The sequence below is a fragment of the Carbonatibacter coralli genome (assembly GCF_039592655.1).
Lineage (GTDB): Bacteria > Pseudomonadota > Alphaproteobacteria > Kiloniellales > Kiloniellaceae > Carbonatibacter > Carbonatibacter coralli.
The window spans coordinates 286,632-344,302 of record NZ_JBBUTJ010000001.1; the positions used below are offsets into that span (position 1 = coordinate 286,632).

General features: G+C 54.2%; 54 protein-coding genes (2 of these 54 cut by a window edge). 28 read left to right on the plus strand and 26 right to left on the minus strand.

Annotated elements, in window-relative coordinates; translation table 11 throughout:
• From AAAH10_RS01205 to AAAH10_RS01220, 4 genes are all read right to left on the minus strand, one after another.
• Positions 1-414, minus strand: the 5' portion of a protein-coding gene (locus AAAH10_RS01205) for an RlmE family RNA methyltransferase (protein ID WP_343559729.1). It extends 384 nt beyond the left edge of the window; the window shows 414 of its 798 coding nt (coding positions 1-414); it begins with the start codon at positions 412-414; its stop codon lies off the left edge, out of view.
• Between the two features lie 114 nt (positions 415-528).
• The gene (locus AAAH10_RS01210; protein ID WP_343559732.1) at positions 529-1,812 is read right to left on the minus strand and encodes a Ppx/GppA phosphatase family protein; all 1,284 of its coding nucleotides are present in this window, start codon (positions 1,810-1,812) and stop codon (positions 529-531) included.
• A gap of 159 nt (positions 1,813-1,971) precedes the next feature.
• Entirely contained in the window at positions 1,972-3,432 is a 1,461-nt protein-coding gene (gene guaB / locus AAAH10_RS01215; protein ID WP_343559734.1) for an IMP dehydrogenase, read from the minus strand.
• A 1-nt stretch (position 3,433) separates the two neighbouring features.
• Positions 3,434-3,634 (minus strand): hypothetical protein, encoded by a 201-nt coding sequence (locus AAAH10_RS01220; protein ID WP_343559737.1) that lies wholly within the window; start codon positions 3,632-3,634, stop codon positions 3,434-3,436.
• 109 nt (positions 3,635-3,743) lie between these two features.
• On the opposite strand from AAAH10_RS01220, the gene cysQ reads away from it, so the two are divergent.
• From cysQ to AAAH10_RS01235, 3 genes are all read left to right on the plus strand, one after another.
• Positions 3,744-4,625: a 3'(2'),5'-bisphosphate nucleotidase CysQ gene (cysQ, locus tag AAAH10_RS01225; protein WP_343559739.1), complete on the plus strand. Its 882-nt coding sequence runs from the start codon at positions 3,744-3,746 to the stop codon at positions 4,623-4,625.
• A gap of 11 nt (positions 4,626-4,636) precedes the next feature.
• Positions 4,637-5,632, plus strand: coding sequence for an L-threonylcarbamoyladenylate synthase (locus tag AAAH10_RS01230; RefSeq protein ID WP_343559742.1), 996 nt, complete (start codon positions 4,637-4,639; stop codon positions 5,630-5,632).
• A gap of 77 nt (positions 5,633-5,709) precedes the next feature.
• Positions 5,710-7,155 carry an FAD-binding oxidoreductase gene (locus AAAH10_RS01235; protein WP_343559745.1) on the plus strand — a complete coding sequence of 482 codons (1,446 nt, stop codon included), beginning with the start codon at positions 5,710-5,712 and terminating at the stop codon, positions 7,153-7,155.
• 57 nt (positions 7,156-7,212) lie between these two features.
• Here the strand turns inward: AAAH10_RS01235 and AAAH10_RS01240 are convergent, their stop codons facing one another.
• From AAAH10_RS01240 to AAAH10_RS01285, 10 genes are all read right to left on the minus strand, one after another.
• Entirely contained in the window at positions 7,213-9,399 is a 2,187-nt protein-coding gene (locus AAAH10_RS01240; protein WP_343559748.1) for an esterase-like activity of phytase family protein, read from the minus strand.
• A 134-nt stretch (positions 9,400-9,533) separates the two neighbouring features.
• Complete coding sequence (locus AAAH10_RS01245) at positions 9,534-13,343, minus strand: tetratricopeptide repeat protein (RefSeq protein WP_343559750.1); 3,810 nt, start codon at positions 13,341-13,343, stop codon at positions 9,534-9,536.
• A complete protein-coding gene (locus tag AAAH10_RS01250) occupies positions 13,340-14,254 on the minus strand; it encodes an OmpA/MotB family protein (RefSeq protein WP_343559753.1) in 915 nt (304 codons plus the stop codon). The genes AAAH10_RS01245 and AAAH10_RS01250 overlap by 4 nt, the downstream gene beginning before the upstream one ends.
• A complete protein-coding gene (locus AAAH10_RS01255; protein ID WP_343559756.1) occupies positions 14,251-14,928 on the minus strand; it encodes a hypothetical protein in 678 nt (225 codons plus the stop codon). The genes AAAH10_RS01250 and AAAH10_RS01255 overlap by 4 nt, the downstream gene beginning before the upstream one ends.
• A gap of 159 nt (positions 14,929-15,087) precedes the next feature.
• Entirely contained in the window at positions 15,088-15,756 is a 669-nt protein-coding gene (locus tag AAAH10_RS01260) for a protein phosphatase CheZ (protein WP_343559759.1), read from the minus strand.
• 28 nt (positions 15,757-15,784) lie between these two features.
• Positions 15,785-16,174, minus strand: coding sequence for a response regulator (locus AAAH10_RS01265; protein ID WP_343559762.1), 390 nt, complete (start codon positions 16,172-16,174; stop codon positions 15,785-15,787).
• A gap of 151 nt (positions 16,175-16,325) precedes the next feature.
• Positions 16,326-17,051, minus strand: coding sequence for a MotE family protein (locus tag AAAH10_RS01270; protein ID WP_343559765.1), 726 nt, complete (start codon positions 17,049-17,051; stop codon positions 16,326-16,328).
• 113 nt (positions 17,052-17,164) lie between these two features.
• On the minus strand, positions 17,165-17,710 hold the full coding sequence (locus tag AAAH10_RS01275; protein WP_343559767.1) for a DUF6468 domain-containing protein: 546 nt from the start codon (positions 17,708-17,710) through the stop codon (positions 17,165-17,167).
• A complete protein-coding gene (gene fliM, locus AAAH10_RS01280) occupies positions 17,707-18,822 on the minus strand; it encodes a flagellar motor switch protein FliM (RefSeq protein WP_343559769.1) in 1,116 nt (371 codons plus the stop codon). Before fliM ends, AAAH10_RS01275 begins: the two co-directional genes overlap by 4 nt.
• Positions 18,823-18,873: 51 nt before the next feature.
• Positions 18,874-19,401, minus strand: coding sequence for a flagellar basal body-associated FliL family protein (locus AAAH10_RS01285; RefSeq protein ID WP_343559771.1), 528 nt, complete (start codon positions 19,399-19,401; stop codon positions 18,874-18,876).
• Between the two features lie 323 nt (positions 19,402-19,724).
• Here AAAH10_RS01285 and flgF point away from each other — a divergent pair, with 323 nt between their 5' ends.
• Genes flgF through flgH form a run of 4 tightly spaced genes read left to right on the plus strand, consistent with a single transcriptional unit; the run spans position 19,725 to position 23,222 of the window.
• Positions 19,725-20,453, plus strand: a complete 729-nt coding sequence (flgF, locus tag AAAH10_RS01290) for a flagellar basal-body rod protein FlgF (protein ID WP_343559774.1) — start codon at positions 19,725-19,727, stop codon at positions 20,451-20,453.
• 58 nt (positions 20,454-20,511) lie between these two features.
• Entirely contained in the window at positions 20,512-21,297 is a 786-nt protein-coding gene (gene flgG, locus AAAH10_RS01295; RefSeq protein ID WP_343559776.1) for a flagellar basal-body rod protein FlgG, read from the plus strand.
• Positions 21,298-21,332: 35 nt separating this feature from the next.
• Complete coding sequence (gene flgA / locus AAAH10_RS01300) at positions 21,333-22,403, plus strand: flagellar basal body P-ring formation chaperone FlgA (RefSeq protein WP_343559779.1); 1,071 nt, start codon at positions 21,333-21,335, stop codon at positions 22,401-22,403.
• 60 nt (positions 22,404-22,463) lie between these two features.
• Entirely contained in the window at positions 22,464-23,222 is a 759-nt protein-coding gene (gene flgH / locus AAAH10_RS01305; protein WP_343559781.1) for a flagellar basal body L-ring protein FlgH, read from the plus strand.
• 132 nt (positions 23,223-23,354) lie between these two features.
• Here the strand turns inward: flgH and dksA are convergent, their stop codons facing one another.
• Positions 23,355-23,771 (minus strand): RNA polymerase-binding protein DksA, encoded by a 417-nt coding sequence (gene dksA / locus AAAH10_RS01310; RefSeq protein WP_343559783.1) that lies wholly within the window; start codon positions 23,769-23,771, stop codon positions 23,355-23,357.
• Between the two features lie 136 nt (positions 23,772-23,907).
• Entirely contained in the window at positions 23,908-24,321 is a 414-nt protein-coding gene (locus tag AAAH10_RS01315) for a flagellar assembly protein FliX (protein WP_343559785.1), read from the minus strand.
• 378 nt (positions 24,322-24,699) lie between these two features.
• Between AAAH10_RS01315 and AAAH10_RS01320 the strand changes: the two genes are divergently transcribed.
• The 6 genes from AAAH10_RS01320 to fliW all read left to right on the plus strand — a co-directional run bounded on the left by AAAH10_RS01320 (position 24,700) and on the right by fliW (position 30,012).
• Positions 24,700-25,773, plus strand: coding sequence for a flagellar basal body P-ring protein FlgI (locus tag AAAH10_RS01320; RefSeq protein WP_343559787.1), 1,074 nt, complete (start codon positions 24,700-24,702; stop codon positions 25,771-25,773).
• 2 nt (positions 25,774-25,775) lie between these two features.
• Positions 25,776-26,120 carry a rod-binding protein gene (locus AAAH10_RS01325; protein WP_343559788.1) on the plus strand — a complete coding sequence of 115 codons (345 nt, stop codon included), beginning with the start codon at positions 25,776-25,778 and terminating at the stop codon, positions 26,118-26,120.
• Position 26,121: 1 nt separating this feature from the next.
• Complete coding sequence (locus tag AAAH10_RS01330; RefSeq protein ID WP_343559790.1) at positions 26,122-26,580, plus strand: hypothetical protein; 459 nt, start codon at positions 26,122-26,124, stop codon at positions 26,578-26,580.
• Between the two features lie 52 nt (positions 26,581-26,632).
• Positions 26,633-28,504, plus strand: coding sequence for a flagellar hook-associated protein FlgK (flgK, locus tag AAAH10_RS01335; RefSeq protein WP_343559792.1), 1,872 nt, complete (start codon positions 26,633-26,635; stop codon positions 28,502-28,504).
• Positions 28,505-28,516: 12 nt separating this feature from the next.
• On the plus strand, positions 28,517-29,443 hold the full coding sequence (locus AAAH10_RS01340) for a flagellin (protein ID WP_343559794.1): 927 nt from the start codon (positions 28,517-28,519) through the stop codon (positions 29,441-29,443).
• A 110-nt stretch (positions 29,444-29,553) separates the two neighbouring features.
• Entirely contained in the window at positions 29,554-30,012 is a 459-nt protein-coding gene (fliW, locus tag AAAH10_RS01345) for a flagellar assembly protein FliW (protein ID WP_343559796.1), read from the plus strand.
• A 67-nt stretch (positions 30,013-30,079) separates the two neighbouring features.
• Here the strand turns inward: fliW and AAAH10_RS01350 are convergent, their stop codons facing one another.
• The 10 genes from AAAH10_RS01350 to AAAH10_RS01395 all read right to left on the minus strand — a co-directional run bounded on the left by AAAH10_RS01350 (position 30,080) and on the right by AAAH10_RS01395 (position 40,970).
• Positions 30,080-31,156, minus strand: a complete 1,077-nt coding sequence (locus tag AAAH10_RS01350; protein ID WP_343559797.1) for a class I SAM-dependent methyltransferase — start codon at positions 31,154-31,156, stop codon at positions 30,080-30,082.
• 25 nt (positions 31,157-31,181) lie between these two features.
• Positions 31,182-32,300, minus strand: a complete 1,119-nt coding sequence (locus tag AAAH10_RS01355; protein ID WP_343559798.1) for a DegT/DnrJ/EryC1/StrS family aminotransferase — start codon at positions 32,298-32,300, stop codon at positions 31,182-31,184.
• Between the two features lie 22 nt (positions 32,301-32,322).
• Positions 32,323-34,458 carry an O-linked N-acetylglucosamine transferase, SPINDLY family protein gene (locus AAAH10_RS01360; protein ID WP_343559800.1) on the minus strand — a complete coding sequence of 712 codons (2,136 nt, stop codon included), beginning with the start codon at positions 34,456-34,458 and terminating at the stop codon, positions 32,323-32,325.
• 191 nt (positions 34,459-34,649) lie between these two features.
• A complete protein-coding gene (fliS, locus tag AAAH10_RS01365) occupies positions 34,650-35,048 on the minus strand; it encodes a flagellar export chaperone FliS (protein ID WP_343559802.1) in 399 nt (132 codons plus the stop codon).
• Between the two features lie 61 nt (positions 35,049-35,109).
• On the minus strand, positions 35,110-36,813 hold the full coding sequence (gene fliD / locus AAAH10_RS01370) for a flagellar filament capping protein FliD (protein ID WP_343559804.1): 1,704 nt from the start codon (positions 36,811-36,813) through the stop codon (positions 35,110-35,112).
• Between the two features lie 52 nt (positions 36,814-36,865).
• Complete coding sequence (locus AAAH10_RS01375) at positions 36,866-37,234, minus strand: hypothetical protein (protein WP_343559806.1); 369 nt, start codon at positions 37,232-37,234, stop codon at positions 36,866-36,868.
• Positions 37,235-37,329: 95 nt separating this feature from the next.
• Complete coding sequence (locus AAAH10_RS01380) at positions 37,330-38,130, minus strand: flagellin (RefSeq protein ID WP_343559808.1); 801 nt, start codon at positions 38,128-38,130, stop codon at positions 37,330-37,332.
• 79 nt (positions 38,131-38,209) lie between these two features.
• Positions 38,210-39,028: a flagellin gene (locus AAAH10_RS01385; protein WP_343559810.1), complete on the minus strand. Its 819-nt coding sequence runs from the start codon at positions 39,026-39,028 to the stop codon at positions 38,210-38,212.
• Between the two features lie 79 nt (positions 39,029-39,107).
• Entirely contained in the window at positions 39,108-39,908 is an 801-nt protein-coding gene (locus AAAH10_RS01390) for a flagellin (RefSeq protein WP_343559812.1), read from the minus strand.
• A 201-nt stretch (positions 39,909-40,109) separates the two neighbouring features.
• Positions 40,110-40,970, minus strand: a complete 861-nt coding sequence (locus AAAH10_RS01395; protein WP_343559814.1) for a flagellin N-terminal helical domain-containing protein — start codon at positions 40,968-40,970, stop codon at positions 40,110-40,112.
• Positions 40,971-41,474: 504 nt separating this feature from the next.
• Between AAAH10_RS01395 and AAAH10_RS01400 the strand changes: the two genes are divergently transcribed.
• From AAAH10_RS01400 to AAAH10_RS01470, 15 genes are all read left to right on the plus strand, one after another.
• Positions 41,475-41,912, plus strand: coding sequence for a hypothetical protein (locus AAAH10_RS01400; RefSeq protein WP_343559817.1), 438 nt, complete (start codon positions 41,475-41,477; stop codon positions 41,910-41,912).
• A gap of 11 nt (positions 41,913-41,923) precedes the next feature.
• Positions 41,924-43,486 carry a flagellar hook-length control protein FliK gene (locus AAAH10_RS01405; protein ID WP_343559820.1) on the plus strand — a complete coding sequence of 521 codons (1,563 nt, stop codon included), beginning with the start codon at positions 41,924-41,926 and terminating at the stop codon, positions 43,484-43,486.
• 24 nt (positions 43,487-43,510) lie between these two features.
• On the plus strand, positions 43,511-44,191 hold the full coding sequence (locus AAAH10_RS01410) for a flagellar hook assembly protein FlgD (protein WP_343559822.1): 681 nt from the start codon (positions 43,511-43,513) through the stop codon (positions 44,189-44,191).
• A gap of 124 nt (positions 44,192-44,315) precedes the next feature.
• Positions 44,316-45,977: a flagellar hook protein FlgE gene (locus AAAH10_RS01415; RefSeq protein WP_343559824.1), complete on the plus strand. Its 1,662-nt coding sequence runs from the start codon at positions 44,316-44,318 to the stop codon at positions 45,975-45,977.
• Positions 45,978-46,159: 182 nt separating this feature from the next.
• Positions 46,160-46,483, plus strand: a complete 324-nt coding sequence (gene sciP / locus AAAH10_RS01420; RefSeq protein ID WP_343559826.1) for a CtrA inhibitor SciP — start codon at positions 46,160-46,162, stop codon at positions 46,481-46,483.
• Positions 46,484-46,709: 226 nt separating this feature from the next.
• On the plus strand, positions 46,710-48,473 hold the full coding sequence (gene fliF, locus AAAH10_RS01425; protein ID WP_343559828.1) for a flagellar basal-body MS-ring/collar protein FliF: 1,764 nt from the start codon (positions 46,710-46,712) through the stop codon (positions 48,471-48,473).
• Positions 48,474-48,526: 53 nt separating this feature from the next.
• Complete coding sequence (gene fliG, locus AAAH10_RS01430) at positions 48,527-49,537, plus strand: flagellar motor switch protein FliG (RefSeq protein ID WP_343559830.1); 1,011 nt, start codon at positions 48,527-48,529, stop codon at positions 49,535-49,537.
• A gap of 58 nt (positions 49,538-49,595) precedes the next feature.
• Entirely contained in the window at positions 49,596-50,372 is a 777-nt protein-coding gene (locus AAAH10_RS01435; RefSeq protein ID WP_343559832.1) for a FliH/SctL family protein, read from the plus strand.
• A 71-nt stretch (positions 50,373-50,443) separates the two neighbouring features.
• Entirely contained in the window at positions 50,444-50,740 is a 297-nt protein-coding gene (gene fliN, locus AAAH10_RS01440) for a flagellar motor switch protein FliN (RefSeq protein WP_343561311.1), read from the plus strand.
• An 11-nt stretch (positions 50,741-50,751) separates the two neighbouring features.
• The gene (locus AAAH10_RS01445) at positions 50,752-51,615 is read left to right on the plus strand and encodes a motility protein A (RefSeq protein ID WP_343559834.1); all 864 of its coding nucleotides are present in this window, start codon (positions 50,752-50,754) and stop codon (positions 51,613-51,615) included.
• A gap of 51 nt (positions 51,616-51,666) precedes the next feature.
• Positions 51,667-53,145: a sigma-54 interaction domain-containing protein gene (locus tag AAAH10_RS01450; RefSeq protein ID WP_343559836.1), complete on the plus strand. Its 1,479-nt coding sequence runs from the start codon at positions 51,667-51,669 to the stop codon at positions 53,143-53,145.
• 48 nt (positions 53,146-53,193) lie between these two features.
• A complete protein-coding gene (flhA, locus tag AAAH10_RS01455) occupies positions 53,194-55,305 on the plus strand; it encodes a flagellar biosynthesis protein FlhA (protein ID WP_343559838.1) in 2,112 nt (703 codons plus the stop codon).
• Between the two features lie 110 nt (positions 55,306-55,415).
• On the plus strand, positions 55,416-56,438 hold the full coding sequence (locus tag AAAH10_RS01460; RefSeq protein ID WP_343559840.1) for a flagellar biosynthesis protein FlhF: 1,023 nt from the start codon (positions 55,416-55,418) through the stop codon (positions 56,436-56,438).
• The gene (locus tag AAAH10_RS01465; protein ID WP_343559842.1) at positions 56,435-57,247 is read left to right on the plus strand and encodes a MinD/ParA family protein; all 813 of its coding nucleotides are present in this window, start codon (positions 56,435-56,437) and stop codon (positions 57,245-57,247) included. The genes AAAH10_RS01460 and AAAH10_RS01465 overlap by 4 nt, the downstream gene beginning before the upstream one ends.
• Positions 57,248-57,304: 57 nt before the next feature.
• A protein-coding gene (locus AAAH10_RS01470) for a hypothetical protein (protein ID WP_343559844.1) crosses the window boundary here: on the plus strand, positions 57,305-57,671 show its 5' end (the start). It continues 1,142 nt past the right edge of the window; 367 of the gene's 1,509 nt are visible here — the first part of the coding sequence; it begins with the start codon at positions 57,305-57,307; its stop codon lies beyond the right edge, outside the window.

The window sequence follows — 57,671 nt, forward strand, 5'->3', positions numbered from 1 at the left end:
CAGGAACGTCACACCGGCCATGCCCTCGATTTCCAGAAGGTCCATGCCGACAATCTTCGCTTCCTTGCCGGCGCGCTTCTGGACAACCTGACACCAGCCACCGGGGGCGGCTCCCAGATCGACCACACGGGCCGCCCTGGTGATCACCCTGAAACGGTCATCAATCTGCAGCAGCTTGAAAGCCGCACGGGAACGCAGGCCACGTTTTTTGGCTTCCGCAACATAGGGATCGTTCAACTGTCGTTCCAGCCAGCGCGCAGAAGAGTTGCTGCGCCCGCGCGCAGTCTTGACGCGAACCTTCAGTCCGCGCCCTGTAAAGGTGCTCTCTTCCTTTTCTCCGGAACCGCCCCGTCGCGCCTGACGCGCCTTGCGTTGCTGTTCCCCAAACTGCTTGCGGCCTTTCCAGGTGACCATCTGTCAAAGTCCTTATACTAACGGAACAAACCTGCTTCCCTTCAGGATAGCACAGGAAAGAAATTCTGGCTTGATATAGACAGTTCTGAACAAAAAGACCAGTCGCCTTGCGGATCAGCTCTTTTTTCTTTCGTTCATCATGCGAAACAGAATGCCCTCGCGCAGCCCCCTGTCGGCAACCCTGACATCATCAACAGGCCACAGGCGAACAATGGCCTCGAAGATGGCACAGCCTGCAACAACCAGATCAGCCCGCTGCTTGCCGATGCAGGGGTTCGCAATCCGCTCCTGAAAATTCATGCGGGAGACTTTTTTGCACAACCGCAAGGCAACATCACGTCTCAAGCGCGAGCCATCAACCTTGTTGCGGTCATAACGCGGCAGTTTCTTGTAGATACCAACCAGTGTCGTAACAGTGCCCGAGGTTCCCAGCATCTGGAGCTGACCATTGGCAATGCGTTGCTGAAAATTGTGTTTTTCCTCAAAGGGGCGGAAGGCCTGATAGACCTCCTCGACCATGGCTTCGTATTTTTCGGGAGTGATATCACGCCCGCCGAATTTTTCCGCCAGCGCCACAACCCCGATGGGCACAGAATGCCAGTCCTTCATAACTGGAACAGTCGAGCGTCTGGCCTGGCCATTGCCCTTTTCCTCAGAAGCTTTCTGGCGTTTTGCCGGATCGCCCTTGCGATGCCTTTTTCGTTTCTGATCCTGATTCCGGGCAGCAGGCTCCTCTATAGAAGGAACTTCTTCTGCCGTCAGGGCTTTGGGTTCACTGTCACTGTTCGCAACTTCTGGACCGTTCGTGATCCAGCTGACTTCCGTGCTGCCACCACCGATGTCAAAGATCAGTGATTCCGGAAGGTTCGGATTCAACAGGGGAGCACAGCCAAGAATAGCCAGCTGAGCTTCCTCGTTGTTGTCGATGATCTCGAGCTTGAGACCGGTTTCTTCCTCGACCTGCGCGATAAAAGCCTCGCCATTCTGTGCCCGGCGACAGGCTTCCGTTGCCACACAGCGCATCCGTGTCACACCCTGTCTGCGGATCTTCGAGGCACAGATTTTCAGGGCAGCCATTGTCCGGCGCACAGCATCATCGGACAGGCGCTCTGTCTGGCTCAGACCTTCCCCCAGACGGACGATACGTGAAAAGGTGTCAACAACGCGAAAGGCCTTGCGGCTTCGGCGTGCCACGAGAAGACGGCAGTTGTTCGTGCCCAGATCGATTGCGGCATAGACTTCGTTGTCCCGGCGCGCCTGGCGCTTGCGGCGCTGAATCCCCGTGTGCCTGGGCAGCCCCTGCTTTCGCGGAGCATTGCCCTTGCGGGTATCACCCTCTGCGGATTGACCGCTGCGCCTTTGTTTGTGGCGCGGGGCTTGTTGGGGTTTGGCGGGCAATAAACAATCCTCGGATTCTGGTCTTCTCTGACGTATTAATCTTTCCTGTTTACGAATTCCAAAGCAGGTTAAGCAACAGGATAATGAAATTACCCGTGAAAAAAGGGGGAACGCCTCTGCATTCCCCCTCCCGAATTCGTCGTTAAAGCCTTTGCGGGCCTAGCTTTGGCGATAGTTTGGTGCTTCGCGCACGATTGAAACATCGTGAACATGGCTTTCGCGCAGGCCTGCATTGGAAATTTTTACGAAGCTGCACTGGGTGCGCATGTCCTCGATTGTTGCGTTTCCTGTGTAGCCCATGGAAGCCCTCAAGCCGCCAACCAGCTGGTGAATGATCGGGGACACAGCCCCCTTGTAAGGCACGCGCCCTTCAATCCCCTCGGGAACAAGTTTCAACTGGTCGGACACCTCTGCCTGGAAATAGCGATCCGCAGAACCACGAGCCATCGCACCGATGGAACCCATGCCGCGATAGTACTTGTAGGATCGTCCCTGATAGAGGAAGACCTCACCCGGTGCTTCATCCGTTCCGGCCAGAAGCGAGCCCACCATAACCGCGGATGCCCCTGCAGCAATAGCCTTTGCCACGTCACCGGAAAACTTGATACCGCCATCCGCAATGACCGGGACACCACTGTCCTTGAGAGCCTCAACGGCATCTGCAATGGCCGTCAGCTGCGGAACACCCACACCGGCGACAATCCGTGTTGTACAGATCGAACCGGGTCCGATACCGACCTTGACCGCATCGGCACCGGCATCTGCAAGCGCCTGTGCTCCGCTTGCCGTCGCAACGTTGCCTGCAATGATCTGGACAGCCGAATGCTTTTTCTTGATGGCAGAAACAGCATCCAGAACGCCTTTGGAATGGCCGTGCGCCGTGTCAATCACCAGCAGGTCGACACCGGCTTCGATCAGAGCCTCGGCACGCTCAAATCCTTCGGAGCCGACACCTGTCGCAGCAGCGGCAAGCAGGCGACCCTGATCATCCTTGCTTGCATGCGGATGGGCAACAGCGCGCTCCATGTCCTTGACTGTCAGCAGACCGACACAACGGTAATCGGCATCAACCACCAGCAGTTTTTCAATGCGATACTGATGAAGGAGCTTGCGTGCTTCCTTGTGCTCGACGCCTTCGCGAACCGTGACAAGATTTTCACTGGTCATCAGCTCGGACACAGGCTGGCCGCGATCTTCTGCAAAACGGACATCACGGTTGGTGAGCATGCCAACCAGTCGGCTCGTGCCGCGCTCGACAACCGGAATACCTGAAATCTTGTGGTGCTCCATCAGGCCAAGGGCATCACCGAGTGTCTGATCCGGATGCATGACAACCGGATTGACCACCATGCCGCTTTCGTAGCGCTTGACCTTGCGGATTTCCTGGGCCTGTTCCTCGATACCAAGGTTCTTGTGAACAACACCGATACCACCCGCCTGTGCCATTGCAATGGCCAGACGTCCTTCTGTCACGGTATCCATTGCAGAAGACAGCATTGGAATGGACAGCTTGATTTTCTTTGTCACATGAGTGCTGGTATCCGCCTGAGCAGGCATGATGGAAGATGCAGCTGGAACCAGCAGAACATCATCAAAGGTCAGGGCTTCACGGATGCGCATGTCAATCTCCATTTTGGCGGCCGCCTTTTTGCAGCGGGTCCGCAACATTCAGGACAAGACCAGCAACGGTGCAGCTGCCGTTTTTTACAACAACTGCGGTTTGTTGCGCTGATCTGAATTGACGCTGCATCATACACAGATGGCAGACAAAGCCAAGACGATAAAGTACAGTCATGAAGAATTCATGCAGCAGGGCATCCATGCTGTAAATGCATAGCCAGCAAAAGCGCTGAAAACTGGACAGATGGCCCACAGTATTATAGCTATCGGCTGACGAACTCCCGCGCTGTTAACGACACAGGAAACATCTCATGACCAATGCGCCCCACGCGACAATGACGATCCCGGCTGAAATGCCTGTGCATGAAAGTGACCGGGAGCTCATGGATGCCCTTTTGCTGATCGCAGAGCGCGCTGGTCACATCGTCATGGACTATTATGGTGACGAAGCAAAAATCAAGGTTGAGATCAAGGAAGACGAAAGCCCTGTAACCGCAGCTGACAAGGCAGCAGAGGTTTTCATTCTGGGTGCTCTCAACACGCTGACACCGGACATTCCTGTCGTCTCGGAAGAAGCCGCTGCTGCCGGAGAGATCCCACAGGTCGGAGAACTCTTCTGGCTGGTTGACCCGGTTGATGGCACCAAGGAGTTCCTGAGCGGAAACGGAGAGTTCACCGTCAACATCGGCCTGATCGAAAAGGGTGCACCCGTTGCAGGCGTTGTTCACGCTCCGGCAAAGGGCATGACCTGGGTCAGCACGAACCTCTGTGTTTTCTTTGAAGAAGGCTACGAGCCTGTTATGGCACAGGTTCGCGATATTCCGGAAGAAGGCGCAACAGTTGTCGCCAGCCGTCGTCACGGGCAGAACGAGGATCTGGAGGCTTTTGTCTCCAGGCGAAAAGTGCATGAAACAATCTCCGCAGGTTCTTCCCTGAAAATCTGCCTGATTGCCTCGGGGCGCGCTGATCTTTACCCGCGTTTCGGGCCGACAATGGAATGGGACACAGCAGCGGCACATGCCGTGCTACTGGCTGCAGGCGGCTCTCTGAGCGATGTCGATGGTGATCCTCTTCTCTACGGGAAAACAGAGTTCCGCAATTCCTTCTTTGTTGCCGAGGGTGAGCATCTGGATGCCGGGTTTGATCTTGAAGACGGCCCGGTCACCGAAGCAGACCTGCCCAAGGACAGCTGAAGTTCCCTTTCATGATCGAAACACGCATTGCACAGCCCGGCGATACGGCCCTTGAGGAAGCCACCAGCCTCCTTCGGGACGGACAAACTGTCGCTTTCCCGACAGAGACAGTCTATGGCCTTGGCGCCAATGCATGTGACGATGAGGCCTGCAAAAGGATCTACCAGGCCAAAGGGCGTCCCGGTTTCAATCCGCTGATTGTCCATTTTGCCTCTGCTGAACAGGCTGAAAAAGAGGTTGTTTTTTCCTCTCCCGCCCGGAAGCTTGCCAGGGCCTTCTGGCCCGGACCCATGACGCTCGTCCTGCAAAAAAGACAGGATTGCAGGCTCTCGGATATCTGCAGCCCCGGTCTGGAAACACAGGCTGTTCGCGTACCGGCACACCCCCTGGCGCAACGCCTGCTCAAAAGCTGCGCTCTGCCCCTGGCTGCTCCCAGTGCAAATGCCTCCGGAAAGATCAGCCCGACAAAGGCAGAGCATGTTTTTGCTTCCCTGAACGGCCGCATCCCGCTGATACTTGATGGAGGCGCCTGTCAGGACGGTCTGGAATCAACCGTTATCGATCTGAGTGATGAAACAACACCGGTGATCCTGCGCCCGGGAACACTTCCTGCGGAAGAGATCGAGGCCGTCCTCGGAATGCCTGTGGGGAAATCAGCCTCTCTCATGGAGCAAAAGGCCGAGCAGGACGCCACTGGCATGGCCTCTCCCGGTCTGTTGAAAAGCCACTACGCACCGGAAAAGCCCCTGCGACTGGATGCCGGTGAAGTGGAATCCTATGAGGCTCTCCTGGCCTTTGGTCCCGCACCTCTGTCCGGCGCAGCAGCCACAATCAATCTCAGCAGCTCCGGCAATCTTGAAGAAGCCGCCAGTGCGCTCTTCAATGCTCTCCATGAACTGGATCAGGTCAGGGGCATTCTCGGGATCGCTGCCATGCCCATCCCGAAAGAGGGCATCGGCCTTGCCATCAACGATCGCCTCAAACGGGCTGCAGCACCCAAAAGCTGATCAATTCCAATGGACAAACCATCAAGGCAGGGCCACACTTACCTGACACTGGACGGATTTTGAACGGGACCGCCTCCATGGCACAGCATCAGACACTCCCGCAAGCCTTCAAGGATCAGCTTGAGGCCTTGCTGGGTCCCAAGGGGATCATTGCAGACAGAGCCGAAATTGCGCCGTTTCTGGAAGAAACCAGAGGACGGCGCACAGGCCATGCAGAAATGGTCGCCCTCCCCGCATCGACAGAAGAAACCGCTGCTGTTGTCAGGCTTTGCCATCAATCCGGAATTACCATTGTGCCACAGGGCGGGAACACGGGGCGTGTCCGGGGCGCACAGCCGGAAACAGGACGCCCAACCCTTCTGCTCAACATGCGCCGGATGAACAGGGTCCGGGAACTTGATGCCCCCAACAACTCCTTAACAGCAGAGGCCGGGTGCATTCTTCAGAACCTTCAAGAGGCTGCAAATCAGGCTGATCGTCTCTTTCCCCTGTCTCTTGGAGCGCAGGGTTCCTGTCAGATTGGCGGGAACATTGCCTCCAATGCAGGCGGCATCCATGTTCTCCGCTATGGCAACACGCGCGCCCTTGTTCTGGGGCTTGAAGCTGTGCTGCCGGACGGGTCCGTCTGGTCAGGCCTGCGCAGCCTCAGAAAGGACAACTCCGGCTATGACCTCAAGCAATTGCTGATCGGGTCGGAAGGCACTCTGGGAATCATCACAGCCGCGACACTGCGATTGTTCCCCAAACCCAAAAGCTCTGTTTCCGCGCTTGTTGCCCTGAACGGACAGGACGACATCCTGCCCTTCTTCAACCACATGCAACAGGCAGCAGAAGAGCGTCTCACAGCCTTTGAACTCCTGCCCCGGCGCGCCTTCGAATTCATGGGCGCACACAAACCGGACGCTCCGCTTTTCCTTTCGGGGGAAAGCCTTGAAAGCGACTGGTTCATCCTTCTTGAAGTTGCCTCGGGCGATCAGCAGGAAACCACCCGGGCTGTTGTCGAACAGGCCCTCGAACAGGCTTTTGAGCAGGGCCTTGTCCGGGACGCAGTCCTTGCTCTATCAGAGCAACAGGCCGCGAGCTTCTGGCAATTGCGGGAAAACATTGTTGAGGTCCAGCGCTATGAAGGCGCTTCAATCAAACATGATATCTCCGTTCCTCTCAGCACCATTCCGGCCTTTATCGAAGAGGGAGAAAAGCTCGTGCAGTCCCTCCTGCCGGGAACCCGCCTGTACTGCTTCGGGCATGTCGGGGACGGCAACCTGCACTACAACCTGAGCCAGCCGGTCGGGATGGATGCACAGGAGTTCTGGTCCCACGAGAAAACCATAACCGGCAGGCTCCACGACCTTGTCAGCCGCTTTGGCGGTTCAATCTCGGCAGAACACGGCATTGGACGGCGCAAAGCCGCAGAAAACAGGGAGCGCAAATCTCCGGTCGAGTGGCAGATGATGGAAAGCATCAAGCAGGCTCTGGACCCGAAAGGGATCATGAATCCCGGTTGCCTCTTCCCCGAAGACTGAAACGCAAAAAGCCCCGGAAAACCGGGGCTTCTTTTTCTGATCGATTGATCCGGAAATCTAGAGTTTTCCAAGATTGAAGAACTGTGTTTCACCGCTGGCATCATCAACGCCATCGTTGTCTGTTACAGCAAAGAGTGTGCCGTCGCGTGTCACAGTCAAGCCTTCAAGCTTGTCAGGTGTCCAGCCGTTACCGGCCTGCATCAGAGGCAGGATATCCCTGACCAGCGTCTTGGAAACAACAGGAGGTTCCTCACCCGGCTCAACCGGTGTTACAGCGTTCATGTCGATGGAATAAATACGCTTGATACGGGCATCATCCCCCTTCTGGTTGTCCCGCTCGATCAGCAGGAAGGAACCATTGCCCGAAGACACAATCTCGCTGAGGCCGACCCAGCCCCCGGCAGGGGATTCAGTCGCATCCAGCGGATAGTGTACAACATGGAACGCACCTGTTCCCCTGTCGTAGCTGATCAGTTTGACCAGCCCCTTCGGATCATTGCCCCACTCGCGCTGAACAGCCATGACAATCCGCTCACCGTCAACAGCAACACCTTCAAGACCAAACCGCTTCCAGCCCTCCAGCAGACTGTCAGGCAGTTCAATGGTTTCCATCAATTCTCCGTCAGCCTTCACATGCAAAAGACGGTTTGCGCGGTCTTTCTCCGGATGCCCCTCACTGGCCAGCCAGAACGAACCATCTGCATCCTGTGCAATGCCTTCAATATCAAGGTTTGCAACCGGTTCACCCCCGGAATGCACAACAGTCTGCCTGACAATCCTCGCAGGAAGACTGAAGGCATCAATCGTATAGATGCTGGATTTCGAATAGAAACTGTCGTTCACCGCATAGAGCCGCCGCGCATGATCCCGATCAGCCGCCAGCCCGGAAAGCGCACCCCAACCGATCGGTTGACCATTCTCACCCTTTTCGGACAGGATATGCGGATAGAAAGCCGGTTTGTCTTCCAGGGAATAGACAGAAACCGTGGAGCGGACCTTGTCATCAGCACTGTCCTCCTCGTTTGCAACAACCAGCAGATTGCGTTCTGTCAGCGGAAGAATACCTTCCGGTTTGACACCCGTCGGCAGGAACTGGCTAAAGGACAAACCCTGATCCGTGTCCCTGTAGACCAGCACGGAACCCGCGCGCTCCAGTCCGACAAAGACATAGCGCCCTGAATCATAGCTGCCAACCGCAACACCTTCCGGCTCGGTTCCTTTCTTGGAGGATCGCTTTTCCGGATACTGACCATGGGAAACACTCAGTGCCTCGCTCTGGTTGAGAGATTCGTAACGAACAGAGCCGGTTTTGTCGAAGACAGTAAAACTGCGCGAACCACCCTCATAATCACCTTCATTCGCAGTGACAAAACGGTCATTGTCCAGCCAGGCAACAGCATCGGGTTCACGCAAAAGGTTTTCGCCCGTATCTGTCAGACTGATAAATCTGTCCTTGCGCGTGTCAATTCCCCGCACGAAGGTCGTGCCCGCACTGAAGTGGTCAACCACCTCGTTTCTTTCCAGATCAACCAGAACGATATGGTTGTTTTCCTGCAGTGTCACAACGGCAATATTGTCGCTGTTGATCGAAACATACTCGGGCTCCGGATCGGAACCGGCAATCTTCGCCAGCCCCAGCAGATTTGTGTACCGGACAGCTTCGCAGTTGCCCGGCATACCGTTTTTTCCCAGCTTGAAGGACGCCAGATGCCCGGCAGGAAACTGCGGGATCACCCCGTCATTGAAATCCTCGTCACGCTCGTTTTCGACAGCAACAGCAACAAAACGGCCATCGGGGCTGGCAGCCACAGAATCAGGTTGCCCCAATACGTCACAGCGCTGGACCATTCTGCGGCTGTCAAGATCAACAACCCCGAGATAGCCTGACGGATCGGTATAGGACCCGGACGTGTTCACCCCCACATAGGCACGTTTTCCGACAACGGCAACGGATGTTGGCTCACCATCCAGCTGGACAAAACCGTCAGCCCTTGGCGTGGAAGGGTCGGTGATATTGACAAAACCCAGTCTCTCCATGGGAGAGTCGGAATAGATCACCAGATTTCCGTTTTTTGCAGCAGCCAGAATCTCGGCAGCTGTCTCCGATTTTCTGTCCTCACCGGACGCAAGGTTTTCATAAACCGGGAATGTGGAAACACGGTTGAAGTGCGGCTCTGCAACAGCTGTTGTGGAAAGGCCGAACGCAGCCATTGCCACCGATGCAAGAAGAGTTGTCTTTTTCACTGGGATACCCCCTGGTTTCTCAAGTTCCTGAACGCGAACACAAAACTCGGAGGATGTTACAGGGGGCTCGTGGTCATTCGGATGACCAATCCGTGAAAGAACGATGACACAGCATTCCGGTCCAGCAGGACAGGCTAGTTGACGGCACTCAGGCCCTGATCATCAACCTGCTGTCTGATCTGCCTCATGAAGGCTTCAAACTCCGCGACCTCGGCCAGTTCGGTCGAGATGGTCAGATCACCTCCCAGACCGCTGTCACGTGTCAAAAGATCAAAGACTGTCTTTTGTGATGTTTGCTCCATGGCTTCCCTGTATGCCGATGTCAGAAGTGTCAAACCTTCCTTGTCACCACTCAGGGTCTGGGCAATGGCCAGGTTCAACACAGCCTGACTTTCATTGTCATCAAGCGCACGATCCTGCGGCGGGATGGCCGGGACCAGTTGCCCCAGACTGTTTGCCGCTTCATCCCAGCGGCGTTCTTTCCAGTTGATATCAGCCGCAAGCCTCAGGGCATCAAGCGACTGATCGCCCTCCAGCAAGGACAGAGCATCGTCCGCCCGCTCAAGATCTGCAAGCGCACGGGCCTGAAGGTGACGGCGCTGCCGTTTCAGGTCCTCCGATGCCGCATCAACATTGCTTTTTTCCAGTGCCTTGAGAGCTTCTGTCGGTTCGCCGTTCAACAGGGAAATCAGCGCCAGACGGCCACCAACCCGGGCTTTTTCCTCACCTTCCAGTCTGCGTTCAATCTGGTAGTTCAGAAGGTTCCCGGCCTGTTCCAGCAAATCCACATCAACCAGCCTGTCTGCCAGACGGGTGATCATGGTGTCCCCGTCGGCACCGACAGGCGTCAGTTCCTTGAACTCCTCGTAAAGCGCAATGGCTGTGAGCGGCGGAATGGCACGTCCGCCATCATTCAGATACATGCTCTCGAAGATGTCACGCATGCGGCGGGCACTGTCATCGGCCCGTTCACTGAGAGAGAAGTGGGCCGCTGCCTGACGCAGGGAATCAAGGCTTTTGCGATAATCCCCCATCTCGGCATAAAGTTCACCCAGCTTGTTCAACAGGATAAATTCGAAGCTGTCTCCACGCCATGCAAAACGCAGCTGTTCCAGTGTTTCAATCGCATCCCCGGGTTCAACGGTTCCTTCCTCCAGCCCCAGTTCCAGCAGGGCATAGCGCGCCCTTGCCGATGTCGGACGATGGCGGGAATAGCGCAGGTCTCTCCACTGCTCCTTTGCCAGCTCGGGTGAATCAGAAACGCGCAGTTTCAGACCCTCCAGATACTTTCGCTGTTCAAGCTGGGCCGCTGTCAGGCCGGCATCCTCGGCATCAAGCCTGCGCAGGTAACCTTCTGCGCGCGCCAGTTCATTTTCCTTCAGGAAGGTCTCTGCCGCTGTCAGATAGAGCTGATTGCGGACATTTGCCGGCAGTCCTCTCATCAGATCATCGGAATCAGCAAATCCTGCTGCGGCAGATTTCCAGTCCTGTGCGGCCGCAGCAAGGGCAGCCTGCCACATGATGGGTTCTCTTTCCCCCAGCATGATATCCGAATTGAGAATGTCATAAGCTTCATCATACTGCTGGTTGGCAAAGCGAATTGCACCATAAATAAGCTGGGCTTCAGGCGTCTGCATCAGGCGGGGATTTTCGGATTCAATCAGGTTCAGCACCCCCAGCGCCTCGTTCATACGTCCGTGCGCAAAGTAGAACTCGGCCAGTTCCAGCCTTGCAACGGCCTGTTCCTGCCCTGTCAGGGAAGCGGCATTCAGCAACAGCTCTCGCCTGTTGGTCTCATAGTCCTCGACAGGCCCCTTGCGGGCGGCTTCCAGATTCAGGAGCGGAGCCTGTGCTTCCAGCTGCGCAAGACCTGACGTCGGAACAGAGCGCTGTTCCTCGTCGGAAATCTGCAACTCCTGTTTTGAGGTCACCTTCAAGCCACGCCTTTCAAGGGAGACAACCAGACCTTCGGACAGAGGCTGCAAAACCACACCCTGCAGTGTTGGCAGGGCTTCAAACTGGGCATAGCGATCCCGGCGGACCTGCCCCTTGTTCAGGGCCGCAATGGGCGCGACCACAACACGATCACCAAAGCGCGCATCAGGAACGGAGAACAAACGGCGCGCAGAACGCAGGAGATAAAGAATTTCTGCCTCGGCGCCCTCACCCCGAACGGTTGATTGCACCGGCTCCTGCGGCAATGGCGTCCGTCTTCTGATATCAACAGTCCAGCCCAGGGCTTTCCCGGCCTCTTCACCCTCTGCCGTTTCCCTTTTCGTTTCATCCGAAGCACCGTCTTTTTCCAACACAAAGCGACTCAGGCGTGGCACGTGGGATGATGGCAAATCCAGTCGCAGAACAGTTGCCCCGGTCACAGGGATACTCTCCAGACTTTCGACTTCAGGCAAGAGTTGTCGCAAAGCACGCGCCAGATTATCGGGGCCTTCCCTGTCAAACACCAGCCAGAGGCTGCCGCCCCGCTGATAGGCTGCCGCCCGGACATCCTCTTCCCAGTTGAAGTTCAAAATCAACGGCGGCAGAAGGTCCGGTTTGCGTCCCGGTGTCGGGATCAGATCCGTATCACTTGGGGGACGCACCCGCTCGACGAAATCCTGCTCCACGTAGGCCAGGGGGTTCCCGTCATCCCCGTCCTGCTCGACAACCGGATCAAGCGGCTCCTGCTGCTCTCGCCTCCTGCTGAATTCGGCAAGGGAAATGGGTCCGTCACGCGGGGCAGCCTGCCTCGGAGAGCGCGAGGCACCGGAAGGTGCGTCCTCTGCAGGTTTGGAAACATCCTGAAGATCAAGGGGTTTTGCATCCCCCAGAAGAGAAAGGGGTTCGTCTTCCCTGATAATCTCCTCTTCGGAAACCTCCGGCAGGCCAGCAGATTCAGCCTCTGCTTCCGCAGGACGTTGCTCACCGGCTGACGCCGTCTGGGTTCCCTCTTCATTTCCGGCTGCTGGTGCTGGTGCTGGTGCTGGTGCTGGTGCTGGTGCTGGTGCTGGTGCTGGTGCTGGTGCTGGTGCTGGTGCTGGTGCTGGTGCTGGTGCTGGTGCTGCAGCCTGTTCGCTGGAAGGACTGACGTCCACAACAACTTTTTCCCCCACCTTGAACAGTCTGGGAGAAACATTTCCTTTCAGGGACAGGCGAACCGTTGCCGGTGCCTCGGAAAGTTGCCGGATCGCCGTCACCCGGTCCATTGGCCGCCGGTTCAATCCGGCAAGCCCCGTGATTCTTGCCGGACGATCAAAAACAATATCCAGCTGATCCCCATCCCTTTTCAAAGAGGCATTCACGCCTGAAGTCCAGTCAAAGACAACCCGGTCATAGCCCGGGTGCGGTGAAAAGCGCATTCCGATGTTCCGCGCAGATTCCTGACCTTCCTCGGGTTCGGCATTCCGGGCAACCGGCGCTGTCGAAGTGGCCGTTTCAGACGCTTCTGAAGATGAGGGTGCTTCCTGTTCTGCTGACTGCTGCGGAGTTTCTGCACCAGAAGTATTTTCTGGCTCCGGAGCAGCAGCAGCAGCCTGAACAGAGCGGGCCCTGTCCTGTTCCGTTGCAATATCCTGCAACTTCAGGTCCAGCACTGTTTTTTCTCCGACCCGTTGCTGCGTAATGACAAAATCGCCCAGCAAGGCAAAGCGCATTTCCCGGCCATTTTCGGAAACCCTTGGCGCAGCAGCATAACCGCGCAAGCCACCTGAAACCCGTTGCAGGTTAAAACTGTTGTTTTCAGAGAAAGTCAGAACAAGCTCACGCCCTTCCAGACGGGCCTGTGTCGCCTGATGGGCGGGCCAGTCAAAAACCAGCCGCAGATACCCCGGATGGAACCCGGTTCTAAGCTCAACATTTTCGGCTGCAAAACTCTGGTAGTCCAGACGAAGGAAAGGCAGAAAGCAGACGATCGCCACCGTCGCCAGAATGCGCGACAGGCCTCTAGTCATTGCGATCCTCCGACCGCTTCATCAACATAATAATGGACGACAATATCCACACGTCTGGCAATGCGCTCTCTGAATTGATCCGGCAACTTTTCCGAGAGCTGACTATAGCGCGAATCACCATAGCCCCGCGACAGAATAGTGCCGTTATATCCGGCCTTTTTCAGGACCTGGCTAACAGAAATCGCACGCATCAGCGACAGCTCCCAGTTCGAGAGGGATGCACTGGCAGCAATGGACGGATCGGCATGCCCTGCGACCTCGATGCGATTGTCAACATATTGCAGGATATCCCCCAAAGCCTCCACGGTCTGAAGACCTTCGGCACCCAGCTCAACAGCGCCTGTCTCAAACAGGAATTCACCCGGCAGGGAAACAACAAGCCTGTCTTCCCTCTTGTTGAGAATAGCACCCCTCAGCTCCGGCACCTGTGTCATTTTCTGGGTGATCAGGGTGCTGAGATAATCAAGGTTCACGCCGGGAACAAGATCAAGCGAATCAAGACCGAAATCAGTCGAAGGCAAAGGCTTTACAGTCTGTCGCTCAATCGTCAGTTCCTCGGAAAGCGACGTCACAATTTCATGCCACTTTTCCTGCTTGAGAACCGACATGGAATAAAGCAGGACAAAAAAGCTCAACAGCAAGGCAACAAGATCCGTAAAGGTGATCAGCCAGGCCTGTGCATAGTCCTTGGTCTCGTTACCGATTGTTTCCCCGATCACAGTGACAGAAACAGCTGAATCGTTCTCGGTCACAAACAGGGAATAGGGCCTGTCTTCGGGCTTTTGCTCTTCCTGCTCCCCGGAAGGCTGCTCAACCGGTTCCCTGCTTTCGGGAATATCGGCAGCCTGCTGTGAGGCAAGCTCCTGCCCGTCGGTCTCAAAATCCTGATCGTCCTTCGGAGCCCGCGTCATGGCAACTGCTCCTCAAAGGTTACCGCCCCCTGATCCTCGCTGTAGAGCCGGATCACAATCAGGAACCTGTCGGCATAACCCTGCTGCAAACCAATGGAGAGCTGTCTGGCGGGATAGCCTTCACGCTCGAAGAGAGCAAGGGCCGAATCAAGACGTCGTGTCACCAGATTGCCACGTCCCTTGAGCGTCTGGTTCAAACCGACGCCATAGAGCAATTCAATCTCGCTGGCTCCACCATTTTTTTCAAAACGGGAAACGCCTTTGAGCAGACGGGCAACAAGCAGATCCTGCACGGGCAGAAGTTCCTCGGAACGCTCAAGGAAAACGCGCCCGACCGGAAGCGTCAGACGCAAAAAGTTCTGGGCACTGTCCTCCTCAACCTCCGTAACGGGGATTGTCTCCTGGAAAAGACTGCCGATTTCGTCAATCAGGGCAGCAGATTCACCGATTTTTTCCAGTGATTCCTCATAACGCGCCTGGGGATTGGGAAGTGAGGACTGCCCGTCAAATGTCTGGTTCACAGAAGCCAGAACAGCCTCGGCCTTTTCTTCCTCGAAATCTGCCAGCGTCGTCAGCATGATGAAAAAGGCCAGCAAAAGCAGATTGAGGCTCAGCATCGCAATCAGATTGCGATCCTGGGTGCTGTTCAGTTTCTCAACAATGAGCTTTAGCATGGCAACCCAACCCGGCTCGTACCTCCTGGCAGAATTCTGCACCGGTACTGTTCTCTTTGATTGTAATTATAGCAAGAGATTGAAAGGGATAAAGGGAAAGCCGTTTTTTTCTTTTCAGGAAATCATCTTTAAAAAAACGAAGTCGTAATGTCTTCCGGCCTAGTCGAAAAGCGCGTCAATATCATCCTGACTGACGCCCTGCCCCGGCATCTGGGGACCGTTCAGCAGATCCTCATCCGGTCTTTCAACCCCATCCGCACGCTTTGGTGTCGGAGCAGCCTTTGCCCTGCTCTGCTCATCAAGCTCAAGGGTCCCGAAATATCCAAGCAGGGTATCGACCTTGTTCTCCACATGTCGCAAGGCGTTGACAGCCCGTGTGATACGCTGCCCTGTAATATCCTGAAAGCTGCAGGCCTCATAAACAGAAGTAACACTGTCCGTCAGGGCCTCAGCCTTGTCTTCCGGCAAGGTTTCAGCCAGTTCCTCCAGCCTTTCCATTGCAGAAAGGATAAGATCCGTGGCCTGTTCCGTCGCCCCGACAATTGCCGAGAGTTCATCTGTGGCAGTGGGAAGGAATTCACTTTTGATCTCGTCAGCCCGCAAGGATGCGAGATCGTGGCGTGTCCTGGAAATATAGTCCGCCACATCAGCAATTTCATGGTGAATGCGGGCATTCAGCTCCGCCTCATCCATGTCTTGACCCGGTTTTGCTGTCGAAAAATGCGAAGAGAGGCAAGCGTCCAGAAGTTCGTTCAACTCCGATGCTGTGTCAGCATCCGTTAAATCGGTAAAGCGTTGAACAAGTTTCTGCTTGGCGGTCAAGGTCACGACTTGCCCCTCCCTGATTATTCAAGTTCTAGAAGTTACCCAGTACGGCAGTAAGCTTCTTCTTGAGGGTCGCGGCGTTGAAAGGCTTGACGATGTAGTTGTTTACACCGGCCTGTTTCGCGGCAATCACGTTTTCTGTCTTGGATTCAGCAGTCACCATGATGAAGCTGATGTCCTTGAGCTGTGCATCGGCACGGCATTCCTTGAGAAGCTGCAGACCACTCATTGGCTCCATGTTCCAGTCGGAAATCACGAGGCTGTAGTGCTTTGCACGGAGCTTTTGAAGAGCCTGGCTTCCGTCAGTTGCTTCATCGACATTGTCGAAGCCCAGTTGCTTCAGCAGGTTGCGTACAATACGCAGCATTGTTTTGTAATCATCAACGATGAGAATTGGCATATTCATGTCGACGCCCGACATTGGCAACTCCTTGACCTATTGGTTATGCTTAACTGTCTAGACACGCTAGCAGCATAGGATTAACGCAGAGTTAAACAGGGAACGGATTCTCTTAATACAATCAGAGTGTTCGAGAAAAAGGCCCCTTTCCAGAGGCCTTGTCTTTTCCGATCTATTCCTTTGCAAGCGGCAAAGCTCTTCGCTGTGCCAGCTCCAAAGTCACGGACTTGGCCCTGTCCGGAGACATTTTAGCCAGAATTGGGGCGGTTTTACGTTCTTTCATCCGCTCAATGACATCGAGCAGCACAACCATGTCCAGCTGATCAAAAATACGGGCCGCTTCCTTGGGTTTCATGGCCTCGTAAATTTTCACAAGACTGGACATCTGCTGTTCGGTTTGCTCGTCATGTTTTTGAACAAGGCCTTCAATGGTGCTCTGAAGTTTCTGAAGCTCTTCCAGCTTTTCATCCAGACGCTTTTCCGTTGCCTGGAGCAGAACTTCCCGCTTGTCCAGATTGCGCTCCTTTTCAACGAGCATTTCCCGTCTGCGGGAAAGAGACTGCAGAATTTCCAGTTCTTCATCTGTCATGGAGAAGGGATCAATTTCCAGTCCCTGAACAGTCGGAAGAGGCAATTCCTCGTCCTGTGCTTCTTCCTCGACAATCCCGGAAGGAGCTGCAGCAACATTTTCCCCGCCTGCAGGCTGGAGGTCTTCGCCAGCCTCCTGGGCTGCAGCTTCATCTGCCCCCAGTGCGGCAAGCTGTTCACCCGCATCAAAACCACCCAGGGTATCCTGCGCAACCGCCACATCAATAGAGCTCATGCCTTGCCAGATGCCACCGATCTTTACAACCAGTGACAGTCCGCCAACAACAATCAGCAAAGGCAAAGCCTTCATTTCAAGCTCCTGTTCAAACGAAGAGAGTTTTGATCCAGCAGGACAATAGCAAAAAAACTATAAATAAAACGTCAACGCGACAACCACCCGTTGCGCATTTGCAACAGAGTTTATCAGCGCATTCCTTTCAAAGCCTTTAACAAATCTGCAGCAGCAGGAGAAACCTTTTCTCCCTTGCCCGCCTTGCGGGGCTGGTCTGGTTTTTTTCTGGTGTCCTGCGATCGGTCCTCTGAGGTCATATCCGGATCCCGGACACTAAAGGACGAAGAGCCGGCCGTGGAATTTCCGGACGAACGGCGCGCTCCGCCAGCAGACACTCTTGCCTCTGCGGGGCTTTCCGAAAGGGAGGACTGCAAGCGCTCACAAACAGTTTCACCCTTTTCTGTGAGCAGACGCATGTCTGTCAACAGCGCTTCCGACTGCTTGATTTGTGCCTGCAGACCGGAACCGGCTTCTGCAGCATGCATCTTCAGTTCGGAAATAGAGCGCTCGGCCTTGAGAGTCGTCTCGGCAAAGCTGCGGATCAGGACTTCCATTTCGGTTTTTGCGGAGCGCAGGGCATCAAGTTTCCGGTTCAGGATCACAGCATAGACAATGGTCGCGACCAGCAGGACAGAAATCAGAATATCAAAACCTATCTCAAGGAATTCGAGATTCATTCGTCGTCTCCACTTTCACGCACAATCTTGTTGGCAACCTTGATGGCAATGTTGCCGTTCTTGCGCCCCATTGAACCGTTGAACATGTTGACATCCCCACATCGGAGGGTGACCTGGCTGTCCGGCGTCGCGGACAGATCGAGGAAGCTCCCGACCTCCCAGTTCAGAATGTCCCCGAGAGGAATGGCCGTCTCTTCCAGAACGGCCTGCAGGGCCACTTCTGTCTGCCACAGTTCGGCAGTCAGGTGTCCTTCCCAGATTGAGTCACGACCGAACTTTTCCCCCATGAACATCTGGAGCAGAAGTTCGCGGACCGGCTCGAGTGTCGCGTAGGGAATCAGGATTTCAATTCGTCCGCCACGGTCTTCCATATCAACGCGCAGCGTAATCAGGATCGCCGCATTCTCGTGACGGGCAATTGTTGCAAATCTGGGGTTTGTCTCCAGACGATCAAAACGGAATGTCACCGGTGAAAGGGGGTCAAAGGCACTGGACAGATCGGCCAGCACAACCGCATTCATCCGCTGGATCAGACTGCGTTCAATCGTGGTGTAGGGACGCCCTTCAATCCGCATGGCTGCTGTCCCGCGCCGCCCGCCGAGCAGGACATCCACGATCGAATAGATCAGCGCGGAATCAACTGTCATCAGTCCATAGTTGTCCCACTCCTCGGCCTTGAAGACTGTCAACATGGCAGGAAGCGGAATGGAATTCAGATAGTCACCAAACCTGGTGGAGGTGATGTTGTCCAGACTGACCTCGACGTTGTCAGAGGTAAAGTTCCGCAGGGATGTCGACATCATCCTGACCAGACGGTCAAAGACGATATCCAGCATGGGCAGGCGCTCGTAGGAAACAAGCGCGGAATTCAGAATGGCCTGAATGCCTGAATTGCTGCCCATGTCATCGCCATCGGCATCAACCCCCAGAAGACTGTCGATTTCATTCTGGTCGAGAACACGGGCAGACTCTCCGGACATGCCCATTTCCGCGGCCATGGGATCATCATCGTCCCCACCGTCGCCGTCGGAATCGTCATCATCCATCATCGATTCCCATTCAGCCATCATGGCTTCCTGATCGACTTCTTCTGTTTCCGTTTCTTCTGACATGCTCTGTTCAGTTCACCCTGAAATTTTCGGCGTTTCAAACCCTTGTCGATACTACTGTACCAGCATCTCCTGGAACAGAACATCCTTGACGACAACCGGTGCCGCAGACGCGTTCACACGCAGCAGGAGTTCCTCCCTCAGGCGCTGAATACCTGCGGAACCCCGCAGATCCTCAACCCGCAATTCCCGCAGGTAAACCTGAAAGTTGTCCACGATACGCGGCATTACAGCCTCAACCGCAGGAATATCAAGATCACTGGTCAGTTCCAGCGAGATCACAATCTTCAGGAAACTGGTCCGGTTGCCACTTGTGGAGGAAAGATTGACCAGCAACTCCGGCATGTCATGGAACACGGACGGCCCGAGTGCAGGAGGTCCTTCCTCTTCGACGACCTCTTCCACTGTTTCTTCAGGAGGCGGATCAAAAACCCCCAGGAAAAACGCTGCTGCACCGCCACCGAGGATCAGCAACAGAGGCAGGACAATAAAAAGAACGAGCTTCTTGCCGGATAACCCTTTCTTTTCCTCGAGTTCGACTTCGACATCTCCCCCGTCTCCGCCTTGAGTTTCTTCAGACATTCAAATCCCCATGGTATGCGAGCAATTGTAAAAGGTTACTAAACCGTCAAGATGGTTAATATCCGGTTTAATTCCTTTAGAAAACAAGCAAAATCTGTTTTTTTTGCTTTCAGCCCCTTTCACGGCCTTCTGTCTGAGGCAATGCTGCCCCCAAAGACAATTTTACCCTGTTTTTTTTGCCGGGCTCCCGTGCATTTCACAGACAAGGCTCCTCCAAAAAACACGAAAAACCCATAAAATCCAACATTTCCCAAAACTGGCACGCTCCCTGCATTGATGAGGGCAACTTTCATTGACGCAGCACAACTGCAGGAATTCGGAAAATGGAAAACGCCGGTTATATTATCCTCTCCCGCCAAACCGCTCTTGGACGGAATTTGCAGATGTTGGCCCACAACATTGCAAACATGAACACCAATGGCTATCGCGGAGAACGCCCGCTTTTTCAGGAGTTCCTGACAAAGACAGATGACGGTCAGCGCATCAGCCAGTCCATTGACCGCGGTCTGGTGCGTGACATGACCCCCGGGCGGATTGAAACAACAGACAACCCGCTTGATGTGGCCCTGTCCGGCAAGGGCTTTCTCGTTGTGGATGTCAACGGCGAGGAACGCTACACACGGAACGGCAGCCTGCGCCTGAACGCTGAAGGCAACATTGTTACCAACAGTGGCCAGGCCATTCTCGGCGAAGACGGCCCCATCAATATCCCGGCCGGTGCGCACAGCATTTCGATCACCAAGGACGGTGTCATACAGTCCTCCCAGGGTGAGCACGGGCGTCTGCGCTTCGCAGACTTTGAAAACGAATACCTTCTGCTGAAAGAGGCAGGCGGTCTTTTCAAGTCAGCTCCCAATCAGGAGGTTCTTGCCGCCGAGAACATTGAAGTTCTCCAGGGTTCCCTTGAACGTTCGAACGTTCAGGGCATCCTCGCGATGACAGAGCTGATCAACGTGACACGTGCCTACACCCGCGCTGCCAGCTTCGCAAAGGACGAAGACCAGCGCCAGATGAATGCCATCCGCACCATTTCAAACATGCGCGGCAACTAAGAGACAGCAGCCCCCAGGGGCAAGAGACACACACAGAACACCAGACCAGGAGATCACAATGAGAGCTCTCAACATCGGCGCAACAGGAATGCTGGCACAGCAGACCAATGTCGAAGTGATTTCAAACAACATCGCCAACATGAACACCACAGGCTTCAAACGCCAGAGAGCCGAGTTCGGCGACCTGCTGTATCAGAACCTGCGCCGCTCGGGCTCGACCTCTTCCCAGGAAGGCACGGTTGTTCCAACCGGTGTGCAGCTGGGCCTCGGTGTTCGCACCATGGCAACATACCGCATCACCACCCAGGGAACGATGCGAATCACGGACAATCCGCTTGATGTGGCTCTCAACGGCGAAGGCTACTTTTCCATCGAGCTGCCCGGGGGAGAGACCGGCTATACACGCGCTGGTGCTTTCCAGCTGTCTTCAACCGGTACAATTGTGACACCGGACGGCTACACCGTGCAGCCCGGCATTACAGTTCCAACCGATACCCTGAGCATCAGCATCAACCAGAACGGAGAGGTTTCCGTTCGCCAGCCGAACTCGACGACAGAAACCGTTGTCGGACAGCTTGAACTGGCCCTGTTCCCGAACGAAGCCGGGCTGGAAGCCATCGGCAGCAATATCTACAAGGAAACAGTGGCATCAGGCGCACCAACAACCGGTGCTGCCAACACACAGGGCTTTGGCACCATTCTTCAGGGCACCCTTGAGGCATCAAACGTGAACTCGGTTGAAGAGATCACCAGCCTGATCACCGCTCAGCGTGCCTACGAGATGAACTCCAAAGTCATCACAAGCTCCGACGAGATGCTCCGGACCATCACCAACCTCAGGTAATCCACCTTAACCCCACGTCTTGAAACGAGGCCGTCATGAAGACACGCACCGCAAAAATCAGGAAGAGATTTGAACAAGCCTCAAAAGCTGCCCTTGCGGCAACACTTGCCCTCGCAGCCGTCAATCTGCAGGGAACAGGTGAGGCACAGGCGACCTCCTTTGCCGAACTCAGGAAACAGAACAGCCCTGAAACCGCAGCAGAGAGCCAGATTGCAGCCCTGCCCGTTGAACTGCGTCAGGACATTGCCGTGGAAGGTGACATCGTTCGCCTGGGGGACATCTTTGCCGGCCTGCATGAAGAAGCCGAGATGCCGATTGCACGCGCCCCCAAACTGGGGCAGGACGTCGTGCTGCCGGCACACTGGCTGTCAGCCCTTGCAAAAAAGTACAACGTCAACTGGGAACCTCATTCCCATCTGGTGACCACCACCCTGCGCCGTGACAGCTACCTTCTTTCCTCGGACATTGTCCTGCAGGAAATCCAGGACTTCATGACCACCCAGAGCAGCTCGGTTGATATCGGCGTCACTCTTGATCGCAAGACAAAGAACATCCTGATTCCGACTGAATACTCATCCGATCTGGAGTTGAATCTCGTTCGCTACAACCCGCAGAACGGACGCTTTGTCGTAACGGCATCTGTCATGAAACCCGATGGGCAGCCTTATACAACGCGTACACTTTCGGGCAAGGTGGAGGAAATGGTTTCCGTCCCCGTCCCGGTGCGTCCCCTGCGCTCCGGAGATATCATCACAGCAGGCGATCTGGAATGGCACCTCGTCTCTCTGAACAAGGTTGACCGCACAAGCATCCAGAACATGGATGATCTGATCGGGAAATACGCCCGCCGCACCCTGAGAACAGAGACGCCGATCAAGGCAACCGACGTCGACAGCGTCAAGGCCGTGCTGAAAAACAAGACAATCACCATGCAGGTTATCTCGGGGGCCCTGACCCTCACTGCAACAGGCAGAGCCCTTGAAGACGGTGCGATTGGCGACACCATTCGCATCATGAACAACCAGACGAACCAGGTTGTGCTTGGCACAATCAATGCTTCGGGATCTGCAGAAGTCACTATAGCAACGGCTCAACTGGGCGGCTAACGGAAGCCCACCCGAGCCAACGGAAACAATCCACGGGATCAAGCCACGAAGGCGGAAAAAATGATGAAAACATTCTTCAAGAACTCTTCCACGGCAAGAACTGCCGCCCTGATTTCCATTGCTGCCCTCGCAACAGGTTGCAACACGCTGGAGCGCATCTCGGAAATTGGCGAGCCGCCCAAGCTCAGCAGAATCGAGAACCCTGGTCCGCCAGAGCCGATTGTCCTGCCCATGCCAACACCCCAGGTTGCCACCAGACAGGCCAACTCCCTGTGGCGTCCGGGATCCCGCGCCTTCCTGAAGGATCAGCGGGCTGACGAAATTGGCGACATTCTGACTGTCGTGATCCAGATTGACGACGATGCCAACGTTTCAAACGAAACAGCCAGAACCAGAAACAACTCCGAAGATGCGGGTCTGGACAACTTCCTCGGTGCAGAAACACTGCTCGGTGAAGTCTTCAATGAAAGCATTGTCCCCGGGGATCTGGTCAATGTTGACAGTCAGTCTTCCTCCACCGGCACCGGTACTGTGACCAGAAGCGAGTCCGTGAACCTTCGCGTGGCCGCACTTGTGACCCAGGTCCTGCCGAACGGGAACCTCGCCATTGCAGGGCGTCAGGAAGTCCGCATCAACTACGAGGTCCGCGAACTGCTCGTCAACGGCATTATCCGCCCGGAAGACATCACCTCGACCAACCAGATCAACTACGACCAGATTGCCGAGGCGAGAATTTCCTATGGTGGTCGCGGTCAACTGTCCGATGTCCAGCAACCGCGTTACGGTCAGCAGCTCTATGACATTATCTGGCCGTTCTAGACAACACGGGCACAACGATACAGCCAGCAAAAAGGCCCCGCAGATTGCGGGGCCTTTTACTGTCTTTACAGGACTGCCTGGAAAAACCGGGACAACAGGCAGTTTCCTGAACGGAAAGATACAGAGAGATTTTTATTCGTCCCTGTGAACCTTTTCCATGCGCTCATGCTGTTCCTGGGCTTCAAGCGTCATGGTCGCAACCGGACGCGCCTCAAGACGTCGAATACCGATCGGCTCACCGGTAATCTCGCAATAACCGTACTCACCCTCTTCAACACGGCGAAGCGCATCATCGATCTTGGAGATCAGCTTGCGCTCACGATCACGCGTTCTCAGCTCGAGGGCACGCTCTGTTTCAGAAGAGGCACGGTCTGCAATGTCCGGCTCCTGAACAGTTTCATTTTGAAGGGAATTCAGAGTGGAGCTGGACTCAACAAGCAGCTCTTCTTTCCATTGAATCAACTTCTGACGGAAATATTCCAGCATGACTGGATTCATGAACTCTTCATCATCAGAAGGGCGATAATCAGGAGGAACAGGTATTGTCATGGTAGTCCCGTATAAAATCCATTTAGGCCGATGCAGTATATGGAATTCACATCTGTGAACAAGTCTACATCGACAACGGGACCAGAAGAAGAAATATTTTAAGCTTTTTCAAAGAGTTACAGCCGCACTCTTTGGCCTAGCGACCAAGCTTTGCCAGCTCTACAGCAGCGCGCACTTCAATTTCGTCAAGAATCTCAAGGAGTCGCGGATCATCAAGATTTTCCCTGTGACGCTTCACAAGACCCTCCAGTTTTTCCAGCTGCCATAAGGGGATGGAACCAAACAGAAGCCCCATGCGCAGCTCTTCCAGTTCATCCAGAATGGAATGCCCGTGCTGTACGGCCCGCTTGCGCTCTTCGGCAGCATCGGGAACCTCCTGGACAGACAGCAGAGGGTTCACAACAGAGGCCGAAGAAACACCGGATGTTTCCGATGTGTCCGATTTCCCGACTTCATTGCGCAGAGCCTGTCCAAAACCGCCTTTCGCAGAACCCGCTTTCTTCGTGCCCTGGGTTTGGCGTACAGACGAATTGTTATGAATTTTCATCATTCTGCTCCCTTCCCCAAGATTAAAACGATTTCCCCGATGCAATCAGGCCTGTGCCAAGCCCGGCTGCCAAAGCTACTAGAGTTAATGTCGTATCACTTCAACAAAAAATCAACAAGAACAGGACTTTTCCCATTCTATCACGACGGCTTCCAAACAGCTCACTCTAAATCCGTCTCACCGGCAACAGCAGAAAAGCGCACTTTGGCACAGAATTCGCATTGATAGGTCCGAGAACAGAAGCATCAGCTATCCAAAGACTGTTTGCAAAGGACTGAAACAGTGTTGAATACGCCAGAAAACAAAGAAAAACAGAGAGCAGGACGCTCGCTTTGCCACGTAGGTAAAAAGCGACTTCTTGCGTTTTTCAGTGCCGTCCTGATGGTAATTTTTACCCATCCGGCCCTGGGGCAATCCCGCATCAAGGACATCGCGGACTTCGAAGGTATCCGTGACAACATCCTTGTGGGCTATGGCCTTGTTGTCGGCCTCAACGGTACCGGCGATGATCTGGACGATGCTGTCTTTACCCGTGAAAGCCTCATCGGCATGCTGCAACGTCTGGGGGTCAACGCACGTGATGACGATCTGGACAGTGACAACGTCGCTGCAGTCATGGTCACGGCAAATCTGCCTCCCTTTGCCCGTCAGGGCTCCCGCATTGATGTCACCGTCTCTGCCATTGGCAGCGCAGAAAGCCTGCAGGGCGGAACTCTGGTTGTCACGCCTCTGCTTGGCGCCGACGGTGAAGTCTATGCCGTCAGCCAGGGCTCCATTGCCATTGCAGGCTTCAGCGCCCAGGGCAATGCGGAAACCATTACACGCGGCATTCCAACTGTTGGAAGGATTGCGAACGGGGCGATCATCGAGCGCGAAATCCAGTTTGATCTCCGCCGCCTTGAAAACGTTGACATCGCCCTGAAAAATCCGGACCTGACAACCGCAAGCAGAATGTCCCAGACCATCAACAGGTTTCTGGGAACTGCTGCAGCGCAGAGCATTGATCCCGGCACAGTCCGCCTGGCCATCCCGAGCAAGTACAACGGCAATGCTGTTGCCCTGATGACCGACATTGAAAACCTGCTGGTTCGTCCCGACAACCCTGCAAAGGTGGTCATCGACGAAAGCTCCGGTGTCATTGTGATCGGCAAGGATGTGCGCATCAATGAAGTCGCAATTGCCCAGGGCAATCTGACTGTGCGCATCACTGAAACACCCCAGGTGAGCCAGCCCAATGCCTTTGCCGCAACAGGCCAGACCGAGGTTGTCGACCGCACAAATATCGAAGTGGATGATGACTCTGAAAAACGCCTGGCTGTTCTTCAGGAAGGCGTGACCCTTCAGGAAGTCGTTGATGGCCTGAACGCGCTGGGCGTCGGTCCGCGCGACATGATCACCATCCTGCAAAGCATCAAGGCAGCCGGTGCGCTGCAAGCAGATATCGAGGTGATGTAACCATGCTGGACAATGCTCTGACAACACTCTCGCCGAACCTGTTGAACAAACCGGCCAGCAAGCTGGACCAGTTCAATGCCCAACAGGCTTCATCCCTGACACCAAAGGAAAAAATGGAGGCAAAGGCCCGCGCAGCAGCCGAGGACTTTGAAGCCGTTTTCCTCACACAGATGCTGACACCTGTTTTTGAACAGCTTCCGACAGACGGCCTGACAGGTGGTGGTCAGGGAGAAAAGATCTATCGCTCCCTGATCGTTCAGGAATACGGCAAGTCCCTCTCCAAGAATGGCGGCATCGGCATTGCCGATAGCGTCTACAAAGACATTTTGAAGTTACAGGAGGTCTAAAATGCAAGCCACACAACACTTCCCGCACGCTTCCAACCCTCTGAACGTTCACGCTGTTATTGAAACAGTCAAGGAACTGACAGAACTCATGAGCCGTGAAGTCGAACTGCTTCGCGCCATGCGCGTCCAGGAAATGGGCGAGCTTCAGGAACGCAAGCTTACGCTGGTCAACAGTTACGAGACAGAGATCCGCGCCCTGAGAAGCCAGCCGGAATTTCTGGATTATCTCGATGACCGTCTGAAAACGGAACTGAAAGAGGTTCTCCAGCAGCTGAACGTTATGGTGAGCGAGAACGAACGCGCCCTGCTGTCGGCAAAAACGGCCAACGAGCGTCTGATGCAGGCCGTTTCAAAAGCCGTCAAGAAGAAGACTGCGAAAACATCCGGCTATTCCAATGCAGGAACCATCAACAAGGCTCCATCCCGGTCAGGTTCAGTCCACGTCAATCACTGTCTCTGATACGCCGGCACAATTTTCTTTCGACTTTAAACAGAACAAACAGGTGTAAGTCATGTCTATCACTGTTGCCATGAACATCGCGCTCTCCGGATTGCGCGCTTCGCAAAGTGCTCTGGCTTTGACGTCCAACAACCTTGCTGGCGTCAATGACCCCACCTATGTTCGCCGTCAGGCTGTCTTTCAGTCAGAAATTTCTGCCGGTATCAACAACGGTGTTTCCCTCGCCGACGTCAGACGGGATGTTGATGCCCTGTTGCAGGAAGACTACCGCGCAGAAGTTTCCCGCCAGAAAAAGCTTGAAACCACCCTGGAATATCAAAGTCGTATCGAAACACTCTACGGATCTGTTGCCAACAAGAATGCTCTGGGGGACCTGATCACCAGGTTGCGTGAGAGCATTGAGAGTCTGACAACAAGCCCGGAAGTCTCTGCAAACCAGTTCAACACTGTCAGCGCAGCCGACGAGGTTGCATCACGCATCCGCAACATGGCCCAGACAGTCCAGGATGAACGCAAGCGGGCCGATCAGCAAATCGGACTGCTCGTGGCCGATATCAATGAGCAACTCGCAATCATCGGAGAGATCAACCAGCAAATTCCGGGTCTTCTGGCCCAGAACCAGGACACCTCCGGACTGCGGGATCAGCGCGATGCCGCAATTGACAAGCTTGCCGGCTATATGGACATCCAGTATTTCGAGACCTCCACCGGACAGATCAATGTCAGCACCACAGCCGGTGACAACCTCGTGGTCAACAATATTCCCGGCGTTCTGTCCTTCCAGGAAACGCCTCTCGTCAACTCATTGAGTGCCTACCCTGCCCAGCTTTCAGGCATCACCGTGAGTCTGAACGGAGCAAGCAAGGACATCACAACCCGCATTTCCGACGGTCAGCTGTCGTCCCTGATCGAGTTGCGGGATGTCTCCCTGCCTTCCGTTGGTCGGCAGCTTGACCAACTGGCACATGACATGCTGCTGGCTGTCAATCAGGCACACAACCGGGGATCAAACACACCACTGGGCAAGGGGTCAACCCTCGCTGATGATCCGGTCCAGAGCAGCAGCCGCCGCTTCCCGAACACAGCAGCCCCCATTACCCTCAATGACAATGTGGATCTTGTCCTCTTTGATGCAAATGGCAATGTCGTCGGAACACCCGGTACCATTACAGCCGGTGCCTACACTGCAGATTCCCTCAGAAACCAGATCAACACCTATCTGGGTGCAAACGGAAACGCCGTCTTCAATTCGGACAACGAAATTGATATTCGCCTGAACAGCGGCCTTCGACTGGCCTTTGTGGATCAGGGACCAGCTGCGAACAACAACGATGCAGGCATCAGCTTTGATGCCGACGGAGACAGCATCAACGAGAGTTATTCGGGTTTTTCAAACTTCTTCGGCTTCAACAACCTGTTCGAATCAACCGATCTGACAACAAACCTGCCAAGCGCGCAGAACCAGGGATCGGAAATCGGTCTGGCGGAAAACTTTGTCATCAGATCGGATCTCAAAGGTGATCCCTCCAACATTTCCAGAGGTCGCGCCACAGGCACCAACCCGAACTATTCACTGGGCGTTGGTGACAACAAGATTGCCCTGCAACTGGCTGCCGTTTTTGATCAGAACCAGACCTTTGATGCCATTGCCAACGGTCCAGGCCAGGTCACAAGCAACTTTTCCGGCTATGCCAGCGTCATGCTGTCCCAGCAGGCCACAACAACGGCTTCAACGAGCAGCGCCCTGGATTTTCAGAGAACCCTGACCAACGATATCGAGAACCGCTTCCGCTCTCAAATCGGTGTCAATCTGGATGAAGAACTTTCCAACATGGTGATTTTCCAAAACTCATACAACGCAGCAGCCCGGGTGATCGAGACCACCAGGGAAATGCTTGATGAACTGCTGCGTATCGCATCCTAAGGAGTATAGGTCATGACTTTTATCCGCATTGCAACCTACGCTCAGAACCAGACCCTGCAGAACAATATTGCACAGACCCAAAACGAGGTGAACCGCACGGCGATTCAGGTCTCGAGCGGCAAGGTCACACAGGAATATTCCGGCATTGCCAGCAGGGCTCTCGAAGTTTCCCTCTTTGAGGAAGACCGGCGCCTGACCGAGCAGTATGCACAAAACATCACTGTGACACGGACCCGCCTGCAAACCGTTGATTCCCGTCTGGAAAGCCTGACCGATCTGGCCACTCAGCTTCTCGGACAGATCCAGAGTGCCCTGAACGGCAACAACCTTGCAGAAGTCGGTTTTGATTCTGTCGCGAAAAGCTATCAGGCCGAGGTCGTCGCTCTGCTCAACGGCCAGCAGGAAGGACGCTACCTTTTCAGTGGCAATCAGACAGATACACTGCCTGTCGACGTTACAGACCCTGCCTACACCCCCCAGGCAGGCCTGCCGGGCACCTTTACTGCCGACACGGACTATTTTCAGGCAGATTCTTCCCAGCTGTCCATCCGGATTGACGAAAGCACCGAACTTCAATACGGCATTGCGGCCAATGAACCTGCATTCGAGCAACTGCTTCGGGCCATTTCCTATATGGAATACGCAGGCGCGAACCAGGACAAGAGTGTCCTGACACAATCCTTTTCCCTGATCCAGTCATCTCTGGACGGCTTGTCGGATCTCCGAAGCACCGTTGGCGCACAGCTGGATATTATCGACAGGACCGAGAAAAACCACAAAGACTTCGGAACCTATATATCCAACGCCATTTCCACAATCGAGGATGTTGATATCGCTGCAGCAACAAGCCGACTGAGTTTCGACCAGGTGCAGCTTCAGGCCTCTTATATCAGTCTGCAGCGCGTTACATCATTGACCCTGCTCGATTTCATCCGTTAATAAGATTTCGGCTGGATCGTTACGAACTGTTAATCTTGTTTGCCTAATGTGAAGATGAAGGCCATTATGGTGCAGCTATGACACAGGTCGCTTTAAGGTTAGAAAATTCAATGTCCACTGCAGAACAAGCATCCGACAACATTATTACTCTCAACACCCGTTTCGGTGTTATGGAAATTGATCGCTCGAATGCTATCAAAATGCCTATGGGCATGGTTGGATTTTCCGAACACAAAGAATTTGCCCTGACTGTTCCTGCTCACCCGGCTCTGGAGGGGTACATGCTTCTTCAGTGCATCACCGAAGAAACCCTGACCTTTATTCTGAAGCCCTATCTGTATGAAACAGAGGTTCTGCGCCCTGAAGACCTGGCACAGGTCATCCAGAAGCACGAGATAAAGCCCGAGAACCTTGCCGTAATGCTGGTTACCACAATCCGGCAAACTCCTGCAGGCCCAAGGAAATCAGTCAACATGCGCGCGCCGGTCTTTATTGATACGGAACGACAGATCGCCTGGCAGAACATTTTCAATTCGGATGACTACAACGTACGCCATCCCGTACACTGATCAGCCCTGCTGGCCTCCCGAACACCGTCGGGACAAACCTCCACCTTCCTCACCGCTTCGGAAATATTCAGGAAGCGAGCTGAACGAACAGGGCCTTGCCACAGACAAAGCTTCTGGAAATCCTGTCACGATTGGCTTCCAGATATTCATCGCCTGCCCTGCGCGGGCCATCGCCATGAACCCAGACGTAGTCGTCAAACACGATCCATCCGCCAGGCACAACCATTTGTGTCCAGAGATCCCGATCACTGCAAACCACCTCATAATCATGGTTTCCATCAATATGCAGCAGTGAAATCCTTCTGCTGAAAGGGGTTTCCCCGAAAGCTTCGGAACAGACTGTTTCAGACTTCTCAAACTCGAAGAACGCCTTGTCGGACGGCAAGCGAATGTAATTCACCGAGCCTGAAGGCATGATTCCCATAAACATCAGAAAACCCTCAAAGGCGTCATTCGCCATAGTGTCCCTGATAATATCCTTGAGGAAGTCAGGTGAGTCCTTCTGGACAGCAGCCTCATTGTCCCACGGATCCACAGACAAAAGCGGACCAACCCCATAATGTCCGGCAACAAAGGCCAGCCAGCTCGCCGATTTTCCCCAGTAACTTCCAATTTCAACAACATCGCCCTTTGGCGTGTCGGCAAGGGCAGCAAGCAGGGCAGCAAGTTTGTCATAGGAAGAATGGCCAAAGATACTGTCACTGTAATTTAACCAGCTCGCAATCTTGCCGAAATCGGGCAATACTCCCCTGCCTTGCTCTCCGCAAAGGTCCTGTGCCAGTTGAAAAAGAGGTGCTGCGTTATCCCTGACGTTCTCGATTTTCATGTAGGCCTGATCCGTCGGGCACCTGTTTATCAGGGCAACATCAAGCCGGTTTTGTTCAATAAGAACACTGATCTTTTCATGCACCAGATTGTGCGGGCAAAAAATACCCACAACGGATTTCTCCCGGATCAATTCACCCAGCACTTTTTCAAACTGCCGGTCGTGCATGTCCGGGATGAAACTCCAGTCTGCATAGCGTTCCATCACCGGATCATTCGCAATGGAAGACGCTCCGATCAGGCTTTGCGGGGTCACGTGATACCTCAGGAACTCCAGACTCTCGGAAAGTCCTCCCGGAAAAACCAATATTCTGTCCATCGTCTTGTTCAATGCCTTTCCAGGATCAGAGCCCACAGGTAAATTTTTTCAGTAAAAAGCAAATGCTCTCGATATCGGCAAGAGCAAGATCATCATAAAGAGGCAGGGCGAGAATTTCCCGGCTCAGGCTGTCGGCAACCGGTAAACCACCGGCCTTGCGTGACGCATTGAAAACACCGGAATTTGAAAGCAGGGGGTAAAAATACCGTCTGGGAAAGATGTTTTCCTGCCTGAAAGCCTCAATCACCTCTTCACGACTGCGTTTTGAACGATCGGTAATTCTGATCGGGAAATAGGCGGCATTCCAGCGAACATCCGATGAAGGGAACTTCAGAATTCCGAGCTCTTCACAATCTTCAAGACAATCAAGATAGCGCTGTACCCTCTCAGTCCTTTGAGCTATCGCATCCTCAAGCGTTTCAAGTTGCAAAAGTCCCATGGCGGCAGAGGCTTCACTCATTTTCCCGTTCAATCCCTGCTCCAGGATTTCCCCGTCAGTTCCGAGGCCAAAGTTCCGGATCCGGTCAATCTTCTTCTTCTCTTCTGCCGAAGGCGAAACAACCAGCCCTCCCTCAAAGGTATTCAGGACTTTCGTCGCATGAAAGCTGTAGACAGAGAAATCGCCGGCAAGGGCAAGATTGCTCCCCTGCACAGTTGTTCCGAAAGCCTGGGCCGCATCGTAGACAAGGCGCAAACCATGCCTTGCCGCAACGTCCCCTGTCGCCTGAATATCACACGGCATTCCATAACAGTGTACAGGGAGGATCGCGCTTGTCCTGCTGGTCACAGCTTCCTCTATCAGGGCAGGATCCAGATTGCCTGTTCCGGGATCAACATCCACAAAAACCGGTTCCAGGCCACACCAGAGAAGTGCCTGGCCCGACGCTGCAAAGGTAAAGGGCGTCGTGATCACCTCGCCTTCCAGATCCAGCGCTCTGAGCGCAGCCATCAGGGCTATCGTTGCATTGTTGAACAGGCTGACATGTTCGACCTGAAGATAAGCCGCAACGGAACGCTCCAGCTCTTCATGCAGGGGGCCGCAATTGGTCAGGAACCTGCGCTCCCAAACCCCCTCCATCAACTGGCAGAAGGCCTGATAATCCGGTAAAGCAGGCCGTGTCACATACAGAGGTTCTCTTGGCATCATCTACCCGGCTGCTTCAGGGTTATCCTGACAGATTGCCGCCTTTCTCAACCCAGATTTTCTCAAACGCCTTTGCAATCGCCGGGGTAAACATATCGCTGTCTCTGGGCAGAGAATTAATCAAGGCCCTGAATTTGCGAAGAAAATCGACATCCTGACCATACTTCAAAGCCGCCTCAAGGTAACGGTCATAGTCTGGAACCGCCAGTTGCTCTTCCAGATCGTAAATTTTCAGAACACCATAGCCGTCACGCGACTGGGGCAAATCACTGTACCGGGTGACAAAAGGCACGCCCATTGTCACAAAGTCAGCTGCGACAGTTCCGCCGGTAAAGGGATAGGACAACAGAGCAAAATCAACTGTTTGCATGGACCCCATATAGTGCGCCAACGGCACGGCCGGATAAAATTTCAACCTTTCCCGCTCAATACCCTGTGACATGAAATATTCAACATTCTTGTCAAGAATGATCTTGTCACGGAAGGACATGTTCATCAGGCGCAGGACTGTATTGTCAGTCCGCTTCAGAAGCTCGATCATGACCTCGATAAGCTGCGGTTCAATTTTCTCGACACGGGAATAGCAGGCATAGGTCACAAAACCGTTTTCCACCTGGGGCGGCTCCGGCGGGACAACAAATTCCTGCTTCGAGAACAGCGCTCCGCCGGAAACCACCTCACTGTGGTGGATGGGAACGCTCTCGACCTCTTCGATAAAATATTTCTTCTGTGTTTCTGCGACAACATCGTTGTAGGAAAAGAAATAATCCACAGAAGGCAGACCTGTCGTCACATTGGCCCCGATCGTCGAGATCTGGACAGGAGCAGGCCTGTAAGGGAAGACGCCCAGCCTGTTATGCGCCGTGTGACCGGACAGGTCGACCAGAATGTCAATCTCGTCACCGGCAATCAGCTTTGCCACCTCAATGTCATTGAGAGAAGTCACTTCCTGCCACTTGTCACTCAGCTTTTCAAACATGTTGCTGACATAGTCTTTGGTTTGGCACTGCGCATAGGCATAGTACTCAAACCTTTCCCGGTCGCGGTTGTGGAACCACGGAAACACGTGCCTGGCAGCTGCGTGATTTCTGAAGTCCCCGGAAATAAATCCGATCCTGAGCTTGTCCCTGTTCCGTTTTCCGGGTGGCACAATGTCCAGAGGTTCCTTACCCCAGGAGAGGACCTCTCCCAAACGCAGGTGCTCATTGTAGATTTCCTCAGGCGAGTAATCACTGCTGTAGGCAAGAATTCCAAGAAAACCTGTAATAAGCTCGGGCTGATTCGGGCGTTCCTTGAGCAACTCCTGCCACAGATTCTTGGAAGCCTCAGCATCGCCTGCAAAGAAATGGGCCAGAGCCAGATTGTACTGCATCCAGAAGGAATCAAGCCCCAGAGCGTTCAGCTCTTCCCCGATTTGCAGCGCCTGACGGTAATTGGCCTGGTGGATGTGATATTTCAGAACTGTTTCCCACAGGGGAATACTGTCAGGAAACTCTTCCAGTCCCAGTTGGAGATACTCGTGCGATTTTTCAAAGTCGTCTTTCCGGCTGTAATAATCAGCCAGCATCGCATAGACACTCGGATGGACAATATGCTTGTCCATCGCCTCCATCAGATATGCGAAACCTTTTTCTTCCTGAACCTTTCTGAAGGCCAGGGCAGCTCTTGTGACAAAATAAATCGCAGTGTCGGGATAACTCTCTTCTATGATGCTCCAGCAGCTTTCCGCCTCTTCGGGCTGCCCGTCCAGGGTATAGGCGCATCCAAGACGGCAATAGAGTTCAGCCTTTTCCTGATCCAGAGGCAATGCTTTCAGGTAGAAATCAACGGCTTCTGAAAAGTGCATGCTGCCTTCGGCAGTAATACCCGCGTTGAAGAGGATATCCGAATTGTTCTGATTGCCCTTCAGCGCCCTCTTGTAGGCATCCATCGCAAGGTCATAGCGCTTGGTATCACGGTAAAGATTGCCCAGATTGTATTCTGCTTCCCAAAAACCGTCCTCGAGTTCCGAGGCACGCCTGTACAGCTTTTCCGCACGCTCATAGGCTTCATTGTTCTGGTCGAACAGAGCCATCTGATAGGCACAATAGGGATCCCTGACAGCTTTGACCCTGATCTTTGCAAAGAGATCGTCTGCCTTTTCCTGCTGTCCTTCCATCAAGGCAGCATAGCCCAAAACAAAAAAAGAAACTGGGAGTTTTTTGCCCAATTTCATTGTTTTTTCTGCAATTTCAACTGCTTGACCTACATTCCCTGGCAAGAGAAAAGATAACATCTCCCTGGAACGCAGATCGTCTTTTCCCGGAGTTTTCTGCTTATTCATTAACTATCCAAACCAGCTCTGTCTTTTTATTTGGTCGCAGCGGGCTGACTGTCGACTTCCTGACGAACCTGTTCCCAGGCAGAACGCATTTCCTTGAGAGACGCCAGCACATCATCAGCAACAACCTGCGCATTGCGCGAGTTAATCTGCATCATACGCATAAACAACATATCATAAAAGGAATTCAATCTTGGAGAGAGCTCTCCACCGTTGTCATAATCAAGTTGACCCTGCAGCCCGATCAACACCCGGGATGCCTTTTCCGTCAACTTGAAGCGATCTTCAAAACGCCCTTCTGCATCCGCGCGCTTGGCTTCCCCGACGAGCCGGATCATCCCGTCATAGAGCATGACCACAGCTTTCAATGCGCTCACATTCTGGGAAGCTTGCTTGTATGCATTTGCGCCATAAGGATTAGGATACATAATTCAACACCATGAAGATAATTGTTCGATCAGATCTTGTTGAAATTCTGTTCGGGAACAATCAGTTGTTGTTATTGGAAGCGTTTGCGAAAGCCTCCAGCTGTCGACGGCTTGCATCTGCCTGGGCCAGAGCCTGCTCAAGCCTCGCATACCTGTCAATCAGGAACTGACGCGTCAGGGCCAGCCGGGCATCAATTGCAGCAATCTGATCAGTCCGGTCAGAATTGACCTCCTCGATCTGCAGAACCCGTTCGGAAATCCTGCCTGTGCCGGGGGCAACAAAATCTTCAAGCGTGTTGAAAAACTGCTCTGCAACACCGACGGAATTCTGCACCGTGATCGTGTTGGAACCCGAGCCGTCTTCACCACCGTAGAACAGGCTCAAACCTTCAAAGGCCGTACCCGCCTTGCCAGTCAGAACCTTTCCGGAAATGTCAAAAACGTTTCCAAGGCCGGTTACACTGGCACCTGTGATGTTTCCACTGCTGTCCACACCATCAATGGTGATTTCAAAATCATCCGGAAAAACAGCCTGGCTTCTGGACAGAACGCGCAGGTTCGGATCACTTGATTCAAACGTAAAGGAAAAGAGATTTTCAAGCTGCTGCGGATTGTTCACCAGAGCATCTTCAAGCTCTGCAGAATCAATGACAAGGCGTGATTCCTGATTGAGCGTGATACCTACTTCCCTGAGAGTTGCAATATTTCCGCTTGTAATCCCCTGCGGCCCCGTTCCCAGAATACCGCTCACGGAAGAGAGCGCATCTCTGAGGATGGAACTGGAATAAAGGGCTGGCTGGGTCGCGTTGCTGTCATTCGGATCAAAGTTCCGCTGCGCGTCATAAAACTCGCGCAAGGCATTGTAGGAGGCAACAAAACTTTCAATCTCGGTTCTGATACCACCAAGGTTCTGACCAACTTCCAAAGTGATCGTATTGCCCGGGTCCTCTTTAAACAGCTGGATTTTAACGCCGCTGATAACGTCGTTGATATCGTTTGAATCCCGCTCGATAACAGTTGAGATCCCGTCAACACGAATGCGTGCCTTGTCAGCGGTCTGAACTGTTTCCAGTGAGCCACCTGAACCAAAGGTGGTCAGGAATTCACCGGATGATCCGGAAAGCTGGATATCCTTGCCGGTTTCTTCTGCGGTCAGGATCAGGCGTGACTCCGTATCTGAAATTTTCAGGACCGAGGCCCGAACCTTGGTATTTGACTGCTCTGCATTGATCGCAGAGGCAATCTGGTCAAGTGTCAGATCCGGAGTAATGGAAATATTTGCCGTAGTGCCACCACTCAGGCCGATTGTCAGAGTGTCTGTCACGTTCTGTGCGGAGGAGGCATTGGCGACAGCACCACTGGAAAGCTTGTTGGCCTTTGCGGTCTGCAAAACCTCAATCTGGTAAGTACCTGTCGGAGTGCCTGCATCAACGCTCAACCCCAATACGGACGAGGCTGTCGTGCTGGTACTGGACGTCAAAAAGGCGCTGCGTTGCTGAAAGGTATTGTTCTGCGCAGCAGAGAAACCCGGTTCATTCCGCAGCTTGTTTGCCGAGTTGCGGAGATTGTTCAGAATGGTGTTCAGTTCGCCAAGCGCAGTACTTTCAAGCTTGTCCTGACTGATCTGCCTCTCAAGAGAAACCGCCGGCAACCGCTGGGCAAGAATTGTCGCCTCAACCAGCGCCTCGGTATTCAATCCTGAAAACTGACCAACCAGAGCGACAGAGCCGTCTGCGCGCGTTGTCAATGTACCAGCCTGAACCATGATGAACTCCTGTGAGATAAGCTTGCCAGATTACTAGCAAACAACGTGCCAATCACGCCTTAGCATCAACCGTAGGCTTTGCCTCAAGATTGTCTCGAACTGTCGGATAGCGGCTCAACTGATTCGGGCTCGGGAATTCGGCCAGAACCTCGTTATTCCTGCTTCCAACGAGCTTGATCACAAGTCTGCCGGTTTCCCCGTCCCTGAAAGTCACAATATTGGAGCTGTCAGAAACGCTAGCCGCAGGCCTGGATACAGCCTCGGATTTATCCTGACCTGCCGGAGAAACTTCACTGGCAACAGGAACACTCTTCTGTTGCTGGGCTTCAACTGCCGACGGCACTGCCTGCACCGTTCTTTCTACCGGAGGAGAAGATTGAACGGCACGGAAAGGCGCGGCACCTGGAACAATGTCGACCATTTTACCCTCCTAACCTTTTACTGCCTTAACATTATCATACGAATGGAAAAAATTCCACCGGGAGCCCGGAAAAGGCCCCCGGCAGACTTACTCCGTTACTGGAGAACCCTCAAAAGCTGCTGAGGTAACTGGTTTGCCTGGGACAAGGCAGATACCGCAGCCTGGATACGAACGTTGGAAGCAACAAGTTCTGTCTGCTCCTGGGCAACGTCCACATCTGCAATTGTAGAGTTCGCAGCCTGGGTGTTTTCAATGGTGGTTGCAATGTTCTGACCACGTGTTTCAAAACGCGCAATCAGAGCACCAGCAGTCGCCCGCTGAGTGGATACCCGGGCAAGCTGGGTATCTACAGAGGCCAGAGCTGAAGTGGCAGCCGTGGTGTTATTCACAGCACCGCCTGTCGCCGCAACCGTTGTTGAGGACAGGTTTGCTGTAATAACGTCCGTTGATGCCACACCAACAAAGAAGTTGCCAAGATCCTGGTTGATCAGGGACTGACCGTTGAAGGTTGTCCGAGCAACAATCTCGGTAATCTCGTCGTCCAGTGCCTGAAATTCAGCATCGATGAAGCCACGCTCCGTATTGGTAACCGCTCCGGAAAGAGCCTGGGCAGCCAGAACTTTCAGACGTTGGAGCGTATCGGAAATACGCGCCAGACCACCATCCGCAATCTGCAGAATGGAAGCCGCCTGGGAAGCATTGGTACCAGCCTGCTTCAGAACGTTGATGTCACCTGTCAGCTGCGTGCTGACCGCAAGACCGGCAGCGTCATCAGATGCACGCACAATACGTGAACCGGAAGACAGTTTCGCTACAGAGCTTGCTGCTTCAGCCGAACTGTTGTTCAAGAAACGAATAGCAGAGTTCGCTGCTACGTTTGTATTGATAACTGGCATTTTTTTGTTCCTTCTACTTGAAGAAAAATTTTTCACTAAGTGCCAATTGCCATCCTGGCAATTCTAGAAGTCCCGAGGATTACTGGAGAACCCTCAGAAGCTGCTGAGGCAACTGGTTCGCCTGAGACAGGGCAGAAACCGCAGCCTGGATACGCACGTTGGAAGCAACCAGTTCTGTCTGCTCCTGGGCAACATCCACATCAGCAATGGTAGAGTTCGCAGCCTGGGTGTTCTCAATGGTGGTTGCAATGTTCTGACCACGTGTTTCAAAACGGGAGATCAGAGCACCAACAACAGCACGTTGAGTGGAAACATAACCCAGCTGGTTGTCTACGTTTGTCAAAGCAGTTGTTGCTGCACCTGTAGTCGCAACACCACCACCAGGAGAACCAACACCTGTGGTAATGGACGCGTTACCTGTAGACAGATCCGCCTGAATGACATCAGCAGACGCAACACCGACAAAGAAGTTACCCAGATCGGTATTGATCAGCTGCTGACCATTGAACGTTGTACGGGTAACGATCTCGCCAACCTCGGTATTCAGAGCAGAATATTCCGCGTTGATGAAGCCACGCTCTGTATCTGTAACCGCACCGGAAAGGGACTGGGCAGCCAGAACTTTCAGACGCTGGAGCGTATCGGAAATACGCGCCAGACCACCATCCGCAATCTGCAGAATGGAAGCCGCCTGGGAAGCGTTGGTACCAGCCTGCTTCAGAACGTTGATGTCACCTGTCAGCTGCGTGCTGACCGCAAGACCGGCAGCGTCATCAGATGCACGCACAATACGTGAACCGGAAGACAGTTTCGCTACAGAGCTTGCAGCATCGGCAGAGTTGTTGTTGAGGAAACGAATGGCAGAGTTCGCTGCTACGTTTGTATTGATAACTGGCATTTTTTCTGTTCCTTCTACTTGAAGAAATTATCTGGAATAAGATGATAATTGCCGTCCTGGCAAAATTAGCTTTCAGATTCTACTGGAGAACCCTCAAAAGCTGCTGAGGTAACTGGTTTGCCTGTGACAGGGCAGAAACCGCAGCCTGAATTCGAACGTTGGAAGCAACCAGTTCTGTTTGCTCCTGGGCAACATCCACGTCTGCAATGGTAGAGTTCGCAGCCTGGGTGTTTTCAATTGTTGTGGCAATGTTCTGACCACGTGTTTCAAAACGCGCAATCAGGGCACCAGCAGTCGCCCGCTGGTTGGAAACGTTTGCCAACTGGGCATCAATTGCAGTCAGGGCAGCAGTAGCAGATGTCGTTGTGGACACACCGCCTGCTGTTGCAGCAACTGTAGAACCGGACAGGTTTGCTGTAATGACATCAGTTGATGCCACACCGACAAAGAAGTTGCCAAGGTTCTGGTTGATCAGGGACTGACCGTTGAAAGTTGTCCGGGAAACAATCTCGGTGATCTCGTCGTCCAGTGCCTGGAATTCCGCATCAATGAAGCCACGCTCCGTGTTGGTAACCGCACCGGAAAGAGACTGGGCAGCCAGAACTTTCAGACGCTGGAGCGTATCGGAAATACGTGCCAGACCACCATCCGCAATCTGCAGAATGGAAGCCGCCTGGGAAGCGTTGGTGCCAGCCTGTTTCAGAACGTTGATGTCACCCTGAAGCTGGGTACTGACCGCAAGACCGGCAGCGTCATCAGATGCACGCACAATACGTGAACCGGAAGACAGTTTCGCAACTGAACTTGCAGCATCAGCAGAACTATTGTTGAGGAATCGAATAGCGGAGTTCGCCGCCACGTTGGTATTAATTACCGGCATTTAAAGGTTCCTTCTACTTGAAGAGATCTCGCGAACAAAGCGAGTATGTAACTGCCTACCTGCAGTAGGGGCCACTCTTGGCACCTGATCCAATTAATTCACAAAACGAAAAAAAGTCAAGAGCCCAATTGGAGACTCCATAAAAAAAGAGCCTCTGACATGAGGCTCTTTTTTTCTTTTGCGATACAAGCAAAACAGAAATTACTGCAGCAATCTCAAAAGGTTCTGAGGCAACTGGTTTGCCTGGGACAAGGCCGCAACAGACGCCTGCACAAGAACCTGGGCAGAAGCCAGACGGCTTTGCTCTGCAGCAATGTCCACGTCGAGAATTGTGGATTGCGCAGCAATAACGTTTTCACGGGACGTCGCAATCTGCTGTGTCCTGAACTCAAAACGCGAAATAATGGAACCGACGTTCGCCCGCGCTTCGGAAATCTCGTTGATCGCGTTGTCGATCGTTGTAAAGGCCGCTGAAGCGCTTGCTGCTGTCGAAACCGCAGTGGACGCAAGCGGTGTTGTTCCCCCGAGCTCGGTCGCGGTAAAGTTGGTTGCCGTCGCACTCAAAGAAGAGATGTTCACGGTGATAACGTCGGAAACATCAACCCCCACAAAGAAGGCAACAGCAGAACTGAACTGGGCACCGGTTCCATCCAGAAGGGACTCACCATTGAAACGTGTACTTGTCGCCACGCCACTGATCTCGTTAACCAGCTGCGTGTATTCCGCGTTAATGAAACCACGTTCTGTATCGGTTGGAACACCTGAAAGCGATTGAGCGGCCAGAGCTTTCAGACGTTGCAGAATATCGGAAATACGCGCCAGACCACCGTCAGCCACCTGAACAACAGCAACACCCTGTGCGGAGTTTGTTGCCGCCTGGGCCAGCACGGTACTGTCAGCACGGAGGCGCGTACCGATTGCAAGACCGGCAGCATCATCCGACGCATTTACAATTCTTGAACCACTGGCCAGCTTGGAAATGGAATCTCCTGTCGCCAGATTGTTTTCATTCAAAAAGCGGAGCGCCGAGTTGGCGGCTGTGTTTGTTGTAACTGTAGGCATAATACTTGTCCTTTCCTGTATCGCACGACGAAGGGAACTTCCTGCCCCCTGCCAAAACTGGCGCACGTCGATTTGCCAAAGGAAATGCACAGACTGTGCCAAACTTTAAAATCATTGCAAAACAACACCCTAATAGACAACACATTCCCTGCTTCCGACTTTCCCATCGGAAAGAAACAGCGAAACAACGACTCATTTGCCCACCTGGTAGGAAAATGAGTCCGCCCTGTAACGCAGTGCCTTTGCAACACCTTATAAATATAACCCTGTCAGAGATCTCATCCGGTTCCAGGCAGCCTTCCCATTCAGAAAACCAGCTCAAAACATCAGGACCTGACCAGCCCGGCAAATGAGTCCGCACAGGCAGAAACAACACGGAAAAAACAGCCGCGCCCCAGTAAGAGATCGAAAAAATCTCTTTTATAACAAAACGATGAATTTTTGGCCCGACCTTTGCTTAACAAGAACGAACATCTCTGCCCCGTGCAGCAAAGGACACGAAAAATGAACACTTTTGCATTTCCAAACTCAGAAATTGCCCCCCAACAGGACGATATTGCCTGCCAGGTGCTGATCAAAATCGATCAGGCAATTTCCGCACAGGAAGAAGCGAAAGATGCCCTGGCCAACGGACAAATCGAACAGCGCTTCAAGGCAACACAGCTGGCAAACTCCACGATGGAAGAAATCGAGGACATTCTGATGTCCTTTGCAACACCATCACTCTATATGGCCTTTGAAAACACGTCTCTGAGCATGGCGGCGAACAACATTCGCATCAACGTCAGCAATTGCGAAAGCTCGGCCAGGGAAGCCCTGGAAGCGATCAAGGGCCTGAGAACAACCTGGACAGCCGTCTTCCCGGACGCAGAGATCAACGCCTTTGCCTCACAGAACAGTGTGCTTGGCAGCATGCACATTCACAAAAACAGCCACATGTAAGGAGAAGAGGTATGCAACAGACTCAATTTCCTGCCTCCGAAATCACTCAGGGCCTTGCATCAGCGCGCTCATACCAGGACCGCCTGAAACAGGAAGCCGCCAGTGCTGTCCAGCCCAGGGTTTCCTTTTCGGATGTCCTCAAAGCGAACAAGGAAAAAAGTGCATCTTCGGAACAGAACCCGACACAGCAGATTTCCTCGACCCAAAGTCTGAGCGAACAGTTCAAGGCTGCGGCCTTCAAGTCAAACTCCCTGCAGTTCCAGAACACCAGCGCAGGATTTTTTGACTTTTCCGGCGCCGACAATTCGCAGAGTGACTTCCTGAACGGCGACCATCTGGACAACTCCCTGCTTGAAGATTTCGAAGCCAGCCGTCCGGATCAGGGTCTGAGTGAAACAGACAACAGGGAAACAGACGACGCCAGTCGCCAAAGCGATGAAGACCGCTCCCTTGAAGCCGAGAATGATGATCTGGCCGCAGCAGAGACACGCGAAACTCCTTCTGACAATGTCGAACAGGGCACTGTAGCCAACGCGCAACAGGGAAGCACGGACACAGAAGCAACAACAGCAACACAATCCCAGGATGCAGCACGCAGCACGCGTCCTCTTGAAAGCGGCCCCGTGACCAAGGCTGCCAACCAGACAGAAACACAGCAAACATCTGCTCAGCAAACGCAGACTGTGAACCCGAACAGCCAGGTCAACAATGGCAGCTCCGCTGTCAAGGTTCAGGTTCAGCAGTCGACAACCGGACTTGTTGATCAAAGCCTCACCCAGCAGATCCAGTCCACACAGGACACCCGGGCAAGCGCTGAATCTGCTGCCAGGGAAGGCCGCACCCTGCAGCAAAGCAGCTCCCAGGCGCTGAACAGCATCGGGAAAGGCGCTTCTGCAACTGCAAACACGGGCCAGGCCATCCAGCAGACGGGAGCCTTCAACTCCGGCAACAACCAGCAATTCAACAGCAACTCAGGCCAGAACAACAACGGCAAGCTGAACGTTGCTGCAGCGCAGGCCGGTAATGCCGGCGCAGCCTCCACGACCGGAGCCAATGCCCCCGGAAGCTTCGCCAGCACACTGGCTGCAACAGGCAATGCAAAAGCCGGTACGGCCAATCCTCTGGGCAAACAGGAACCCGCCACACGGGTAACTGTCGCTGACCAGGTGAGTGTCAACATCAAAAAAGGCGCTGAAGCCGGTGCAGACCGGATCACAGTGAAACTCAACCCTCTCGAACTCGGGCGCGTTGAGATCAAGCTTGAAACCAATGATCAGGGACTGACCCGCGCACTGGTTGTTGCAGAGCGTCCGGAAACACTGGACCTGCTGCAACGCGATGCAAGAGCCCTTGAAAAAGCCCTGCAGGAAAGCGGCCTGAAAACGGATGGCGGCAGCCTGAATTTCAGCCTCCAGCAGGACAACCAGCAAACAGCAGATCGCGGTCAGGATGGCGGAACAGGTAACGCCGCCAACGGCTCCGAAGTCTTTGGCGAGGAGAACGACCTGACAGAGACAGCTGTTGCCAGCGCCCGTGGCCCAAGCCATGACGGCGATCTGGACATCAGTATTTAAACCTGCTGACAAAGGACCGGAAAAATGGATGTTTCGACAAACACAAGCCTGAGTTCAATCACAGGAAACAACCAGAACACTGTCGCAGGCGGAGCGCAAAGTCTCAGTGCGACCTTTGACACCTTCCTGCAGCTTCTGACCACGCAGATGCAGAACCAGGATCCTCTGGATCCCGTTGACAACACCGAGTACACCAACCAGCTCGTTCAGTTCACCCAGGCCGAACAGGCCCTGGGGACCAACTCCCGACTGGATCAACTGATCGCAGGACAGAACAGAAACGTTCTGAACGACGCAATTGGCTATATCGGCCAAACCGTTCGCGCCGACAGCTCTGTCGTCGAACTGAAGGGTGGCGAGGCAAAAATCAATTACGGCCTCTTTGAGAAATCAGCCAGTACCGTCATTGAAATTCGCGACAAGGACGGAAAGCTGGTCCGCAAGATCGAGGGCGAGACAGCCGCAGGCCTGCACGAACTGACCTGGAACGGCCAGGACGACAACGGCAACCTGCTGACAGACGGCACCTTCAGCTTTGAAGTCATTGCCAAGGATGCCAGCGACAAGGTGCTCAACACAGCACAGGGTGTCGTTGGGACTGTCACCGGTGTCGAGATGAGCAACGGCAGCGCCGTCCTGCTGATCGGCGAAGTGGAAGTTCCGGTAGACAGCGTCAGCGCTGTTCTGCCGAAGCCAACAGCATAACAGACTGATACAGACGCCCCCGAGCCGGATTGCCCGGGAAGCAACGACCTATCACCAAAGCCCGCAAGGGATTGTCAGCAGCAAGAGAACACAGGCACGCTGACAAAGGATGAGGAGAAAGAGAATGAGTATCTATGGCGCACTTTTTACAGGTGTTTCGGGCCTTGCGGCCCAAAGTAACGCCATCGGCATTATCTCTGACAACATCGCCAATGTGAACACAACCGGTTACAAGGGAACCCAGGCGCGCTTCTCGACAGTTGTCGCACAGTCCGGTATTCCCAATCTCTACAACCCGGGCGGTGTGCGCTCCTTCCCCCTGAGCAACATTGACACCCAGGGACAGTTACAGGGAACCGCCTCGGCAACAGATCTTGCTGTTGTCGGAAACGGATTCTTCGTGGTCAGTGATCGCCCCGCGACCGGAGTGGACACAGAGTTCCTCTTCACCCGTGCCGGCTCGTTCCGTCCGGATGCCCAGGGCAACCTGGTCAACACAGCCGGATACTTCCTGCGCGGCTATCCATTGAGCTCAACAGGTTCTCCAGCACCCACAAGTGCCAGCACCTTTGCGGGCCTGGAAACAGTCAACATCAACAACCTGTCCGGAACAGCGCAGGCAACAACGAGCGTTGAACTGGGACTGAACCTGCCATCCACAGGCACCTCCCCTGTAGCCTCTACAGGCATCCAGCAACAGGTCAGCCTGGACAGAACGGCGGCAACAAGCTCGACCTACAACGTCACAACGCAGATCTATGACGATCTCGGAAACACACACGATATCGTCACAACCTATACCAAAACAGCGACCGCCAACGAATGGACGGTATCTGTTGCTGCTCCGGCAGGTGGTACAATCGCCAGCGGCACATCATCCGGCACCATCACCTTTGACGCGGCATCCGGTCTGCCAACAGCACTGCCGACACTCAATCCGGAGTTCACCTTCCCGACCGGTGCCAGCAACCAGGTCGTGGCCTTCAATCTCGGCACAACAGGTTCCGCAACAGGCGTCAGTCAGATTGGCACGGCCAATGCAACCTCTCTGACACAACAGACAGGCGGTACGCTTCCTTCAATTGAGACGGCAACCATTCAGGTTTTTGACAACCTGGGGAACGCGCACAACATCAATCTGAATTTCAGGAAAACAGGGCCAAACGCCTGGGCCATTGAAGCTGAAAACCCCACATTGAACGGCAGCCCGAGTGGTACCGTGGACAGCTCCACACGATCCATCACCTTTACCAACGGTCTTCCCGGAACAATTGTCGTCCCTCCTCTGGCCATCACCTGGAACGCAGCTATCGGCGCGAGCCCGAGCCTGATCAATCTGGACGTCGGCACCCCGGGACAAACGGGTAACCTGACACAGTTTGCCGGTAATTTCCGGGTTGCCAGAATTGAACAGAACGGTATTGCCTTCGGTAACTTCCGTGGCGTCAATATCAGTGAGGAAGGTGTCGTTCAGGCGCTGTTCGACAATGGACAGCAGCTTGATATCTACCAGCTGGCTCTGGGAATCTTCCCCAACCCGAACGGCCTCGAAAGGCGGACCGGCAATGCCTACAGTGGTTCGATCGGCTCCGGTGATTTCCTGATCAACAACCCCGGCATCGGCGGAACGGGAACGGTTGCCGCTTCCTCCCTGGAAGCCTCCAACATCGACCTCGCCGAGGAATTCACAAACATGATCATCACACAGCGGGCCTATTCCGCGAGTTCCAAGGTGATCACAACAGCCGATGAAATGCTGGACGAACTGATCAGAATTATTCGATAATTTTCTGTTCCCTCTCCAAAACAGAAAGGCCGGATTTTGTCCGGCCTTTTTTCATTTCAAGAACTTAGAAACCAATAGATAGAATTTTATTAAAATTTTTTAAGCCTTTGGAATTAATAGTTTTTCAATAACCTCTTGTCATAATTTCCTGAAAAGGACGGTAATTCTGCAGGAGTACTTCAATGACCGCCCGGCTTTCTGCAAAAGCTGCCAAAGCACTGAACATCAGTACACCCAAGTCCCTGAGCGAGCTTCCCCCGCCTTCAACAAAGAGGTGGGTGATCAGACGCAAGGCCGAGGTGGTGCTTGGTGTACACTCCGGCCTGCTGTCCCTTGAAGAGGCCTGCGAGCGCTATCAGCTCTCCCAGGAGGAATTCCAGTCGTGGGAAACACTGATCCTCAATCACGGCCTGTCCGGATTGAGAACAACCAGATTGCAACAGTACAGAAGCCGCGACAGACACCCCTCCGGCCCACAGCATTCCCAGAGCCAGCACCAGAGATAATCGACAAAAATCCATTTCATTCCAACGATGTAGGAATTTTTTTCCCACTTATGGGCAATTTTTGCCTATCTTAACCTGTTGTTAACTCTTTACTTCTATATTAAATCCCTGAAATAGTTTACAAATTAAAGCTCTGAAGCTTGTGCGAAGAGGAGCCATCCGATCCCACGGAAAGCTGATCACTTTCCGGGCTCACTTTTCCCATTGTTAACAAGGGGTTACCTTCGTGAATCCATTTCTGGAAACACTCAAAAAACTCGGCCCTGCCCGTTTGGGCATTATGGCTGCTGTCGCAATCGCGACCCTGTCCTTCTTTGTCTATCTGACGAGCAGGGTTGCCACGCCCGAGATGTCGCTACTCTACGGCGATCTGACTGTTCAGGACAGTGGTCAAATTGTGACCGAGCTTGAAACCCGCCAGATCCCCTATCGCCTCGGTCCTGATGGCAGCAGCATCTATGTTCCCGGTGGCGAGGTCAGCCGCATGCGGTTGCTGATGGCTGAGCAGGGCCTCCCGAGTGGTGGTTCCATCGGCTATGAACTGTTTGATCAGCAGGATGCACTGGGCACCACAAGCTTCGTTCAGAACATCAACCAGACCCGCGCGATGGAAGGCGAACTGTCCCGTACGATTTCCTCAATCAACCGGGTCAAGTCTGCGCGCGTTCACCTCGTCCTGCCGCAGCGGGAGCTTTTCAGCCGTGAAAGGCAGGAGCCAAGCGCGTCCATCGTCCTTGTAACCCAGGGCAGCTTTGTTCTGGACAAGGCCCAGATCCTTGCGATCCAGCATCTGGTTGCTGCGGCAGTGCCCGGACTGAAACCAAGCCTGGTGTCCATCATTGACGACAAGGGCAATCTTCTCGCCCGCGGTGTGGAAGGTGACGAGGACATTGCCCTTGCCAATTCCGCACAGGAACGCCGTCTGTCCTATCAGACCCGCCTCCAGCAGAATGTCGAAGAGCTTCTTGAACGCTATGTCGGACGAGGCAACGCCCGGGTTCAGGTCACAGTGGACATGGACTTCGACCGCATCACAGAGAACTCCGAAACCTATGACCCCGATGGTCAGGTTGTCCGTTCGACCCAGACAGTTGAAGAGGTCGCATCCGAACAGGACAGCGATGGCAATGACAACATTTCCGTTGAAAACAATCTTCCCGATGCCGGACTGGGACAGCTTGGCGGCGGAGCAGCCTCCAGTCAGAGCAACTCCCAGCGCACCGAGGAAACCGTCAACTTCGAAATTTCCCGCACTGTTGTCACACAGGTCAAGGAATCAGGCACTGTCAACAGGCTCTCCGTGGCCGTTCTGATCAACGACACTGTCAGCGTCAGCGAGGAAGGCGAACGCGTTTATTCAACACGTACACCGGAGGAGATGGAAAAGCTCCAGGCGATTGTCCAGACGGCTGTCGGCTTCAATGCAGAGCGTGGTGATACCGTTGAACTGGCCAATTTCCGCTTTGCCGAAGTCGATCCGGAACTGCTGCCTGAATCTGACGTTCTGGGCTTTGATCGCAATGAAATCATGCGTTTTGCAGAACTCTTTGTTCTCGGTCTTGTTGCGATCCTCATCCTGCTGCTGGTGGTGCGCCCACTGGTCAACCGTATTTTCGAAACAGACTTCGAAAAACAGGACGAAGACGCACCAAACGTCAATTCCTTTCTCTACGGTCCGGATGGACAGCAACTGGCCCTTGCAGGACCACAGGGTGCAAGCCCCCTGGTTCCGGGCATGCCGGCACTTACAAATGATTCCGGGGACCTCCCTGTTCTGGCAGCAGCCCAGACAGACCCCTCAACGGATATCACCGGCAGTGCCCATGCCATGAACAACGAGATCGAACAGATGATCGACATGAACAAGGTCTCCGGAAGGGTTCGTGCCTCATCCATTCAGAAAATCGGTGAAATTGTTGACAACAATCCTGAGGAAGCAGTCCAGATTCTGAGAATGTGGCTCCATCAGGATCGTGCAACAAACGGTTAAACGCCCGACAGAAGTCACACCCTTCATGTCATCCAGGAAGGCTGGTTCATCCCATGCGCGACGACTACAGAACAATATCAGGAACAGAAAAAGCCGCCCTGCTGCTTATGACTCTGGGTGAGGCCCATTCAGCGGCCCTGTTCTCCCTGATGGATGATGACGAAATCCGCGAAATCTCCCAGACCATGGCCCAGCTTGGAACAGTCAGTTCCGATCTGATCGAGCGCCTTCTGGTCGAGTTTGCCGATCAGGTTTCCTCGACAGGAACAATGGTCGGTAACTATGACAACACCGAACGCCTGCTCCTGAAGGTTATGGACAAGGAGCGCGTCGACAACATCATGGAGGAAATCCGTGGTCCTGCCGGACGGACCATGTGGGAGAAGCTGGCCAACGTGAACGAGAGCGTTCTGGCCAACTACCTGAAAAACGAATACCCGCAAACCGTGGCCGTTATTCTTTCAAAGATCCGCCCCGAGCATGCCTCTCGCGTTCTGGGCCTCCTGCCGGAACCCTTTGCGATGGAAGTCATCATGCGTATGCTGCGCATGGAATCTGTCCAGAAAGATGTTCTCGATGATGTCGAAAGAACACTCAGGAACGAATTCATGTCCAACCTGGCAAGAACCGCCCGCCGTGATTCCCACGAGATGATGGCCGATATCTTCAACTTCCTTGATCGCACGGTTGAATCCCGCTTCATGAGTTCCCTCGAGGAACGCAACAGGGATTCTGCCGAGAAGATCAAGGCGCTTATGTTCACCTTCGAGGATCTCGGCAAGCTGGACCCGGGTGGTGTTCAGACACTTCTCAGTTCCGCAGAAAAGGACAAGCTGGCCATTGCCCTCAAGGGGGCTTCCGATACGCTCAGGGAACTGTTCTTCAGCAACATGTCCGAGCGTGCGGCCAAGATCATGAACGAGGACATGCAGGCCATGGGGCCTGTGCGCCTCAAGGATGTTGACGAGGCTCAAATGTACATGGTGACCATGGCCAAGGACCTTGCCGACAAAGGCGAAATTGTTCTGGCAGATTCCAAGGGAGACGATGAACTGGTTTATTAAACCGGCCATTTTCCATGCGTTAAACACATCTTCTTGCGAATAGTGAAACACAGGTCCAATGCATAAATTTCTGTTCGAAAACAGCTTTGAAGACGGATTGTTTGGTGAGCCGACAGCACCAGGCAAGCCTGCGTCTGCACAAGCACCTTCCGAGCCAGCCCCGGAAGAACAGGAAGAAGAAATTGCTCCCGGCTACAGCGAGGAAGAGCTGCAATCCGCCTGCCAGGAATCCTTTGGCAACGGTTTGTCCCAAGGCATGGAAGAAGGGCGGGTCTCAGCCCTCCAGTCCATCGAAAGCCAGATCAACCAGACCACCGCAGCAATTGCACAGACACTCCCCGCGCTTTTCCAAACCATGGAACAGGAGCGCGACAAGCTTCTTGGCGATACGCGTTTTCTCATCCTGACGATCCTCAAAAAACTCCTGCCAACGCTTGAACAAAGCCGGGCACAGGCTGAAGTCGAACGCATTGTGGCTGAGTCCATTCTCCGGCTTCCCAATGAACCCCGGATTGCCATCAGAATACATCCGGACCTGTGCGAGGCCATGAACCCCGTTCTGGACAATCTGACCAAGCAAGCTGGTTTTGAAGGGAAACTGATTGTCCTGCCCGATCCTGAAAAGGCCCTCAGCGATGTCGCAGTGGAATGGGCAGATGGCGGGGCCGAACGCAACCTGTCCGACATTCAGGAAAAGGTTTTCGAGCTGATAGACAGCACCTTTCCGGCAACACCCGAACAGAACACCATCACCCCTCCGGCGGAGACCGAACCTCCATCGGAGACCTCTTCATCCCAGGATGAGGCCATGATCGATAACGGAGAACAGCAATGAGCGACATGAACGACGACGACAATGGTCTCCCGCCAGAACAGGCAGAAATGTCCACGCCGGAGATGCCGGATATGGACGACGGCTTTGAAATCCCGGCCATCAGCGGCAAACCGCCAACCAATGCGAAGGAACTGGAAGCCGTTTATGAAATTCCGGTTCAGGTTTCTGCCATTCTCGGGAAATCGAACATGCAGGTCAGCCAGCTTCTCAAGATGGGACGCGGCGCTGTTATCGAGCTGGATCGCAAGGTCGGGGAAGCCATCGACATCTACGTCAACAACCGTCTGGTTGCCCGCGGGGAAGTCGTTGTGGTCGAAAACCGTCTGGGCGTGACCATGACAGAAATCATCAAGATGGACAGGCATTAGGTTCAGGGCGCATGAGCAACACCCAAACAAACATTCCGCCATCAACGGCACGAACGGAAGCACGCACAGAAGCAGAGAATGCCCTGAACGATCAGCGATCGACAGCATTGGACTACGCGACCATTCTGGGTGTGATCGGCGGGTTTGCCATGATCATTGGCGCAATGGTTCTTGGCGGGAGCCCGGGATCATTTCTGGACGCCCCCTCGCTGCTCATTGTCTTCGGGGGAACATTTCTGGTCACCACAACCTCCTTCAGCCTGCAGGATGTCATCCGCGCTCAAAGCACCATGTTTGCAGCGGTTGCCTACCACGCGGAACCGGCTTCCAATGCTGCACTGCAAAGCCTTTTCCTGGCCGACAACGCCCGCCGTCAGGGTATTCTGTCCCTGCAGAAATACATGCAGAACTCCAAGGGCAACAAGTTCCTGAACCGCGGTATGATCATGCTGCAGGAAGGCTACAAGCCTGACCAGCTTGCCCGTATTCTGCTGCAGCAGACACAGGCAGAGCACCTCCACAAGAAAAAATCTGCAAGCATTCTGCGCCGCGCCGGCGAGGTATCCCCGGCCATGGGACTCATCGGCACCCTTGTCGGCCTTGTTCAGATGCTGAGCAATCTGGATGACCCGAGCAGCATCGGTCCGTCCATGGCCATTGCCCTTCTCACCACCTTCTACGGTGCCATCCTGGCCAACATGATTTTCCACCCTATCGCTGCAAAGCTCGAACGCCTTGCAGAAGAGGAAATGCTGGTCAACCAGATCTATTGCACCGGTCTTGAGGCCATTTCCAGACAGGAAAACCCAAGACGCCTCGAAACACTTCTGAACACACTTCTCCCGGCAGAGGACCGTGTTCACTACTACGACTAATACAGAGAAACGCGATCTGCCCCCGGGTCGCCTGATTTTGGAGAAAGTATCATGCGCTTGCTGATTGTTGGTTCCCTGAACGGCCACATGATCACAGCTGGTAAAATTGCGATGGAACGCAAGGCAAAGGTCGCCCATGTTGACGATGTGCCTGCAGCGCTGAATTCTCTTCGCTCCGGTCAGGGTGCCGATCTGCTGCTGGCGGATATCGACCTTGATATCATGGAGCTTTGCAAGTCACTGGACAGCGAGCGGATCTCCGTACCCGTCATTGCCTGTGGTATTGGCACCCAGCCTTCCAAGGCAGGTGACGCGATCCGCGCAGGAGCCAAGGAATATCTGCCTCTTCCTCCCGATGCCGATCTGATCGCGGCTGTTCTGGAAGCCGTGACCGAGGAAACATCCTCCCTGATCTACCGCGACCCCGCCACAGAAGCCGTGTTGCGTCTCGCGGAACAGATCGCACCGTCCGATGCCAGTATTCTCATCACCGGGGAGAGCGGAACAGGCAAGGAGGTGATGGCCCGTTTCATCCACAACCATTCCCGCCGTTCCAAGAAGAGCTTTATTTCTGTCAACTGCGCAGCCATCCCTGAGAACCTGCTGGAATCAGAGCTTTTCGGTCACGAGAAAGGCGCCTTTACCGGCGCAGTCACCAGAAGGATCGGAAAGTTTGAGGAGGCCAATGGGGGCACGCTGCTTCTGGATGAGATCTCCGAGATGGACCCCCGTCTTCAGGCCAAGCTTCTGCGTGCCATTCAGGAGCGCGAGATTGATCGCGTGGGCGGGAGCACTCCGGTCAAGGTGGACATCCGCCTTCTTGCGACCTCGAACCGCAATCTGGAAGAAGAAGTTCGCAAGGGCACATTCCGCGAAGACCTTTATTTCCGCCTGAACGTTGTCAACGTCATGCTGCCGTCCCTGCGGGAGCGCCCGCTGGACATCGAAGTCCTCGCCCGACATTTCGTCGAAAAGTATGCCAAGGCCAATTCTGTTGCCACACCACTTGTCACAGATGAAGCCATGACGATGCTGAGAACCCATCACTGGCGGGGCAATGTCCGCGAGCTGGAAAACACCATGCACCGCTGCGTTCTATTGGCGCGCGACAACCAGATTGCGCCGGAAAGTGTTATTCTGACAGGCGCGACACCAGGTGTCACAAGTGCGATGCTCGGCTCGGCCAACAGCCCTGCAGCAGAAACAGCACCCCTGCAGGAAAGCCCTGTGTCCTCTCCGGTTCAATCGGCTGCAAGCGGATATGCCAGCTATGCGGCGGCTGTTCCTCCGGCCGATCAGGATCCTGTACAGGCCGGACAAACCGCTGTCGGTCTGGTTGGCCGAACTGTATCCGATGTGGAAAAGGATCTGATCCTCAGCACGCTGGATCACTGTCTTGGCAACAGAACCCACGCCGCCAATATTCTGGGGATTTCGATCCGTACACTGCGCAACAAGCTGAAAATCTACAGCGAGGAAGGAACAGCAATCCCCATGCCTCGCGGCAGCGACACGCCGTCTTTCTCGTAACCGAAGCGCAACGCACAGCATTCCCTGCGAAAGAGACCATAGGACCTTATGAGCAACCCGGAACAACAAACAGGATCATCTGGCGGAACCTCCGTGCTGAATGACATCCTCAATACAGTGCGTCGCCCCGACATCGCGCTGGCGATGGGTGTTGTTGCCATCCTGACTGTCCTGATCCTGCCACTGCCCAGTTTCCTGCTGGACATGTTTCTGGCGATCTCGATCACCGTTTCCGTCCTGATCCTGATGACATCCCTGTTTATCAAGGAACCTCTGGATTTCAGCTCCTTTCCGACCGTCCTGCTGATTGCCACGATGCTCCGGCTGTCGCTGAACCTGGCCTCGACGCGCCTGATTCTGGCCAACGGTCACGAGGGAACGGATGCTGCCGGACAGGTGATCGAGGCCTTTGGCGCCTTTATCATGGGCGGCAACTTCGTGATCGGGATCATCATCTTCGGCATTCTGGTGATTGTAAACTTCATCGTCATCACCAAGGGCGCCGGCCGGATTGCCGAGGTCGCCGCGCGTTTCTCGCTGGATGCGATGCCCGGCAAACAGATGGCAATCGACGCCGATCTCTCATCCGGAGTGATCAACGAAAACGAAGCCAAGACGCTGCGCAAGAAACTCGAGGACGAGAGCAACTTCTTCGGCTCCATGGATGGCGCATCCAAGTTCGTCCGCGGAGATGCCATCGCCGGTCTTCTGATCACCTTTATCAACGTGATCGGCGGAATCATCATCGGCGTTGCCCAGAACGACATGTCTGTCGGTGATGCAGCCCAGTCCTACACACTTCTGACTGTTGGTGATGGACTGGTCTCCCAGATTCCGGCTCTGATTGTTTCCACGGCCGCAGGTCTTCTCGTTTCCAAATCCACACAGATCGGCACAACCGATGAAGCCCTGTTCAGCCAGCTTGGCGGCTATCCCCGCGCGCTCGGGATGTCCGGGGTTCTCATGGGGTTCCTTGCGATTGTTCCGGGAACACCCTTTGTTCCCTTCATGACACTGGCCATTGTGGCTGGCGGGTTGGGCTACCTGTCAAACCGGACACTCGACAAAAAGGAAAATGAGCAGGAGGCTGCCGCCCAGGAGCAGGAAGCAACCGCACCGGTGGAAGAGGACCCCATTTCCCATTCCCTGCACATTGATCATATCCGTCTTGAACTCGGTTACGGCCTGCTGCCCATGATCAACGGGCAGGGCGGGGAACGTCTGACAGACCAGATCAAGGGGCTGCGCCGGCAGCTCGCCCAGGAGCTTGGCTTTGTGCTCCCGTCAGTGCGCATTCAGGACAACCTCCAGCTTCCCCCCAACCAGTATATTGTGCGGATCAAGGAAATTGGCGCCGGCGAAGGGGAACTGCGTCCGACCATGCTGCTGATCATGGACCCGAGAGGCGAGAACATCGCGATCCCGGGTGAAGACACCATGGAGCCGACCTTTGGCCTTCCGGCAAAATGGGTCGATGAAAGCCAGCGGGAAGAAGCGCTCTTCCGGGGCTATACCGTCGTGGATGCATCCACCGTTATCACAACCCACCTGACCGAGGTTGTGAAGGACAACATTTCCGAACTTCTGTCCTACAGCGAAACGCAGAAACTGCTCGACGAGCTTCCCGAGGAACACCAGAAACTCATCGGCGATATCATTCCGGGCCAGATTTCTGTCGGCGGCCTCCAGCGCGTTTTGCAAAACCTGCTTTCGGAACGCATTTCGATCCGGGATCTGCCCACCATCCTCGAAGGTGTCTCCGAGGCAACCAACTATACCCGCAACGCCAATTTCCTGACCGAGCACGTCCGTTCCAGGCTGGCCCGCCAGATTTCCAACAGCCTCGTCAACGAACAGGGCTTTATTCCGATGCTCTCCCTTTCCCCGCAATGGGAACAGGTCTTTGCAGAGAGCCTCGTGGGGGACGGCGAGGAAAAACAGCTCTCCATGGCCCCCAGCCAGCTACAGGATTTCATCAACGCTGTCCGCCAGATCTTTGAACAGCACGCCATGATGGGGGAAACGCCCGTCATGCTCTGCAGTCCGGGGATACGCCCCTACGTCCGCTCCATTGTCGAGCGTTTCAGACCGGCAACCGTTGTCCTCTCTCAAAATGAAGTTCACCCGAAGGTGAAGATCAAGACACTGGGATCTGTCTAGGCCACAATTTGAAAGCATAAAAAGCCGGATTTAAACCTATAGAAAGACTTTTCTGACACTCTGCGAAATCAAGACGATTGTGTCAGCCGACAAGAAGGAGTGAGCCGCAGTTGCGGATCAAACACTACATTTGCCAGAACCTGCCGGAAGCGATGTCCCTGATCCGGGACGATCTGGGAGACGAGGCCATTATCCTCAGTTCCGAAGAGATGTCGGACGGACGCGTGCAGGTGACTGCAGGTCTGGATGATGATCTGTTCGTTGAAGAACAGGCCATTCAGGACGACTTTCCCAGTGATGACATCGACTTTCTGGACAGAATCACAGACATTCTGGAATTCCACCGCCTGCCCCAGCCGCTGATCAACCGGATCGTCGGCGACGCCTCGGGCGTTCCGGCGCATGAATGGCACCTTGCCCTGGCCGGAGCCTTTGACAACAAGCTTTCCTTTTCCTCCCTGCCGAGCGGTCCGATCCAGAAGCCCCTGATGCTCGTTGGTCCTCCGGGAGACGGAAAGACAGCGACCATAGCAAAAATCTGCGCGCGTCAGCTGATCCAGGGACAAAAGACAGCCGTTATCACACTTGATGGCAGCAAAACCGGCGGACTGGAGCAGATCTCGGGCTTCTGCCACCGTCTGAATGCCAAACTGGACATGGCGGATACTCCCAACGAACTCCGCGCCGCAATGGCCCGTCGCAGTGCAGATGAACTGGTGCTTATTGACTGTTTCGGCGTGAATCCTTTCGATCAGGCCGCCCTTCAGGACATTGAAGAGTTTACACAAACTGTCGATCCCGAAATCGCAGTGGTCCTCTCTGCAGGCGGTGATGTTTTTGAGACAGCAGACAAGGCCGAAGCCTTTGCAGCGATCAATGCCCGGCATTTTATTCCCACCAAGCTGGACATGACACATCGTTACGGAGGGATTCTGACCGCAGCCCTGACCGGCAAGCTGGCCCTGATGGCAGCGGGAACCTCACCCCAGATTGCCGACGGGCTCACACCAATCAATCCTGTTTCTCTGGCGCGACTTTTGCTTCCCGGAGAAGAGGACCCCCAGAGTGATTTGTCACAGGAAGCAAACCAAGCCCATGTCCCCTCTCCCTTTGCGACTGGTACACGCAGATGATTGAAGTGAAGAAAAACAACATTCAGGCTCTCCACGGACAGGCAACACAGACTGGCCCAAAGAGCGACAACATCATCGCCATTGCTTCCGGAAAGGGGGGCGTAGGCAAAACATGGCTGTCGATCACCCTGTCACACGCTCTTTCCCAGCAGGGCAACAAGACACTCCTGTTCGATGGCGACCTCGGGCTGGCCAACGTTGATATCCAGCTGGGGCTTGCCCCAAACAAGGACATGGGCGGTGTGCTTTCAGGCCGCTACAGTCTTGCGGATGCAAAGGTACGCTACCCTGACGGAAACTTTGACGTGATTGCAGGCCGTTCCGGCTCCGGCAGTCTTGCCAATCTGCCAAGCCAGCGCCTTTTTGAACTCAGCCGCGATCTGGGCGAGCTATCCAACTCCTATGATCATGTGATCCTTGATCTGGGTGCCGGTATCGACAAAACGGTTCGTCAACTTGCCTCACAGGCACAGGTCTGTCTGGTCATCACCACAGACGAGCCGACGTCGCTGACAGATGCCTATGCCTTTATCAAACTCACACGGATGCAGCATCCCGATGCCGACCTGCGGATCGTCGTCAACATGGCCGAGAACGAGCACGAAGGGCACAAGACCTACAGCACCATTCGCAAGGCCTGTGAATCCTTCCTGAAGATCACACCGGAACTGGCGGGTATTATCGTCAAGGACGGCAAGGTCAAGGATGCGATCAGAAACCAGACACCTCTGCTGGTTCGCTATCCCGGTTCGGATGCAGCCCGGCGTGTTGAGGCCATTGCCCAGTCCCTGCTCAAACCCAAAAAGTAACCGCTCCTGCCAGGGCAGGAACTTCGGACGTCTCCAAAGTGGAAAGGGAAGGAACGGATGACAAACATCACACCGCCTCCCCCTTCTGCTTCTTCTGTTCCTTCAGGCACAGTCACTGCACAGACAGGCCATCCTGTTCAGGCTGTCTCGCTGTCGGCCGATCTCGCAGACAGAAGTCAGAGCCAGCCCACACAAATCCGCGGCACAGTTCAAAGCATTCAGACCGAAACCCGCCAGGCTGTGATCCGGACAGCGCAGGGGACCGTGACCATCAGCACAGCAGAACTCCCTGCTTCTGTCCTGAAAAACCTGCAGGCCGGAGCATCTGTCCTGCTGACACTGCCACCTGCAACGCAACAACCCCAACCCGCGCCTCAGCCTGGTACACCAGTTCTCCTCACGCTTCTCAAAGGGCCCTCAACTC

Coding starts and splice junctions, on each gene's coding strand:
- AAAH10_RS01270 (WP_343559765.1), bottom strand. CDS start 17,051: ATGAAGGCTTTGCCTTTGCTGATTGTTGTTGGCGGACTGTCACTGGTT.
- fliW (WP_343559796.1), top strand. CDS start 29,554: ATGTCCACTGCAGAACAAGCATCCGACAACATTATTACTCTCAACACC.
- fliS (WP_343559802.1), bottom strand. CDS start 35,048: ATGTATCCTAATCCTTATGGCGCAAATGCATACAAGCAAGCTTCCCAG.
- guaB (WP_343559734.1), bottom strand. CDS start 3,432: ATGCGCATCCGTGAAGCCCTGACCTTTGATGATGTTCTGCTGGTTCCA.
- AAAH10_RS01355 (WP_343559798.1), bottom strand. CDS start 32,300: ATGCCAAGAGAACCTCTGTATGTGACACGGCCTGCTTTACCGGATTAT.
- AAAH10_RS01245 (WP_343559750.1), bottom strand. CDS start 13,343: ATGACTAGAGGCCTGTCGCGCATTCTGGCGACGGTGGCGATCGTCTGC.
- AAAH10_RS01325 (WP_343559788.1), top strand. CDS start 25,776: ATGCTGGACAATGCTCTGACAACACTCTCGCCGAACCTGTTGAACAAA.
- fliM (WP_343559769.1), bottom strand. CDS start 18,822: ATGTCAGAAGAAACGGAAACAGAAGAAGTCGATCAGGAAGCCATGATG.
- flgG (WP_343559776.1), top strand. CDS start 20,512: ATGAGAGCTCTCAACATCGGCGCAACAGGAATGCTGGCACAGCAGACC.
- AAAH10_RS01415 (WP_343559824.1), top strand. CDS start 44,316: ATGAGTATCTATGGCGCACTTTTTACAGGTGTTTCGGGCCTTGCGGCC.
- flgA (WP_343559779.1), top strand. CDS start 21,333: ATGAAGACACGCACCGCAAAAATCAGGAAGAGATTTGAACAAGCCTCA.
- AAAH10_RS01405 (WP_343559820.1), top strand. CDS start 41,924: ATGCAACAGACTCAATTTCCTGCCTCCGAAATCACTCAGGGCCTTGCA.
- AAAH10_RS01450 (WP_343559836.1), top strand. CDS start 51,667: ATGCGCTTGCTGATTGTTGGTTCCCTGAACGGCCACATGATCACAGCT.
- AAAH10_RS01380 (WP_343559808.1), bottom strand. CDS start 38,130: ATGCCAGTTATCAATACAAACGTAGCAGCGAACTCTGCTATTCGTTTC.
- AAAH10_RS01445 (WP_343559834.1), top strand. CDS start 50,752: ATGAGCAACACCCAAACAAACATTCCGCCATCAACGGCACGAACGGAA.
- dksA (WP_343559783.1), bottom strand. CDS start 23,771: ATGACAATACCTGTTCCTCCTGATTATCGCCCTTCTGATGATGAAGAG.
- AAAH10_RS01390 (WP_343559812.1), bottom strand. CDS start 39,908: ATGCCGGTAATTAATACCAACGTGGCGGCGAACTCCGCTATTCGATTC.
- flgH (WP_343559781.1), top strand. CDS start 22,464: ATGATGAAAACATTCTTCAAGAACTCTTCCACGGCAAGAACTGCCGCC.
- AAAH10_RS01320 (WP_343559787.1), top strand. CDS start 24,700: ATGGTAATTTTTACCCATCCGGCCCTGGGGCAATCCCGCATCAAGGAC.
- AAAH10_RS01375 (WP_343559806.1), bottom strand. CDS start 37,234: ATGGTCGACATTGTTCCAGGTGCCGCGCCTTTCCGTGCCGTTCAATCT.
- AAAH10_RS01395 (WP_343559814.1), bottom strand. CDS start 40,970: ATGCCTACAGTTACAACAAACACAGCCGCCAACTCGGCGCTCCGCTTT.
- AAAH10_RS01315 (WP_343559785.1), bottom strand. CDS start 24,321: ATGATGAAAATTCATAACAATTCGTCTGTACGCCAAACCCAGGGCACG.
- AAAH10_RS01350 (WP_343559797.1), bottom strand. CDS start 31,156: ATGGACAGAATATTGGTTTTTCCGGGAGGACTTTCCGAGAGTCTGGAG.
- AAAH10_RS01230 (WP_343559742.1), top strand. CDS start 4,637: ATGATCGAAACACGCATTGCACAGCCCGGCGATACGGCCCTTGAGGAA.
- AAAH10_RS01360 (WP_343559800.1), bottom strand. CDS start 34,458: ATGGAAGGACAGCAGGAAAAGGCAGACGATCTCTTTGCAAAGATCAGG.
- AAAH10_RS01385 (WP_343559810.1), bottom strand. CDS start 39,028: ATGCCAGTTATCAATACAAACGTAGCAGCGAACTCTGCCATTCGTTTC.
- AAAH10_RS01410 (WP_343559822.1), top strand. CDS start 43,511: ATGGATGTTTCGACAAACACAAGCCTGAGTTCAATCACAGGAAACAAC.
- fliD (WP_343559804.1), bottom strand. CDS start 36,813: ATGGTTCAGGCTGGTACATTGACAACGCGCGCAGACGGCTCTGTCGCT.
- fliN (WP_343561311.1), top strand. CDS start 50,444: ATGGACGACGGCTTTGAAATCCCGGCCATCAGCGGCAAACCGCCAACC.
- fliG (WP_343559830.1), top strand. CDS start 48,527: ATGCGCGACGACTACAGAACAATATCAGGAACAGAAAAAGCCGCCCTG.
- AAAH10_RS01400 (WP_343559817.1), top strand. CDS start 41,475: ATGAACACTTTTGCATTTCCAAACTCAGAAATTGCCCCCCAACAGGAC.
- AAAH10_RS01265 (WP_343559762.1), bottom strand. CDS start 16,174: ATGTCGGGCGTCGACATGAATATGCCAATTCTCATCGTTGATGATTAC.
- cysQ (WP_343559739.1), top strand. CDS start 3,744: ATGACCAATGCGCCCCACGCGACAATGACGATCCCGGCTGAAATGCCT.
- AAAH10_RS01435 (WP_343559832.1), top strand. CDS start 49,596: ATGCATAAATTTCTGTTCGAAAACAGCTTTGAAGACGGATTGTTTGGT.
- sciP (WP_343559826.1), top strand. CDS start 46,160: ATGACCGCCCGGCTTTCTGCAAAAGCTGCCAAAGCACTGAACATCAGT.
- AAAH10_RS01275 (WP_343559767.1), bottom strand. CDS start 17,710: ATGAATCTCGAATTCCTTGAGATAGGTTTTGATATTCTGATTTCTGTC.
- flgK (WP_343559792.1), top strand. CDS start 26,633: ATGTCTATCACTGTTGCCATGAACATCGCGCTCTCCGGATTGCGCGCT.
- AAAH10_RS01250 (WP_343559753.1), bottom strand. CDS start 14,254: ATGACGCGGGCTCCGAAGGACGATCAGGATTTTGAGACCGACGGGCAG.
- AAAH10_RS01235 (WP_343559745.1), top strand. CDS start 5,710: ATGGCACAGCATCAGACACTCCCGCAAGCCTTCAAGGATCAGCTTGAG.
- flhA (WP_343559838.1), top strand. CDS start 53,194: ATGAGCAACCCGGAACAACAAACAGGATCATCTGGCGGAACCTCCGTG.
- AAAH10_RS01285 (WP_343559771.1), bottom strand. CDS start 19,401: ATGTCTGAAGAAACTCAAGGCGGAGACGGGGGAGATGTCGAAGTCGAA.
- AAAH10_RS01465 (WP_343559842.1), top strand. CDS start 56,435: ATGATTGAAGTGAAGAAAAACAACATTCAGGCTCTCCACGGACAGGCA.
- AAAH10_RS01330 (WP_343559790.1), top strand. CDS start 26,122: ATGCAAGCCACACAACACTTCCCGCACGCTTCCAACCCTCTGAACGTT.
- AAAH10_RS01340 (WP_343559794.1), top strand. CDS start 28,517: ATGACTTTTATCCGCATTGCAACCTACGCTCAGAACCAGACCCTGCAG.
- flgF (WP_343559774.1), top strand. CDS start 19,725: ATGGAAAACGCCGGTTATATTATCCTCTCCCGCCAAACCGCTCTTGGA.
- AAAH10_RS01255 (WP_343559756.1), bottom strand. CDS start 14,928: ATGCTAAAGCTCATTGTTGAGAAACTGAACAGCACCCAGGATCGCAAT.
- AAAH10_RS01220 (WP_343559737.1), bottom strand. CDS start 3,634: ATGGATGCCCTGCTGCATGAATTCTTCATGACTGTACTTTATCGTCTT.